The sequence below is a fragment of the Flavobacterium fluviatile genome, assembly GCF_010645065.1.
Classification (GTDB): domain Bacteria; phylum Bacteroidota; class Bacteroidia; order Flavobacteriales; family Flavobacteriaceae; genus Flavobacterium; species Flavobacterium fluviatile.
On sequence record NZ_JAADZW010000007.1, the window covers coordinates 1 to 57,671 of the forward strand.

General features: G+C 34.2%; 59 protein-coding genes and 1 pseudogene (1 of these 60 running past the window's edge). 32 read left to right on the top strand and 28 right to left on the bottom strand.

The window, feature by feature from the left end; genetic code table 11:
• The first annotated feature begins 450 nt into the window (after positions 1–450).
• The 4 genes from GXM17_RS09320 (at position 451) to GXM17_RS09335 (ending at position 2,042) form a co-directional block, all read left to right on the top strand.
• The gene (locus GXM17_RS09320; RefSeq protein ID WP_163399063.1) at positions 451–831 is read left to right on the top strand and encodes a DoxX family protein; all 381 of its coding nucleotides are present in this window, start codon (positions 451–453) and stop codon (positions 829–831) included.
• An 11-nt stretch (positions 832–842) separates the two neighbouring features.
• Positions 843–1,052 (top strand): hypothetical protein, encoded by a 210-nt coding sequence (locus GXM17_RS09325; protein ID WP_163399064.1) that lies wholly within the window; start codon positions 843–845, stop codon positions 1,050–1,052.
• Between the two features lie 75 nt (positions 1,053–1,127).
• The gene (locus tag GXM17_RS09330; RefSeq protein ID WP_163399065.1) at positions 1,128–1,517 is read left to right on the top strand and encodes a VOC family protein; all 390 of its coding nucleotides are present in this window, start codon (positions 1,128–1,130) and stop codon (positions 1,515–1,517) included.
• A gap of 6 nt (positions 1,518–1,523) precedes the next feature.
• Entirely contained in the window at positions 1,524–2,042 is a 519-nt protein-coding gene (locus GXM17_RS09335; protein ID WP_163399066.1) for a DinB family protein, read from the top strand.
• Here the strand turns inward: GXM17_RS09335 and GXM17_RS09340 are convergent.
• A complete protein-coding gene (locus tag GXM17_RS09340; RefSeq protein WP_163399067.1) occupies positions 2,039–3,127 on the bottom strand; it encodes a DNA topoisomerase IB in 1,089 nt (362 codons plus the stop codon). The two genes, GXM17_RS09335 and GXM17_RS09340, sit on opposite strands and share 4 nt — an antisense overlap.
• Positions 3,128–3,478: 351 nt before the next feature.
• On the opposite strand from GXM17_RS09340, the gene GXM17_RS09345 reads away from it, so the two are divergent.
• From GXM17_RS09345 to GXM17_RS09375, 7 genes are all read left to right on the top strand, one after another.
• Positions 3,479–5,752 (top strand): glycosyltransferase, encoded by a 2,274-nt coding sequence (locus tag GXM17_RS09345; protein ID WP_163399068.1) that lies wholly within the window; start codon positions 3,479–3,481, stop codon positions 5,750–5,752.
• A 243-nt stretch (positions 5,753–5,995) separates the two neighbouring features.
• Positions 5,996–6,754 carry an MlaE family ABC transporter permease gene (locus GXM17_RS09350; RefSeq protein WP_163399069.1) on the top strand — a complete coding sequence of 253 codons (759 nt, stop codon included), beginning with the start codon at positions 5,996–5,998 and terminating at the stop codon, positions 6,752–6,754.
• 1 nt (position 6,755) lies between these two features.
• The gene (locus GXM17_RS09355; RefSeq protein ID WP_163399070.1) at positions 6,756–7,535 is read left to right on the top strand and encodes an ABC transporter ATP-binding protein; all 780 of its coding nucleotides are present in this window, start codon (positions 6,756–6,758) and stop codon (positions 7,533–7,535) included.
• A gap of 21 nt (positions 7,536–7,556) precedes the next feature.
• A complete protein-coding gene (locus GXM17_RS09360) occupies positions 7,557–8,375 on the top strand; it encodes an MlaD family protein (protein WP_163399071.1) in 819 nt (272 codons plus the stop codon).
• A 52-nt stretch (positions 8,376–8,427) separates the two neighbouring features.
• Positions 8,428–11,235 (top strand): AsmA family protein, encoded by a 2,808-nt coding sequence (locus GXM17_RS09365; RefSeq protein ID WP_163399072.1) that lies wholly within the window; start codon positions 8,428–8,430, stop codon positions 11,233–11,235.
• A 92-nt stretch (positions 11,236–11,327) separates the two neighbouring features.
• Positions 11,328–12,527, top strand: coding sequence for an NAD(P)/FAD-dependent oxidoreductase (locus GXM17_RS09370; protein WP_163399073.1), 1,200 nt, complete (start codon positions 11,328–11,330; stop codon positions 12,525–12,527).
• A gap of 274 nt (positions 12,528–12,801) precedes the next feature.
• Positions 12,802–14,058, top strand: a complete 1,257-nt coding sequence (locus tag GXM17_RS09375; RefSeq protein WP_163399074.1) for a cation:proton antiporter — start codon at positions 12,802–12,804, stop codon at positions 14,056–14,058.
• Positions 14,059–14,642: 584 nt separating this feature from the next.
• On the opposite strand, the gene GXM17_RS09380 is transcribed toward GXM17_RS09375, so the two are convergent.
• Complete coding sequence (locus GXM17_RS09380) at positions 14,643–15,668, bottom strand: helix-turn-helix domain-containing protein (RefSeq protein ID WP_163399075.1); 1,026 nt, start codon at positions 15,666–15,668, stop codon at positions 14,643–14,645.
• Between the two features lie 172 nt (positions 15,669–15,840).
• On the opposite strand from GXM17_RS09380, the gene GXM17_RS09385 reads away from it, so the two are divergent.
• From GXM17_RS09385 to GXM17_RS09400, 4 genes are all read left to right on the top strand, one after another.
• Positions 15,841–16,332: a DNA-deoxyinosine glycosylase gene (locus GXM17_RS09385; RefSeq protein ID WP_163399076.1), complete on the top strand. Its 492-nt coding sequence runs from the start codon at positions 15,841–15,843 to the stop codon at positions 16,330–16,332.
• An 87-nt stretch (positions 16,333–16,419) separates the two neighbouring features.
• Complete coding sequence (locus GXM17_RS09390; protein ID WP_163399077.1) at positions 16,420–17,007, top strand: DUF4142 domain-containing protein; 588 nt, start codon at positions 16,420–16,422, stop codon at positions 17,005–17,007.
• A 98-nt stretch (positions 17,008–17,105) separates the two neighbouring features.
• Positions 17,106–17,540, top strand: coding sequence for a DUF6526 family protein (locus GXM17_RS09395; protein WP_163399078.1), 435 nt, complete (start codon positions 17,106–17,108; stop codon positions 17,538–17,540).
• A gap of 268 nt (positions 17,541–17,808) precedes the next feature.
• Positions 17,809–18,720 carry a hypothetical protein gene (locus GXM17_RS09400; RefSeq protein ID WP_163399079.1) on the top strand — a complete coding sequence of 304 codons (912 nt, stop codon included), beginning with the start codon at positions 17,809–17,811 and terminating at the stop codon, positions 18,718–18,720.
• A gap of 275 nt (positions 18,721–18,995) precedes the next feature.
• Here GXM17_RS09400 and GXM17_RS09405 read toward each other — a convergent pair whose 3' ends face one another.
• Complete coding sequence (locus GXM17_RS09405) at positions 18,996–19,850, bottom strand: DMT family transporter (RefSeq protein WP_163399080.1); 855 nt, start codon at positions 19,848–19,850, stop codon at positions 18,996–18,998.
• A gap of 97 nt (positions 19,851–19,947) precedes the next feature.
• Positions 19,948–20,859, bottom strand: a complete 912-nt coding sequence (locus GXM17_RS09410) for an EamA family transporter (protein WP_163399081.1) — start codon at positions 20,857–20,859, stop codon at positions 19,948–19,950.
• Between the two features lie 99 nt (positions 20,860–20,958).
• On the opposite strand from GXM17_RS09410, the gene GXM17_RS09415 reads away from it, so the two are divergent.
• Positions 20,959–22,386, top strand: coding sequence for an aminotransferase-like domain-containing protein (locus GXM17_RS09415; protein WP_163399082.1), 1,428 nt, complete (start codon positions 20,959–20,961; stop codon positions 22,384–22,386).
• Positions 22,387–22,470: 84 nt separating this feature from the next.
• Here GXM17_RS09415 and GXM17_RS09420 read toward each other — a convergent pair whose 3' ends face one another.
• The 10 genes from GXM17_RS09420 to GXM17_RS09460 all read right to left on the bottom strand — a co-directional run bounded on the left by GXM17_RS09420 (position 22,471) and on the right by GXM17_RS09460 (position 30,835).
• On the bottom strand, positions 22,471–23,418 hold the full coding sequence (locus GXM17_RS09420; protein WP_163399083.1) for a bestrophin family protein: 948 nt from the start codon (positions 23,416–23,418) through the stop codon (positions 22,471–22,473).
• 178 nt (positions 23,419–23,596) lie between these two features.
• Positions 23,597–24,319, bottom strand: coding sequence for an adenine nucleotide alpha hydrolase family protein (locus GXM17_RS09425; protein WP_163399084.1), 723 nt, complete (start codon positions 24,317–24,319; stop codon positions 23,597–23,599).
• A gap of 77 nt (positions 24,320–24,396) precedes the next feature.
• Positions 24,397–25,800, bottom strand: coding sequence for a sensor histidine kinase (locus GXM17_RS09430; protein ID WP_163399085.1), 1,404 nt, complete (start codon positions 25,798–25,800; stop codon positions 24,397–24,399).
• Between the two features lies 1 nt (position 25,801).
• The gene (locus tag GXM17_RS09435) at positions 25,802–26,476 is read right to left on the bottom strand and encodes a response regulator transcription factor (RefSeq protein WP_163399086.1); all 675 of its coding nucleotides are present in this window, start codon (positions 26,474–26,476) and stop codon (positions 25,802–25,804) included.
• A gap of 122 nt (positions 26,477–26,598) precedes the next feature.
• Positions 26,599–28,062, bottom strand: coding sequence for an AAA family ATPase (locus GXM17_RS09440; protein WP_163399087.1), 1,464 nt, complete (start codon positions 28,060–28,062; stop codon positions 26,599–26,601).
• Between the two features lie 174 nt (positions 28,063–28,236).
• A complete protein-coding gene (locus tag GXM17_RS09445) occupies positions 28,237–29,355 on the bottom strand; it encodes a vWA domain-containing protein (protein WP_163399088.1) in 1,119 nt (372 codons plus the stop codon).
• Positions 29,356–29,462: 107 nt separating this feature from the next.
• Entirely contained in the window at positions 29,463–29,843 is a 381-nt protein-coding gene (locus tag GXM17_RS09450; RefSeq protein WP_163399089.1) for a YchJ family protein, read from the bottom strand.
• Positions 29,833–30,066 carry a hypothetical protein gene (locus GXM17_RS09455; protein ID WP_163399090.1) on the bottom strand — a complete coding sequence of 78 codons (234 nt, stop codon included), beginning with the start codon at positions 30,064–30,066 and terminating at the stop codon, positions 29,833–29,835. The genes GXM17_RS09450 and GXM17_RS09455 overlap by 11 nt, the downstream gene beginning before the upstream one ends.
• 80 nt (positions 30,067–30,146) lie before the next feature.
• The gene (locus GXM17_RS21560; RefSeq protein ID WP_167522115.1) at positions 30,147–30,293 is read right to left on the bottom strand and encodes a hypothetical protein; all 147 of its coding nucleotides are present in this window, start codon (positions 30,291–30,293) and stop codon (positions 30,147–30,149) included.
• Entirely contained in the window at positions 30,293–30,835 is a 543-nt protein-coding gene (locus GXM17_RS09460; protein ID WP_163399091.1) for a hypothetical protein, read from the bottom strand. Before GXM17_RS09460 ends, GXM17_RS21560 begins: the two co-directional genes overlap by 1 nt.
• Positions 30,836–30,921: 86 nt before the next feature.
• On the opposite strand from GXM17_RS09460, the gene GXM17_RS09465 reads away from it, so the two are divergent.
• The 3 genes from GXM17_RS09465 to GXM17_RS09475 all read left to right on the top strand — a co-directional run bounded on the left by GXM17_RS09465 (position 30,922) and on the right by GXM17_RS09475 (position 32,981).
• A complete protein-coding gene (locus GXM17_RS09465; RefSeq protein ID WP_163399092.1) occupies positions 30,922–31,167 on the top strand; it encodes a hypothetical protein in 246 nt (81 codons plus the stop codon).
• A gap of 351 nt (positions 31,168–31,518) precedes the next feature.
• A complete protein-coding gene (locus GXM17_RS09470) occupies positions 31,519–31,959 on the top strand; it encodes a KTSC domain-containing protein (RefSeq protein WP_163399093.1) in 441 nt (146 codons plus the stop codon).
• Positions 31,960–32,219: 260 nt separating this feature from the next.
• A complete protein-coding gene (locus GXM17_RS09475) occupies positions 32,220–32,981 on the top strand; it encodes a DUF4369 domain-containing protein (protein ID WP_163399094.1) in 762 nt (253 codons plus the stop codon).
• On the opposite strand, the gene GXM17_RS21780 is transcribed toward GXM17_RS09475, so the two are convergent.
• Positions 32,924–33,118, bottom strand: coding sequence for a hypothetical protein (locus tag GXM17_RS21780; protein ID WP_244307368.1), 195 nt, complete (start codon positions 33,116–33,118; stop codon positions 32,924–32,926). The two genes, GXM17_RS09475 and GXM17_RS21780, sit on opposite strands and share 58 nt — an antisense overlap.
• Between GXM17_RS21780 and GXM17_RS21995 the strand changes: the two are divergent.
• A pseudogene (locus GXM17_RS21995) lies at positions 33,048–33,386 on the top strand (TlpA family protein disulfide reductase); the annotation flags it as partial. The gene GXM17_RS21780 and the pseudogene GXM17_RS21995 sit on opposite strands and share 71 nt — an antisense overlap.
• Positions 33,387–33,460: 74 nt before the next feature.
• Here GXM17_RS21995 and capA read toward each other — a convergent pair.
• Together capA and GXM17_RS09490 are read right to left on the bottom strand one after the other, a co-directional pair.
• Positions 33,461–34,501: a cysteate synthase gene (gene capA / locus GXM17_RS09485; protein WP_163399095.1), complete on the bottom strand. Its 1,041-nt coding sequence runs from the start codon at positions 34,499–34,501 to the stop codon at positions 33,461–33,463.
• Between the two features lie 70 nt (positions 34,502–34,571).
• Positions 34,572–36,632, bottom strand: a complete 2,061-nt coding sequence (locus GXM17_RS09490) for a S9 family peptidase (RefSeq protein ID WP_163399096.1) — start codon at positions 36,630–36,632, stop codon at positions 34,572–34,574.
• Between the two features lie 146 nt (positions 36,633–36,778).
• Here GXM17_RS09490 and GXM17_RS09495 point away from each other — a divergent pair, with 146 nt between their 5' ends.
• A complete protein-coding gene (locus GXM17_RS09495) occupies positions 36,779–37,099 on the top strand; it encodes a YbaB/EbfC family nucleoid-associated protein (protein ID WP_163399097.1) in 321 nt (106 codons plus the stop codon).
• A gap of 80 nt (positions 37,100–37,179) precedes the next feature.
• Here the strand turns inward: GXM17_RS09495 and GXM17_RS09500 are convergent, their stop codons facing one another.
• A complete protein-coding gene (locus GXM17_RS09500; protein WP_163399098.1) occupies positions 37,180–38,199 on the bottom strand; it encodes a threonine aldolase family protein in 1,020 nt (339 codons plus the stop codon).
• Positions 38,200–38,338: 139 nt separating this feature from the next.
• Here GXM17_RS09500 and prfB point away from each other — a divergent pair.
• The 6 genes from prfB (at position 38,339) to GXM17_RS09530 (ending at position 44,720) form a co-directional block, all read left to right on the top strand.
• A protein-coding gene (gene prfB, locus GXM17_RS09505; RefSeq protein ID WP_163399099.1) for a peptide chain release factor 2 occupies positions 38,339–39,437 on the top strand; the annotation gives its coding sequence in 2 pieces (ribosomal slippage) (positions 38,339–38,401 and positions 38,403–39,437; 1,098 coding nt in all).
• A gap of 108 nt (positions 39,438–39,545) precedes the next feature.
• A complete protein-coding gene (gene msrB / locus GXM17_RS09510) occupies positions 39,546–39,992 on the top strand; it encodes a peptide-methionine (R)-S-oxide reductase MsrB (protein ID WP_163399100.1) in 447 nt (148 codons plus the stop codon).
• 567 nt (positions 39,993–40,559) lie between these two features.
• Positions 40,560–41,558, top strand: coding sequence for a UDP-3-O-(3-hydroxymyristoyl)glucosamine N-acyltransferase (lpxD, locus tag GXM17_RS09515; protein ID WP_163399101.1), 999 nt, complete (start codon positions 40,560–40,562; stop codon positions 41,556–41,558).
• 135 nt (positions 41,559–41,693) lie between these two features.
• Positions 41,694–43,322: an acyl-CoA carboxylase subunit beta gene (locus GXM17_RS09520; RefSeq protein WP_163399102.1), complete on the top strand. Its 1,629-nt coding sequence runs from the start codon at positions 41,694–41,696 to the stop codon at positions 43,320–43,322.
• A gap of 120 nt (positions 43,323–43,442) precedes the next feature.
• Positions 43,443–43,865, top strand: coding sequence for a DoxX family protein (locus GXM17_RS09525; RefSeq protein WP_163399103.1), 423 nt, complete (start codon positions 43,443–43,445; stop codon positions 43,863–43,865).
• Between the two features lie 168 nt (positions 43,866–44,033).
• Complete coding sequence (locus GXM17_RS09530) at positions 44,034–44,720, top strand: Crp/Fnr family transcriptional regulator (RefSeq protein ID WP_163399104.1); 687 nt, start codon at positions 44,034–44,036, stop codon at positions 44,718–44,720.
• On the opposite strand, the gene mazG is transcribed toward GXM17_RS09530, so the two are convergent.
• The 3 genes from mazG to def form a co-directional block, all read right to left on the bottom strand.
• Complete coding sequence (mazG, locus tag GXM17_RS09535; protein WP_163399105.1) at positions 44,715–45,485, bottom strand: nucleoside triphosphate pyrophosphohydrolase; 771 nt, start codon at positions 45,483–45,485, stop codon at positions 44,715–44,717. The genes GXM17_RS09530 and mazG overlap by 6 nt on opposite strands.
• Before the next feature lie 97 nt (positions 45,486–45,582).
• A complete protein-coding gene (locus GXM17_RS09540) occupies positions 45,583–46,062 on the bottom strand; it encodes a DUF5606 family protein (RefSeq protein ID WP_163399106.1) in 480 nt (159 codons plus the stop codon).
• 39 nt (positions 46,063–46,101) lie between these two features.
• Positions 46,102–46,692, bottom strand: a complete 591-nt coding sequence (gene def / locus GXM17_RS09545) for a peptide deformylase (protein ID WP_163399107.1) — start codon at positions 46,690–46,692, stop codon at positions 46,102–46,104.
• Positions 46,693–46,878: 186 nt separating this feature from the next.
• On the opposite strand from def, the gene GXM17_RS09550 reads away from it, so the two are divergent.
• A complete protein-coding gene (locus tag GXM17_RS09550; RefSeq protein WP_163399108.1) occupies positions 46,879–49,098 on the top strand; it encodes an FUSC family protein in 2,220 nt (739 codons plus the stop codon).
• A gap of 41 nt (positions 49,099–49,139) precedes the next feature.
• Here the strand turns inward: GXM17_RS09550 and GXM17_RS09555 are convergent, their stop codons facing one another.
• The 5 genes from GXM17_RS09555 to GXM17_RS09575 form a co-directional block, all read right to left on the bottom strand.
• Entirely contained in the window at positions 49,140–50,633 is a 1,494-nt protein-coding gene (locus tag GXM17_RS09555; RefSeq protein WP_163399109.1) for a malate:quinone oxidoreductase, read from the bottom strand.
• Between the two features lie 124 nt (positions 50,634–50,757).
• On the bottom strand, positions 50,758–51,174 hold the full coding sequence (gene ruvX, locus GXM17_RS09560) for a Holliday junction resolvase RuvX (protein WP_163399110.1): 417 nt from the start codon (positions 51,172–51,174) through the stop codon (positions 50,758–50,760).
• A 40-nt stretch (positions 51,175–51,214) separates the two neighbouring features.
• On the bottom strand, positions 51,215–51,496 hold the full coding sequence (locus GXM17_RS09565; protein WP_163399111.1) for a type II toxin-antitoxin system RelE/ParE family toxin: 282 nt from the start codon (positions 51,494–51,496) through the stop codon (positions 51,215–51,217).
• Positions 51,486–51,719 carry a hypothetical protein gene (locus GXM17_RS09570; protein ID WP_163399112.1) on the bottom strand — a complete coding sequence of 78 codons (234 nt, stop codon included), beginning with the start codon at positions 51,717–51,719 and terminating at the stop codon, positions 51,486–51,488. The genes GXM17_RS09565 and GXM17_RS09570 overlap by 11 nt, the downstream gene beginning before the upstream one ends.
• 34 nt (positions 51,720–51,753) lie before the next feature.
• On the bottom strand, positions 51,754–52,503 hold the full coding sequence (locus GXM17_RS09575) for a class I SAM-dependent methyltransferase (RefSeq protein WP_163399113.1): 750 nt from the start codon (positions 52,501–52,503) through the stop codon (positions 51,754–51,756).
• Positions 52,504–52,665: 162 nt separating this feature from the next.
• Here GXM17_RS09575 and GXM17_RS09580 point away from each other — a divergent pair, with 162 nt between their 5' ends.
• Entirely contained in the window at positions 52,666–53,481 is an 816-nt protein-coding gene (locus GXM17_RS09580; protein WP_163399114.1) for a 2,3,4,5-tetrahydropyridine-2,6-dicarboxylate N-succinyltransferase, read from the top strand.
• 131 nt (positions 53,482–53,612) lie between these two features.
• Entirely contained in the window at positions 53,613–54,671 is a 1,059-nt protein-coding gene (locus GXM17_RS09585) for a glycosyltransferase family 9 protein (protein ID WP_163399115.1), read from the top strand.
• Here GXM17_RS09585 and GXM17_RS09590 read toward each other — a convergent pair.
• Positions 54,664–55,476: a glycosyltransferase family 2 protein gene (locus GXM17_RS09590; protein WP_163399116.1), complete on the bottom strand. Its 813-nt coding sequence runs from the start codon at positions 55,474–55,476 to the stop codon at positions 54,664–54,666. The genes GXM17_RS09585 and GXM17_RS09590 overlap by 8 nt on opposite strands.
• Positions 55,477–55,496: 20 nt before the next feature.
• On the bottom strand, positions 55,497–56,252 hold the full coding sequence (locus GXM17_RS09595; RefSeq protein ID WP_163399117.1) for a lipopolysaccharide kinase InaA family protein: 756 nt from the start codon (positions 56,250–56,252) through the stop codon (positions 55,497–55,499).
• A 75-nt stretch (positions 56,253–56,327) separates the two neighbouring features.
• Between GXM17_RS09595 and GXM17_RS09600 the strand changes: the two genes are divergently transcribed.
• Positions 56,328–57,398, top strand: a complete 1,071-nt coding sequence (locus GXM17_RS09600; RefSeq protein WP_163399118.1) for a glycosyltransferase family 4 protein — start codon at positions 56,328–56,330, stop codon at positions 57,396–57,398.
• Between the two features lie 55 nt (positions 57,399–57,453).
• A protein-coding gene (locus GXM17_RS09605) for a glycosyltransferase family 4 protein (RefSeq protein ID WP_163399119.1) crosses the window boundary here: on the top strand, positions 57,454–57,671 show its 5' portion. Its footprint extends 889 nt past the window's final position; 218 of the gene's 1,107 nt are visible here — the first part of the coding sequence; the start codon lies at positions 57,454–57,456; its stop codon lies off the right edge, out of view.

A 57,671-nucleotide genomic window follows, 5' to 3' on the forward strand; every position in this document is an offset into this window, starting at 1 on the left:
CAAGAAGTTTCCTCTCGGTCATACAAATATAAAAAAAATAGTAAAATAAATTAGGAACTAAAGATAGTACCTAGGGCAGTTGTTTTCATGAGACCATTATTGTACTATTCTGCAAAATTATTCTCATTTTTTGTCATCCTCGCGAAGGAAGTATCTTTGGGAGAAGCCGATACAGACTAGCTGTTATTGCGGAGCTGCATGTGGAAATTTCTCATTACTCGAAAAGATTGCGATTACGTTGTCAAAAATTTCACGCAGCTTCTACAGATTTAAGCAGATCTGTTCTCTTTATTCTTTATTCTGTAATCCTTTTCTTTTAATCTGGAATCAAAAAACTATCAATATGTCTTAAATGCCCCTAAAATAGTCAGAAATACCTGTTTCATTAAATAATAACAATAATAAATTTGTATCAGATAATTAACTAATAACTATTTTTAAAACAAACCAATGAAAAAAGCAAAAATTATTTTCTGGACCACAACCATTCTTATTTTCGTGTTTGAAGGTGTTATGCCGGCACTGACTTCGCAGACTGAACTGGCAAAAGAAGGAATCAGACATTTAGGATATCCTGAATATTTCGGGAATGCATTAGTCGTTTTCAAAATACTGGGGGTATTGGCATTAGTGATTCCACAAGTACCCAATCGTATTAAGGAATGGGCGTATGCGGGTTTTGCTTTCGATTTCATATTTGCATCCATAAGTCATTTTGCAGTTGATGGAGTTGATTTTCAGGGATTTTTTCCTTTAATCATTCTGGCAATTTTAATGACTTCTTATATCTATCACCATAAAATAGAACGTTATAAAAACAGTTCTATATAAATCAAATTGCGATGATAGAAGTTTTTAAAACAAATGTTCAGGAAGCAGCGCAGTCAGAAATGATTGTGGGGAGGCTTCTTGAACATTTCCCAAACAGCGTCATCAATTTTGATTTAGAAGACTGCGATAAAATTCTTCGGGTTCATTCCTCTGAGATTTCGAATCACAAAATAATAGAACTTCTGAATTCGCATGGTTTTCATTGCGAAGTGCTTTTATAAAATCACAATTTACTGATTAACAAATAAATAAAATAAAAATTGTAATTTTAAGATTCAACTTTAAAACAGAACAAAATGAACATACCGGCAGCACATCAGACCATTATGCCTTATTTGATTTTGCAGGGCGCCTCAAAATTTATCGATTTTACAAAAAATGTTTTTGGCGCTGCTGAAACCAATACAAGATCCCTTCGGGAAGACGGAACTGTCATGCATGCCGAAATTACCCTGAATGGCAGCACAATAATGGTAACGGATGAAACTGACGACTGGGCAAAACAAACTGCAAACCTATTTGTATATGTTTCTAATGCAGATGAAACGTATCAAAAAGCAATAGCAAACGGCGCAGTTTCTTTAATGGGATTAAGCAATCAGGATTACGGAAGAACCTGCGGTGTAACCGATCCTTTTGGGAATGTCTGGTGGATCACATCTGTAAATAATCACCACTTAAATTAAAAATTTATGAAAGCGGAAATAAAAGAAGAAATTACCACAACTTTTGAAAAATTAAACGAAACGATTTCTTTATTTACACAAGAAGAAATTAATCGTATCCCTTTTGAAGGTAGCTGGACACCAGGTCAGGTTATACGGCATGTTATAAAATCAACATCCGGCTTTCCTGAAGTTTGTGATTCAAATACCAAAAAGTTAGATCAGCCAGCTGATGCAAAGATTGCTTCACTCAAAGAAATATTTCTTAATCTGGACGTCAAATATGATTCTCCTGATTTTATATATCCGGAAACTGCAGCATACAACAAAGCTGATCTTTTATCCAAACTTGAAACGATCAGGAATGAAATGCTAAACATAGCCGAAAATTATGATTTAACACTTACCTGTATGGACTTTGAAATACCCGGTGTAGGAAATCTAACAATTTATGAGCTGCTTAACTTTGCGGTTTTTCATACCCAAAGACATACATTTCAGCTAAAAAATATCTCCTCTGCGCTAAAAAACAACAACGCAGTTTAAACAGACAAAGGCTGGTAATGCTGTATCATTTCCAAAAAAACTGTTTCTGTACGAGAGAAATATTGTCTGTTACTACGGCTTTTTTTCAGCTTCTCAAAATATTCTTTGATAGTTCCGTCTTCGTACGTAGAAATCAATAAAGGATGCACATAATAATTTTTACAAACGTTTCGTGTATTTCCTAAAGCTTCTGCGGTAACATCAAAAGCGGTTAAAATATTTTTCTTGATTTCTTTATCATCTTCAGCAATACCTAATTCCATTAAGGCTTCGAAGAAAATCACACATGCTGACCAGGTCCTGAAGTCCTTGGCGCTAAAATATTCGCCTGAGATTTCATGAAGATAAACGTTGACCATGTGGCTGTCCAGAATTCTCTTTTCACCATTTTCATCGTAATATTTAAAGACCTCCCAGCCCGGAATTTCTTCGCATTTGCTTACTAATTTAATGAGCTTTTTATTTCGGATTGTAATCGTATGCTGTATCCCCTTTTTTCCGGTAAACTCAAATTTTATTGCATTCCTGTTAATATTAATGTGCCTTTTGCGCAAAGTAGAAAGCCCGTATGATTTATTGTCTTTCGCATATTTTTCATTTCCTATCCTGATGTGGGTCTCTTCCATCAAACGGATTACCAGTGCTACCACTTTTTCTTTTGTCCATTCTTTTTTATCCAAATCAGCATCAACATGCTTTCTTATTAAAGGAAGCATTCTTCCAAAATCGGCTATTTTATAAAATTTAGTCTGATTGCGGATTAAATTCCATTTTGGATGGTAGCGATATTGCTTTCTGTTTTTCTGATCTAATCCCACTGCCTGAAGATGACCATTGGATAAATCCGAAATTCGGACATTTTCCCATGCAGGAGGAAGTACCAGACTGTGAATGCGTTTTAATTCACTCTTCTGTTTAATATACCTTCCGTTTTTTTTATACACAAAACTATCTCCCTCTTTATATCGTTGAATGGGCATCGACTTATCACTTACATAAACCAGATCAAGTTTTTCTATGGCCTTTTCAGGTTTAGTGATTAAAAGTGTCATCAATTTCTCCTGTGACTTTTTAGTTGTATTCATATTATTTCTATAATAAATAGGTCTTATTTTTTAGGCATACTTAAAAATCAATATCTTGATTTACAGTTTTTTAAACTAAACATAAATATCCCAAAATTAAAATCATAGTATTAATCCTATTGATTTTTTTTTTAACTTTAAAACACTTTCTGTCAACCAGAGTATTTTACATAATTCCCACCTGTAATCATTAGAGTTAATTTTTTAGCCGATTGGATTAAACATAGGCTTGCCTCTGAAATAATTTTATGCTAAAATAAAGTAAGTAAAGAAATTGGTTACAAAAACAGTTTTTGAATTCCTTACTTTATCTGAAACGAATGATTTATTAAACGAAATAAAATGATCCCAATGAAAACGCTACAAACTATTAAATCGAAAATTATTTTCATGTCAACTTATCCGCCAACTCAATGTGGTATTGCCACTTATACACAAGATACCATCAAAGGGATTATGGATGTATATGGAAATTCAATCAGCTGTGAAATTTGTGAACTGGTAAAATCTCCCAAAGAAAATCCAACGCAGGCTTTTACATTAAATACAAATGATAAAGAAGATTATGTGAGAGTTGCCGAAGAAATCAATAATGATGATTTGGTGAAACTGGTACACATTCAGCATGAATTTGGTTTATTTGCGGGAGACTACGGAGACTATTTATTAGAATTTTTAAATGCGATAAAAAAACCGGTAACTTTTACTTTTCATAGTGTAATTCAAAATCCGAATAAAGAATTAAAAACTTTTGTAAAATTACTTTTAAGTTACAGTAATTCTGTTTTTGTAATGACTAATCAGTCACAGGAAATCCTGGAAAGAGATTATGACATCCAGAAAGAAAATATTACCTGCGTGCCACATGGAACACACGTTGTGATTTATGAAACTCCTGAACAGGCTAAAAAGAAATTCAATATCGAAGGCAGAAAAGTACTTTCTACTTTCGGACTTTTAGGTGAAGGAAAAAACATTGAAACCGGACTACAGGCTTTGTCTAAAATTGTAGAAAAAGAGCCAGACGTTCTTTATCTCATTATTGGCAGAACGCACCCAAATTTAATTGTGGATGGTATTGATTTTTATCGCGACAGACTAGAAGCGCTTGTTGACGAATTAAATTTACATAACAACGTTCGCTTCATCAATCAATATTTAGATACAAATGAACTTTTGGATTATCTTAAAGCAACTGATATTTATTTGTTTACATCAAAAGATCCAAATCAGGCTGTGAGCGGCACTTTTGCCTATGCAATGAGCTGTGCATGTCCGCTGGTAGCTTCAAAAATCCCTCATACTTTAGAAGTTCTAAGTTCAGATTGTGGGGTTTTGGTAGATATAGGAAACGCTGATCAGTTTGCTGAAGCTACACTCAAATTGCTTTCTGATGATAATTTAAGAGCGGAAATGGGTAAAAATGCTTTCCGTAAAATGAGAGCATCTACCTGGGAAAACGTGGCTATCATTCACATGAACAGATACATGGATTTAATTGAAAACGATACTGTAATTGACTTTGATTATCCTGAAATTCAATTGGCACACGTTAAAAAACTGACAACCGAATTAGGAATGATTCAATTTAGCAACATCTCTATTCCGGATTTATCTTCAGGTTATACTCTGGACGATAATGCCAGAGCATTGGTTGCTATAGGTATGCATTACAAACTAACCAGAGACAAAGATGATCTGCCCTATATGCTTATATATCTTGATTTTATCCATCGTTGCCAAAAACCGGATGGAAGCTTCATTAATTACGTTGACGAGCACAACAGGGAACATGTTGAGCAAAATGCAGAGGTTAATCTGGAGGATTCAAATGCAAGGGGCATCTGGGCTTTAGGAAGTGTAATTGCAATGAAAGATATTTTACCTGAAAACATGGTACATACTGCTTCAGAATGTTTTCTGAAAAGCCTGCCATGGGCTGAAACGATTCAGTCCCCTCGCTCCATCGGATTTGCAACAAAAGGATTGTATCTGTATAATTCTGTAATTCCAAACTTATATGTTTCTGCAATTATCAACAAACTAAATGCTAAACTGGTTTCGAATTACGAAATTCATGCAACTAAGGACTGGAAATGGTTTGAAAATTATTTAACGTATGGAAATGGTATTCTTCCGGAATCTATGCTGTATGCCTATTTGGTAACCAACAAACCTATTTATAAAAAAATAGCAATGGAATCCCTTGATTTCCTTCTGTCAAAAATGTTTACGAAAAATGGCTTTAAAGTTATTTCAAATAATGGCTGGTATCATAAAGGTGCAGAACCTAAAGAATATGGAGAACAGCCAATTGACGTTTCATACATCATCCAGACACTAAATGGTTTTTATAACGCGTTCAACAATCCGTTATATAAAGAACATATGAAAACGGCTTTTAACTGGTTCCTTGGTAAAAACCATTTAAATCAAATTATGTATAATCCTGTCAGCGGAGGGGGTTACGATGGGCTTGAAAAAGAAAATGTAAACCTCAATCAGGGCGCAGAATCAACTGTTTGCTATCTGACAGCGAGATTAATCATGGAAAACTTTAAAGAGGCTGAATGCAAGGTTATCGACCTCATAAAAACCAAAGCAGATTTAATTATTAATTCTTAAAAGTGCTTATATATTTAAAATCAAAGATCCCTTTTGTTGAACAGAAGGGATTTTTTTTACTTAAACCCTTCCCTTAACGTCATTTTATTATAATTAGTATAACAGAATGAAAATTATATAAGGTTGCGAAAAAGTTGTGTAAAGAATTTTAACAACTATAGAAGTAACTTTCATGAATAATTAAAAAAGCAGCACAAACTGTTAAAAAACTGATTTTCAGACATAACTCTAAAACTATACATTTTGATTCTCACCTTAAAAAATACATTCGAAGATGTAGGAAATGCAACTGTGTTTGCTGTCCGGTTTTTTAAAGAGCTTTTTGTTCCGCCGTACGAAACCAGACAATTCCTGAAACAATGTTATGTTATTGGTTATAAATCGTTGCCATTGGTAGCCATAACAGGTTTTATTATGGGTCTTGTACTTACTTTGCAGTCAAGACCAACTTTGGTAAAATTTGGAGCCGAATCCTGGCTGCCGGGGATGGTTGCCCTCTCTTTGATTCGTGAGATTGCTCCGGTAATTACTGCTCTGATATGTGCCGGAAAAGTATCCTCAGGAATTGGAGCCGAGTTAGGTTCTATGAAAGTGACCGAACAAATTGACGCCATGGAAGTTTCGGCTATAAACCCTTATAATTATTTGGTTGTCACCCGAATCCTTGCTACCACTTTAATGGTTCCCATCCTTGTTTTTTTTGCTGATGCTATTGGGATTTTGGGTGGTTATGCAGGTATTAATATACATGGCGACGTGAGTTTTTACAGATACATCACAAAGATATTCCAGTCATTGGAATTTCTGGATTTGATTCCGGCCACGATAAAGACTTTTTTCTTTGGATTTTTTATTGGAATGATTGGATGTTATAAAGGATTTAATGCTTCCAATGGCACAGAAAGTGTTGGTAAAGCCGCGAATTCTGCAGTTGTAACAGCTTCTCTTTCAATTTTCATTATTGATATGCTGGCCGTTCAGATAACCGATTTATTTTTTTAAGATGATTAAGGAAAAAGAAAATACAGAACCTATAACCGATGCCGGTAAAAAAACTCCGATAATCGAAATCAAAGATTTACATAAAACTTTCGGTAAGAACAACCATGTTTTAAAAGGAGTGAATTTTACTGTAAACAAAGGCGAGGACTTAGTGATTTTAGGACGCTCAGGCTCCGGAAAATCGGTAACTATAAAATGCATTGTGGGGCTTATAACTCCTGATAAAGGCGAAATAAATGTCTTTGATGAAAATGTACTGGAGCTTAAAAAAAAGGAACTCAATGAAATGAGAGTCCGAATTGGATTTTTGTTTCAAAGCGGTGCTTTATATGACTCAATGTCGGTAAGGGAAAACCTGGCTTTTACCCTCAGAAAACACAAACGGGATTTAAGTGCTGATGAAATCGAGAGAGAAGTCATGGAAGCCCTGGACAATGTAGGTCTGACCGATGCAATTGATAAAATGCCATCAGAATTATCAGGCGGAATGCGCAAAAGAATAGGTCTGGCGCGTACTCTGATTTTAAAACCTGAAATTATCCTGTATGACGAGCCAACTACCGGATTAGATACGATTACATCAAGAGAAATCAGCGAACTGATACTGGATATCAAACATAAGCAAAAAACCACTGCCATTATTATTACACATGATATGGCTTGTGCAAAATTAACCGCAGACCGTATTATCGTTTTAAAAGAAGGCACAATACAGGCCGAAGGAACTTACGAAGAATTAGAAAAAAGTGAAGACGAATGGGTACGCTCATTCTTTGAATAAAATAAATCAAAAACAAAGATCATGAAGAAGCAATCTGGATACACCTGGAAATTAGGAATGTTTGTAACAATTGGTTTACTGCTTTTTATACTGGCAGTATATTTTATTGGAAAACAGCAAAACCTTTTTGGCTCTACATTTCGAATTACTTCAAGTTTTAAAACAGTGAGTGGTTTAGAAATAGGCAACAATGTACGTTTTTCCGGAATTAACATTGGTACTATTGATGAAATTCAACTTGTTAACGATTCTACTGTGGTGGTAGGAATGGTTATTAAAGATGATGTCCGGGAATTTATTAAAACGGATGCAAGGGCGAGTATCGGATCTGATGGCTTAATGGGTGACAAAGTGCTTACCATAACTCCGGGCGTAAAGTCGCAGACAATAATTGAAAATAATGGCCAAATTGCCTCGATTAGCGGTATTGAAATGAGTGACATCATGAAAACTGTCAAAAAAAGTATGGATAATGTAAGTGTCATTTCAGAAGAACTTGCCATTTTCAGCCATAGTATGAATAATGGAAACGGAGCTCTGTCAAAATTAATTCGCGATCCTGGAATGGCAGAATCAATGGATAATACAATTGAGAATCTGGAAAAAGGAACTAAAGGTTTCAGTGAAAATATGGAAGCTGCAAAAAGCAATTTTTTATTAAGAGGCTATTTCAAGAAAAAGGAAAAACAGAAAGAAGAAAAACTAGAAGAAGCTAAAGAGAAAAAAGAAGAACAGCAGGAAAAATTAGAAAAAGAAAGAGAGGAAAAAGCAAAAGCTGATAAAAAGAAAGCCGAAGAGGCTGCAAAAAAGGCTGAAGAGGCTAAAAAAGAAAAAAAATAGTAATACACATCATTAAGAAATTCATTCTGAGGGGAAAACTAAAGCTATTTATATGCAAAGTAAATATAAAAATATAGCCTTAAAAACAGCAAAAATTTCAGGAATAGTAATAGCAGGTATTTTGCTGTTACTTTTTTTGATTCCGCTGCTTTTCCCGGGAACTGTTGCATCTGAAGTCAAAAAAATTGCCAATGAAAGATTAGACAGTAAAATGGAATTCTCTAACTCCCGTTTTTCCTTCTTTACACATTTTCCTTCGCTCACAGTATCACTTGACAACCTATCGCTTACAGGTTCTGCGCCTTTTAAAAATGACACGTTATTAAAAGCAGAACAGGTTTCTTTTGGTATCAATATTAAAAGACTCATATTTGACAATGAAGTAAAAATCAATGAATTGTATGTCTCAAAAGCAGATATAAATGTAATGGTCAATCAAAAAGGAGAAGCTAATTATAATATTTATATTGCACCGAAAGATGTAAAAAAGGATAAAAATGCGCCTGAAGAAGGAACTGCAATTCGTCTGGAACGAATTGATTTTGAAGACTGCCACATTAAATATAATGACCGGTCTGCTAAAATTATGGTGGATGCAAAAGGCTTCAATTATGTTGGAAAAGGAAATTTAAGCGAAGATATTTTCGACCTGAATACCGATGCAAAAATTGATAATGTCGATTTTTATTATAACAGAACTGCTTATCTTCGAAAAAAAGAACTGCGTGCCGATTTAATCACGCGAATCAATACAAATGCACTTTCATTCATCCTTCAGAAAAATGAATTAAAAATCAATAAACTGCCTTTAAAATTCACAGGTTTATTTACCATTTTAAGAGACGGATACAAAATCAATATCAAAGCCGCATCAGAGAATACCACAGTAAAAGATCTATTATCTGTAATGCCTCCCGAATATTTAACATGGCTTGAAGAAACTGAAATTTCGGGTAAAAGCGATTTAATTTTTACTTTTAAAGGCAATTATAACGTTTCCAAAAACCAAAAACCGGACTTGGCTTTTAACTTAAAAGTCAATGAAGGCGCTATAGATTATCAGAATGCTCCTGCCCCGTTAACGGATTTTCAAATGAACCTGAATGCGATTATGCCATCACTTGATATGGAAAAGCTTTTAGTGAATTTGAAAACTTTCAAATTTAAGGTGGGCGAAAAAGATTATTTTACGGCTTATTTCAGAAGCAGGGGCTTTAATGAAATGAATGTTGATGCAAGCGTAAAAGGTGCATTAGACCTGGCAACTGTTGATGCTGCAATAGGCTTAAGTACTATAGAACTGAAAGGACTTTTAAAAACCAATATTCAGGCAAAGGGAACATTTAGTACTTCAAAAAAATTATTTCCAAAAACCATCGGCGGAATTTCATTACGAAACGGCTGGCTTAAAACAGATTCTTATCCTAACCCAATTACAGATATTACGTTTGTAGCCAATGCTCTCAATAAAGCCGGTACCTACAAAGATTTAATTATAGCAGTTGCCCCTGCTTCTTTTGTATTTGAAGGCAATCCGGTGTATGTAAATGCGGCTCTATCCGATTTTAATGATCTGGCTTATAATGCCAAAATAAAAGGAGAACTGAATGTGGGAAATATTTATAAAGTATTCTCACAAAAAGGAATGGATATTTCCGGATATGCCAAAGCAGACCTTTCTCTTCAGGGAAAACAAAGTTATGCGACAACAGGACAATATGACAAACTGAATAATAAAGGGACAATCGTTTTAAAAAATATCAAGGCAACATCAGAGCTTTTTCCGAAAGCGTTTTTTATTAAACAGGGAAACTTCAGGTTTCAGAATGAAAAAATGTGGTTCGAGAAATTTTACGCATCTTATGGAAAATCTGATTTTAATATTAATGGCTATCTGCTCAATACAATCAATTATTTCCTTGAATCCCGCGGAACCTTAAGCGGTAATTTCAATCTGAAATCCAAACTCATCAATGTAGATGAATTTATGGCTTTAGAAAAAGGTGAAAATACTGACCGCAAAATAGAAGTGGAATATGCCAGGGAAGATAATCCAAAAATGAGCGGTGTCGTTATTATACCTAAAAATTTAGATGTTAGCCTTAATGCAAATGCTGACAAAGTCGAATACAACGGTCTTGTTTTTAATGAGCTTAAAGGTAAAACAGGGATTTCTAAAGGCAATTTTTATTTGCAAAATGCCGTGTTTACTATTATTGATTGTGCGCTGGTGGTTGATGCGTCATATACGGATGAATCTCCTACTTCTGCCCGTTTTGATGCCCACTTTCGTGCAAAAGATTTCAGCGTTCAAAGAGCTTATAAAGAAATCCCAATGTTTCACGACATGGTGACTGCAGCCGAAAAAGCACACGGAATTATCTCTGTAGATTACAAAATAAAAGGTGATCTGGACGGCAATATGAGCCCGATTTACGAATCTTTTGAAGGAGGCGGAACACTGAATTTGCGCGATGTAAAAATCAAAGGACTAAAATTATTTGACGGAATAAGCTCCAAAACAGGTCAGGATGGGCTGAATAATCCTGAGCTGGAAGGCATTGAAATCAAATCTGGGATTGATAATAACCTGATTCGCATTGAACCTTTTACTTTTAATGTAGCCGTTTTTAAACCAACCATAAAAGGGACTACCAGTTTTAGCGGGCTGCTGGATTTAAGAATGCGGTTAGGACTTCCCCCATTTGGAATTGTGGGTTTTCCAATTACCATTACCGGTACTCATGAAGATCCAAAAATAAAAATATTCAGCAAAACAGGAAAAGAAATTCAGGATGCCGTTTATAACGAAAGAAGCAATAAGGTAATCCGGAAGGAAAAAGTTAAGACAACTAATTAAATAAATGCAATTTTAAAAAAGTTTCATTTTTTCAGAATGAAACTATTTATATAAAAAAGTACATAAAAATCGTTGCCAAAACACTAAAAAACATGAAATTACGCTCAACAGAAAGTTTCTGGCCCCTAAAACATGCAATGGAGATTAGTTACCCATCATTAGATTCTGATATTGACACCGAAATTTTAATCATTGGAGGCGGGATCACCGGAGCTCTCGTTGCTTATCAGCTTATTAATGAAGGAAAAAAAGTAGTACTGGCTGACCGCCGTGATATTGGTAACGGAAGTACTGCAGCGAGCACTGCCCTTCTGCAATATGAAATTGATGTTCCTTTGCATGAACTCATCAATTTAAGAGGTACAGAATGTGCTGTTGATAGCTATAGAAATGGAAAAAAAGCCATTTTTGACCTCAGAAAAATCATTGACGATGTAAAAAGCGAATGCCAGTTTGAATTTAAAAAAAGTATTTATTTCTGCTCCTTTAAAAAGGATATTCCGTTTTTAAAAAATGAATTTAATGCCCGCAAAGAACATGGCTTTGATGTAAACTGGCTGGAAAGATGGGATTTGGAGAAATATGGATTAAATGCTATAGCAGCCATGGAATCTAAAACGGCTGCCGTGATGGATCCTTATAGGCTTGCACATGATTTATACGCCCATTGTGAAAAAAAGGGAATGCAAATTTTTGACCGTACGAATATTGTTTCTACCGAAAATCAAAAAGGAAAAATGATTGCCCGTACCCAAAACAAACACAAAATCACTGCAGATCACATTATACATTGCAGCGGATATGAAAGTACCGAAACCCTTAAAGAGAAAGTTGTCAACCTCAAAAGCACTTATGTTATTATTTCAGAAAGCATTCCTGATTTACCCGATGCCCTGAAGAAAGTTATTTTATGGGATACCTCTAAACCTTATTTATATTTTAGAACCACAGCTGATAACCGAATTATTATGGGCGGAGGTGATGAAGATTTTAAAGATCCTGTAAAACGGGATAAAATGCTGCCCAGAAAAGAGCAGTCTCTTTTGTATAAATTTGGAAAGAAATTCCCAAAACTCAATTTTAAAACAGATTATTCCTGGGCTGGTACGTTTGGTGAAACCAAAGACGGTCTGCCTTACTTTGGGAAACCAAATCCCGATATAAATGAACATTACGTTTTGGGTTTCGGTGGCAACGGAATTACTTTTAGCGCTATGGCAATGAATTCGATTATGGATTCTATTAATGACAAAGAAAATCAGGATTTAGACTATTACCGGTTTGGAAGGTAAATTTATATTCGTTTAAATCTTCATTACTGTATATCTGGATAATCAAAATGTTTGGATTATTTGTAAGAAAAAAATAAATATCTTTTAGAAGATAATACGTAGTAATCTGCATATAACATCCCATTTTTAACAGAAGGGGTGAATTTTTTCTTATATAAATGAATTAGCCATTTTCTATACCGATTAATACCCCGAATATTATCAATTGAAAAATAACAATTAGGATGAGTTTTTAAGACTTATCTTTTACCATAATATAGATAAATAAATCGTGATGCTAATCTCTCCTGATATCTACAATCAATATATTCTAATTGCGGGAATAATTACTTTACTCGCAGCTCTAATCCCCAATATCTTTCAAAACAAACATTTATCGCCACCCATTATTTACTTGTTGATTGGGATACTCATATATTTAACAGGAAAAGACTACACTAATCCTGATGTTTTGCAACATACAGAAATCATAAAACGTATATCGGAATTCGTCGTTATCATTGCTTTAGTTAATGCCGGCCTAAAAATCAGCAAGCCCTTTTCTTGGCGAACCTGGAAGTATACAATACTTTTACTCGGAATCACCATGCCAATTACAATTATTGCTGTAGCGCTTACAGGATATTGGTTCCTCAACTTTGCCCCTGCGACAGCAATTCTCTTTGGGGCTCTCATTTCTCCTACAGATCCGGTACTTGCAACTGATCTTCAAACTTCGCCGCCCAGTAAAAGGGATCTTTCAAAAATTCGGCTTAGCCTGACATCGGAAGCCGGCTTAAATGACGGCCTGGCCTTTCCTTTCACATATTTAGCAATCTATATGGCTACGAAAAGTTCGGATTTAAGCTCATGGGTCGTTGAATGGTTCTATATCGAGGTTTTATATAAAATTATCGTTGGTATAATAATAGGATTTTTAATAGGCTGGCTTCTTTACAAACTTATATTTAAACTTACTTCAAAAAATCACCACTCAAATATCAGCAGAGGAATTTTATCATTCTCACTCACCCTTTTACCTTACGCTATCACAGAAATGGCAAGCGCTTACGGATTTATTGCAGTTTTTGTTGCAGCTTGTACGTTTAGTAACAGCGAAAGTCAAGCCAAGCAAATGGACAGTCTTCACGACTTTACTGAAGAAATCGAAAGAATTTTTGTAACCTTCATCTTCATAATTATTGGAATCTATATATGTGCAAATTTTGAAGATTTAATGAATCCATTTATTGTTGTAACATCGCTAGTTGTAATTTTTGTCATTAGACCACTCGGCGGATGGATCGCCTTAAATCGAACTAATTTATCGACATACGAAAAAATAGTACTGTCATTCTACGGAATTAGGGGAATTGGGTCTATCTTCTATTTGGTTTATGCACTTGGAGAAGCCACTTTTGAGGATACACCAAAATTAATCCAGGTGACAATCTGTATTATTGGTCTCTCCGTTCTGATTCATGGCTCAACCTCCCGATTGGTGCAAAAGAAACTGGACATTAGCGATAATAAATGCCGACCAAATCAATGAATTAGGAAATTAATTTTTCAACTAAACTGATTAATTTGGAAAAAAAAGGCTACTAACACTGCATTTACGCAAGAGCTGGCATTTAGTAAATTGAATGTTAATTCAAAAATCCAGATATACCAAAAGAAGAAAAAATACCCGATTGCTTATTCCGAATTAAGCAAGAGCCAAAAGAAGTTTGGGCAGTAAAGCTTGCAGACCGAATAACAAATTTACAACAGCCACCAAATCATTGGGATTCAGATAAAATCGATAATTATAAGGTGCAGGCAAAACAAATTCTAGATTATTTAAAAGGCGGAAATGAATATCTGGAACTGAGATTAAAAGATAAAATTTCTGAATATGAAAAATATTGTAGCAAGGTTTAAAGGTACAGCCTGCCACGCCCGATTCCCCGCGTAATCCTTTTCCCGCTTTCGCACGAATCCTTTGGTGTGGAATTTTTGAAACTGATAGTTTTTCAAATTTGGATAATTCGATAAAACTACTGAGAAACTAAGGTTTTTAGACTATGAATAGTCTGTTATCAAAAAGTACTAAATAATCAATAAAAATAAGCCTTAGCCTCTCAGAGTTCTTTATTATGCTGTAATAGCGAACTGATTTTGACTGAATTTATATTCCTTCGGACTGCAGTTGAACTTTTGCTTGAAGATTTTAGAAAAATAACTTCTGCTGGTAAAACCGATACAATACACAATTTCGGATATATTTAAATCGGAGTTCTTAATCAAAATTTCTGCTTTTAAGATTCTCATATGTGTAATAAAATCGTTTACCGTTCTGTCATGGATCATTTTAAAACCTTCCTGCAGTTTATTAGGTGACAACCCGGATAATTTGCTAAGCGATTTTATGGTAAAAGGCTCTTCCGGAGTTTCTTTTATAAGGTCTGAAAGTTTTTTGATTTCTTCCATTTCTTTCAGCGTAAGGCAGCCTGATTCTTTCAGGCAATTATTCATATCATCAGAATGCTGTTGGATTTCCATGGCGAGTATAATTTTCAATATACCTTCTTTTAATAGATTTCGAACGATTCCTGTTTCGGTAACGGCAGTTAGTTCCTCGATTTTTTCAGCTATTTTTAAGTTATATGAACCAACATAGAAAAAATTGCCAGAAGTGTTCTTTTCAAAAAAAGTTTCCCTTACTTTAAGATTGAAAAAATTATTTTCCACAGCATGAGCATTTTGAGTTCCTACCACAATTAAGGTAACCCTGGTATTGGTATTCTTCTCAAAAAATAAAATATTATCGTCATTATCTTTCGACGAAAGTATAGTGGTCTGGAACTTTTCCAATTTTCTTTCTGCACCAGACATACCAAAACTATGTGATAAGCTTCCTTTCGAACAATAAGCAAAATAAACCGGTGAAATGTCCGGATTTCCAATACAGATTCTCACATCTTCAGAAAAAGTAATATCAAATTGCAGACAGGATATAGCATCGCTAAAAGAAGACCCCACAATTGTACCTTTGGCAAAATTATTGCTGACTTCTAAAGCATATTCATCTGAGTCAAAAATTATTTTCCCTCCTAAACTTTGGGTTAGTTCTTCGAATATGTTTTTAATTTTATCGTTGTGTATAGTTACTATTTTCATTTTGCTCTGATTTAAATTCTAAAAACTATCTTTATATTTAAGAACAGTTACAAATTGTTTCTGCCATAAAATCTGAACTTCAAAATTCGCTCAAAAGACCATGAAATTTGTTATATAATTCTTCAGATTTGTTTTATAATTACTTCTATATTATTCTTTTAAATTATTAAATATGAAAAGCTTTTCTTTTGCCCCTGTCGCTTCAACTGATGCAACTGTTTTAATTTTAGGTACAATGCCGGGTACAAAATCCCTTGAGCTGCAACAATATTACGGTCATCCGCAAAATAATTTCTGGCGCTTTCTATTTGAAATTTTAAATGAAGATTTTTCAGGAGACTATGAAACGAGGAAAAATCTTTTAATCAAAAACAGAATTGCCCTATGGGACGTTTTGCAGTTTTGTGAAAGGGCTGGAAGTCTGGACAGCGCCATCAAAAATGAAATTTCGAATGACTTCGAACAATTTTTAAAACAACATCCCCATATTAAAACTATTTTTTTTAATGGACAGAAAGCGGCTGCCTTCTTTAAAAAATACGTCTCATTAGATAATAAGTATAAACTCATCACTTTGCCTTCAACAAGTCCCGCCAATGCAGGCAAAACCTTAGAATCAAAGCTGAGTGAGTGGAAAATCATCCAAAATTTCCTAAAAGTTTGAATGATATAACATAATTAAATCAAAGTGTAAAATATCCTGTTTATGTTTAAATAATTTTATCCTCGTAAATTTTAAAACATAAAAATCATGAAAAAGATACTTTTAGTAAGCAAAGTAGTTTTAGGAGCAGGAATTGTTTTACTGAGTTTAAACTCCTGTAAAAATGAAACAAAACAAGAAGACCCAAAAGAAGTTGCAGAGGATCAAAACGAAGCGAAATTTGACACTATAGATTCTAAGGAAGATGATTCTGAATTTTTAGTGGATGCAACTGAAATCAATTTGGCTGAAATCGAAATTGGAAAACTTGCCCAAACAAAAAGTACCAATCCTGAAGTTAAAAAATTTGGTAAAATGCTGGTTGATGAACATACAAAATCAGCAGCAGAAGTAAAAGCCATCGCTGATAAACGTAATTTTTCACTACCAGCTTCGATTACAGAAGAAGGTCAGGATGAATATGATAAACTTAACGAAAAAACTGGCGTTGATTTTGACAAGAAATTTGCCGATATGATGGTTGACGGACACGAAAAAGCAATCGACAAATTCAATAAAGCAGCTGAAAATGCTACTGACCAGGAAATAAAAACATGGGCTTCAAACAATGTAACTGCATTGACTGCGCATCTTCAGCACGCAAAACAACTTAAAGAGAGTCTGGATAAAAAATAATAAAAACAGTACCTTACCGTATTGGTTGTTCATTTCTTTGGAAAAAAAGCTATTTTTTTAAATAGCTTTTTTACGTTTCACCAAAAACAAAAACTGTCATGAAAGTGCAATCTTATCAAAATCACATTCGATTTTATTCACCACATCATTTTATCTATTATCCTGTCTTAATTGTTTTTCTGGCTCTTAGTATTTATTTCACATTCACCACCACCCAACAATTAATTTGGGGGTTCATAGCTGTACTATTTATATTCTTGTTTTGTCTGGCTTATATGCTTCGTCAGCATTATGCCCTGACTTTACAAAACAGGATTATTAAACTGGAACTCCGTTATCGTTATTTTGCACTTAGCGGAAACCGTTTTGAATCCATAGAACACAAATTCACAGACGATCAGTTATTTGCATTCCGTTTTGCCCCCGATAACGAGTTTTTAGGATTAATTGAACGGGCGCTTGAGGAAAATCTCGACGGAGATGCCATAAAAAAAGAAATTAAATACTGGAAAGGCGATTATAATAGGGTATAAAGCTCATTTGGGTGTGCCACCACCCCGGTAAAAGGGCAGCTTTACATTGCCGTTATGCGCCCTCTTACCGGGGTGGTGTCGGGCTATACGCATTACTTCGGTAATTTGCTTCTATCCCTCACACGGCTCTCAGAATTAACAGAACTTTATCATAAATCACATTATACTGAATTTCAGATAATAATCTCAATATCAACGTATAATGAATGAATTTTTTCGTTAACTTTAAGTGTTAGAATTTGTCAATAAAAACCTTAAAATAAATGATATGAAAAAATTATTTTATTTGTTGATAGTTTTCGTTTCTTTTTTCTCCTCGAAAGCACAGACTGTTGCCGAAACTTCTTCAAAAGACACCTTAGTTTCATTAGAAAGCAATGCCAGCTATGATCAGGACATTCCCGAAGATCTTCCCTGGCACGCAAGACGCTTTAAATTTACTGCAGGTGTGTTTTTTCCTTCCAATAATACAGAAGTTCAATACGGCAGCAACAATGGTGAATTTGGAGATTTGATAGATTTCGAAAAAGATCTCGGATTCGATAAATCCTCAACCTCATTCATGGGAGCATTTGAATGGAGAATTTCAAGAAGGTCAAGGCTCGGTGCTGAGTTTTTTTATTTAAAAAGAACTTCAACAAAAACACTCGAAAGAGAAATTGATTTTGGAGATAATACTTACCCCATAAATGCAAGAATATCTGCTTTTGCAGACAATCAGATTGTTCGAATATCGTATGGTTATGCTTTTATATCAAAACCTAAATATGAAATTGGAGCCCTGATAGGTACTCACGTTTTATTGGGAGATATGGGTATAAAACTTGAGGCACAAACACAAGAATTTGAATACAGAGAAAATTTTGATTTTACTGCTCCACTGCCAGACATTGGTCTTTGGGGTGAATTTGTACTGGGAAAAAAAGTGGGACTGTATGCCAATTTCAATTATTTTGCCCTTAAGGTCGATAATATTGATGGCCGAATATTAAGTTACAACCTTTCTGTTTTATACAATGTTTATAAAAACTTTAGTTTAACAGCCGGATATTCAGGATTAAACATAAGGGTAGATGTTGAGCGGGAAAGACTTAACGGATATTTAAAATGGAGTTATAACGGTCCTGCCCTATCTGCAACTTATTCTTTTGGAAACCACGTTAAGCTTTATAAACATTAATTTTTTTAGTTGTTAAGGCTCTGGATTAGGCATAAATTTTTATAAGATTTGGGTACGGCCTTAATATATGGGGAGAAATTTGTTTTTATTGTTTTTTTAACGTTTAATCAAAAAAAAATATGCAAATGATTCTTACTTATTTTAAGACCTGAGAAACAATAAAACATCTTCAATAGACTATTGATACATTGCCAGCCAGTATATGTTTTAGTTAACTTCCCGGGTCATAAAGCCAGTCGGAATAGCGTAAATCATACCTTTACAACTGGTAAATTTTACTTAGTTTGAGAAAAAACAATAAAGACAATCGCAATTAATGCTAAAAAAATACCTAAAAAGTTCATTTTAGACAATTTCTCTTTAAAGAAAAGTACTCCAACAAGACTTCCCAAAATAATGACGCCGATGTTCATTCCGGCGAAAACAGTAGAGGGATTTTCAGAAAAAGCTTTGTGTGCTTTTAGATAAAATAATATATTTCCGAAGTTGAAAAGTCCAACTAAACCTCCGAAAAGTATATTTTTACATTCAACTTTAACTTTTTTCAATACATATTCATAAATTACGATAAATATGGAAATCGCGAATGAGACATCAAAAACGATAAATAAAGAAGTCGTGTAAGGCACCGAGTTATAAAGTGCGATTTGTTTAAAGAGAATATCGATTATACCAAAGCCAAGTAAAACAGCTGCCGGATATAACCATTTGTTTTGTTCATTTTGGGAAGGTTTTCTTAAAATGAATAAAAGTGCCATAAACCCAATCACAAGTGCGATTATTTTATAAGAGTTAAATTCTTCCCTAAAAATAAACCAGGAAGCCAGTATCGGAATAAAAAGTGACAATCGTTGGGCAGCATCCGTTTTTACAATTCCCATATGTTTGATAGAAGCTGCCAGAAACAGAAAAACAACAGGCAGTAAAATACCTATCGCCAGATAAAGAGTCCACGGAGCATCTGCCGCAACCTCATCCAGATTAGGACTGAAAGCGAAATAACAAAACAAAATTGCAAACACATAATTAAAAGTAATTATTTGTAAAGGATTGCAATTGTAATGACGGGTTATTTTAAAAATTACACCTACTGTAACACTGCAAATAATACTTAAAATCAGAAATAACATATACTTATTTTTAAATACAAAAATAAGGTTTAAAATTCTTAAAAGAAAAGTCCGGACAGTTGATAAATCTTCCGGACAATATTCTAATTTTCATATTTTAGTTTTTAGCTGCTACAATGCTTTTTTGTTTCCTGGAAAAAATATGATGTGAATTGAAGACAAGTACAGAAATAAAAATAATGCTATAGGCCAAAATCTGCAACGGAGTAATTTTTTCTTTATAAACAAAACAAGCCAGTCCAAAAGCAATCATGGGATTAATATTCAGTAACATCCCAACTGTTGAAGAATTGATTCCGCCTAAGGCATATAAATTCAAAAACAATGGTATAATCGTAAAAAATATGGCTATCATTTCGATACAAAAATAAAAAGTAAATTCTGTTGGTATCGGTCCGCTGTATGCGGGATAAAATGGAACTAACAATAAAGCAGCCAAAGAAATATGAAATGTAAGTACTATAAAGGTATCAAATCCCTTATTCACGCGCTGGCTTACTAAATAACAGGCATATGTAAATCCGATAATGATGCTAAAAAACATATCCATAATATCTGCATAGGATAACAACAAACAGCCTGAAATACTTAATCCAACTGCGAGCCATTGTGTTTTTTTCAATTTTTCGTGCAAAATAAAATAAGCCAGCAAAGTTGTTAAAATGGGACAAACCAAATAAGCCAGCGAAGTCGCCTTTACACTAACATGGTTCATTACATAAATAAAAGTAAACCAATTCAGCATTAAAAAAAGGCTTCCTCCAATGTTTAATAAAATTGTTTTTCTTTTACCTGAAACTGATAAAGTCCTGAAAATTTCAATTGTTTCCTGTACTTTTTTTCTTTTAAAAGCAAAAGCGATCAATAACATTAAAATGCTGCAGCTAAAAACACGATAGAATAAAATATCCAGCGAAGCATATTCATGTATTGGTTTTAGCACAAGGCTGAAAAAACCCCAGGTAGTGTAAGCTGTAACTGCCGCCAGATAATATTTTGTTGTTTTCATGGGATTTTTTGTTTGAAATTTTGATAAAGCAAATTTCTTAAAAATAAAACAGCAATACAGATACAGTTTTTGTAAATTGCAGCAGAACAGTTTTTTTTTATGAAAAATTCAAACTACCTCTATTTGCAGTTTGCCGATGTTATTGAAAAACAAATAAAGTCGGGACTTTTAAGTGTTGGAGACAAATTGCCTTCGATTAGGGAAGTATGTGCAGAAACAGGCTACAGTATGAGTACCGTAAGCAAAGCTTATTATGAAATTGAAAGCCGGTCGTTAATTGAATCAAGACCCCAGTCTGGATATTATGTAAGTAATATTTCGGCAAGAATTGCTCCTGAGCCAACTCCCAGCTCTCCTGTCCTGACCACTCACAATATTGACCGTGAAGATTTAATCGATTTGGTTTACGGAAACATGACAGATAAAAATGTTACAATGCTTTCGTTAGGTTTTCCATCGAATGAACTTCTTCCGATAGCTAAACTGAATAAAGGAATGGTTCAGGCGATGCGTCAACTGCCAAACAGCGGAACGAGTTATGAAGAAATGCAGGGTAATGTCAATCTTAGAAAAGAAGTTGCGCGCTGGTCATTTGCCTGGGGAGGTACTCTAAATGAAGATGATATCATTACTTCTCCCGGCTGTGTAAGTGCTATTTCGTATTGTTTGATGGCCGTAACAAAACCAGGCGATACAATTGTTACAGAAAGTCCTGTTTATTTTGGCGTATTGCAGCTGGCCAAATCATTGGGCTTGCATGTAATGGAATTACCAACCAATATAACCACCGGAATAGAACTGGAAGCTTTAAAGAAAGCCATTTCGACTAAAAAAATAAAAGCCTGTGTATTAATGAGTAATTTCAGTAATCCATCAGGAAGCATGATGCCTAATGAGCATAAGGAAGAAACTGTCCGGTTAATGGAATTACACAATATCCCGTTGATTGAAGATGATATACACGGTGATTTGTATTTTGGCTCAGCCAGGCCAACAAACTGCAAAACGTACGATAAAAGCGGAATTGTAATGTGCTGCAGCTCCGTTTCTAAAACTTTAGCCCCAGGATATCGTGTGGGCTGGGTTGTTCCGGGTAAGTTTAAAAAAGAAATCTTACGGACAAAATTATACCATACTATTTCCTCTCCTACCATCACGCACGAAGTTGTGGGTGATTTTCTGAAAAATGGCCGGTATGAGAATCATCTTCGGAAAATTCGGCAGATTCTGAATCACAACTGCAATAATTACATCAACACTATTTTAGAATCTTTCCCAAAAGGCACAAAAGTAAGCAAGCCTCAGGGCGGTTTTTTCCTTTGGATAGAACTCGACAAAAAAATAGATACTGCCGAATTTTATCATCTCGCCATGAAACACAATATCAGCATTGCTCCCGGGCGCATTTTTTCTTTTCAGAACCAATTTTCAAACTGTATGCGGCTTAGTTTCGGTTTACCGTGGACCCATGAATTAAGACTTTCCATACAAACATTAGGCAAACTGGCTGCCCAGCAGACTTTATAAATGTACCTTCAGTTTAATCATAAAAAAACCGGACAGTACAACTACTTACTGTCCGGCCAACAATTACCAAGAATTAATTTAATTTTATAATACAAAATAAGCGTTGCTGTCCACTTTTTTGGAATCGTTTTCTAAATCAAACTCTTTTAGGATATCAAATTCGCTTTGATATTCATTCAGCATCTGCTTAATATTTTTTTCGATGGTATTGGCAATAGTTGTAACAGGAGTGTCTGTTGGTCTGTTTTCGAAAGGATCCTGCAAATGAATTGCCATTTTCTCTATTAAAAAGAATGCTGCAGCAATAGCAGTAATCAAAGGAATAGCAAACCAGCTCAACACACTTGTTAGTCCAAAAGGCAGTAATAAAATAAACAGACACAATGTTAATCGAATATACATACTGTATGTGGTTGGAAAAATAGTATTCTTAATTCGCTCACATTTCCCCATTTCATCACACAATCTCGAAAGCGTATTGTCTATTTCCACCTGCTGGTACATATTGATGCGCTTCTCATTTTTTGCATTTCTGAGATCACGTGCATGGAGCATTAAAATGGCATTTGGTATATTTTGATGATTTTTTATATACTTTATTTCTTCTTCATTCACCAATCCTTTGAGGGGTTTTATAGCATCCCTCTTTCGAAGTGCCTGGCCTAAACTATAGCACCATGCGATTTGTCTTTTGGCAAAATTTTCTTTGAATTCACTTGCCTCAACAGAAAAATCCGGGTCTTTGTAAAACGTCAAAATCTGGCGGATCAATGTCCTTGAATCGTTTACAACAGCTCCCCAGACAATTCGTGCTTCCCACCATCTGTCATAAGCCTGATTGGATTTAAAAGCCAATAATAAGGAAATAATAGTTCCAATCATGGTTGGAATCGCAATTGGAATATCTACAGGGAGATTTATAAAATAATGATGAAATATTTCGAATAATATGGTATAAGCCAAAACGAGAACAATTTCTACTTTAATTTTCCCGAGAACGTACTTCATTGGTATTCTTTTCTTTAATAACATATTTTCGGTTTTTAAATTAATATTTAGTTCTTATTAATTTAGTCGCTAGTCTACTAATAACCTTAAACTATATTTACTCTTGTTATAAAATTGAGTCAGGCGAAAAACTTAGAAACAGCTAAAATCTGGATAGCTAATTACTAAGGACTAATCACTAAGGACTTATTTTACAAAACAATTAAGCCAATTCTTCGTAAAGAGACAGAACCGGAAGTCCCATTCTGTTATTAATATTTTCCTTTTTATTTTTTTTGAATTTAATTTTTTCGCCTTTGCGGGTTTCTACTAATAAATCGATGTCATATTTTGAAATAGCCTCAGACAAATAAGGGGCAAATTGTTCGTAGTTATTGTCGAAACTGGCTGTCTGGCTTACAATTTCAAATGAAAAATTAGCGCTTAAAAATTGCTGTACATCGTTAACATGCATATTAGCACCTGAATTTTCTATATAAAGGGCTTTGTTAAAATCTTCCTTGTTTACTTCGGTACCCAAATGTAAAATTGGGCATTTTTGATTTCCTGCCATTTTTACTAAATATTGGTGAATTCGTTTGGTTTCTTGTTTATATGAATGCGTCAGAATAACTAATTTAACAGCAAAAGCATCAATAATGCCTTTAAAAACAGATGCAGAAAGCCCGTATTGGTTGTGAACTTTCAATTTGCAATTTGCAGTATGTTGTATAATGTACCGGCACGTTTCAAGAACTTCTTCCTGGCTTTTTGTAAGCGAAGTTCTCATTTCACGCAAAAATTGCGCAGAAGAAAAAGCATCAGGAGTATCAGAGACCATCATCAAAATAATCTCACAATTGGTGTTTTTAGCCTGATTAATTGCCGATTTTACAGCGTTGATCGTATCAAGTTCTAAAGTAGTGGGTATAAGGAAATTTTTCATATGTATAACCTTTTAGTTTATACATACAAATTAAGTTTAAGCAAATTAGACCTTGCTTAATCTAAAATTAGAATTTCCTAAGATTCAATATTAGAATTTTTAATAAGAGCTCTTTTAGGATTCTCTTTCTGGAAAACAATGGTTACAATGGTTCCTTTATTTTGCTCGGACTGTACTTGTATCTCTCCATCATGCATCCTGATAATTTTTGAAGCTAACGGAAGTCCTAATCCATAACCTATATATTTAGCTGCAATTTTACCTCTGAAGAATGGTTCATACAAATGCGGAATATCTTCTGGCGGAATCCCGATTCCGATATCATTAATAGCAATTTTAATCCATTCGTTAGTAGCCGAAAGCGTTACAAAAACTTCATTATTATCAGAGTATTTCACTCCGTTTGTGATAATATTGTTAATAGCTAATTCCAACAATGGCTTATTACATGGAATCAATAATAAATTTGAATCCTTTGGAGCAAAATTAAGTTTAACGCTCACACGGTTATCCGGGTAAATTTTATCCAAATCTGATTTTACATCCATTAACAACTCGTCTATCCTGGCAATATCCTGTACTTGTTTTTTGCCGTCGTAACCGGTTTGTGTCAGTTTCAATAAACTTTCGGTTAAATTTCCTAACCTCGAAGCCTGACTGTAAATATTTTCTAATGACTGAATATATTCCGGCACAGCTCTTTCCTTCAGAAGCATAATTTCAGACTCAGCAATGATAGTGGTTATAGGGGTTTTTAATTCATGGGAAGCATTATTGATGAAATTGGCCTGAATTTCAAACGAAGTCTCCAGGCGATCTAACATATCATTAAAAGTATGTGTAAGATCTGAAATCTCATCTGAGTTTTTAACTTCCGGTAACCTGTTATGCAAATTAGAAGCACTAATTCTGTTTACCTCTTTGGTAATTCTTGCCACCGGATTAATTACTCTTATCGCTAATAATCTGCCTAGTAAGAAAGCTAGAATTATAAAGCCAACACCTCCAAAAATCAATATTTTAGCTATATAGACAGATGTGGTTTTTCCTCTACGATCTCTTGCCCCGACGATTACAATATATTTTTGGGTATTTTCTGTAAAAACCTGACCTAAATAATACTTGCTGTTAATTTCAAAATAATCTTTTCCAGTATTTAAGATATTTGAATAAAACTTGTTGGGCAAATTTAGCCTGGTGTTATAATCAAAGCTATTGGCACTGTTTATTTTAAGAACATATTCTTCTTCTTCAATAAGTTCTTCTAATCCGTTTTTTTTGAGATTGCTGTAATATTTGCTTTTTTCGGGGTCATTCTGAAAATGAATGGAGGCTACAATTTTTGCCCTGTCTTCTAATCTTTTAAGGAAGTGGTATCTGTTGTTTTCCTGAAACAATACAAAAACGATAACACACAATAGCAATGTACTAAAGGTAGAAAGAGCAACATAAGTAAAGGTAATTTTTTTTCTTATATCCATTTTATGGCTGTATAACGTAACCTAAGCCTTTCATAGTATGAATAAGTTTGGTTGTAAAAGGTTTGTCTATTTTTTTTCTTAAATAATTAATATAAACATCCACCACATTTGTATTCATATCAAAATTGATATCCCAGACATTATCTAAAATCTGGTCTCTGGAAACAATTTTACCGGTATTTTTAGCTAAATAATACAATAATTTGAATTCCTTGGCTGTTAAAATAATCGGTTCCCCTTCGCGTTTTACGGTTTTGGCATTTGTATTTATTTCTAAATCGCCAATTATAATACTATCCAGTTTCTCTGTTTCCAGATTAGCCCTACGGTTTAATGCGTTTACCCTTGCGTCAAGTTCACCAAATTTAAAGGGCTTCACCAGATAATCATCAGCACCGGCATTGAGGCCAGTTACAATATTCTCAGAAGTTCCCAAAGCTGTCAAAAGCAAAATCGGAACAAAATTTTTGGCAGCCCGCAATCTCCTGCAAATTTCGATTCCGTTGATATCCGGCAACATTACATCCAAAATTACTACATCAAAAGTATAATTATGAATCATTTCTAATGCCGTTGTACCGTCAAGTGCAACACTGACGTCGTTATTGTTTTCAGCGAATCCTTTACGTAAAATAGAAAGCAGATTTGGTTCGTCTTCGACTATGAGTAATTTCATTTACATAAGTATTGAAAAACAAAAATAAGGATTGAATTGAAAATATCGTACTAAAAAAGAAAGCTTTCCCTAAAATAAAACCCGGCAAGAATACAATTGCCAGGTTTAATAAAATTATTGGGTTACAATTTACTAATATAACTTCCGTACATATCTTTAAACTGGTGTCCGGTTGCAAAACGGTCTTTACTCAATTTTTTATACTCTACCAAAGCCCATAAAATAAATTCTTTCATGAAATATTGGTCTTTATTATCCAATTGTGGCTGGTATTTCTTTATCAAAGTATCTAAAGGAGTTACTTCATCTAAAACAGCATAATATTCAGCATCTGAAGCTTCGTCTAATAATTCGAATCCGCTTTCAGCAAAAAACCATTCGATCACATCTGAATATGGGGTTTTTTCTCCTGGTTTTTCAAGTTTTTCAATCTTCGGAAAATAATCAGAAAATAAAGTACGAATTGCGGAACCAATTAAACTCTGTGCCACATAAGCTGCTCCCTCCTGCTCCCCTTCGTAAACCAATTCTACTTTTCCGGTTATTGCCGGAATGATTCCGATAAAGTCTGATAAACGTAATGTGGTTTTATCAACACCAGAAATCAAAGCACGACGTTCTGCTGTACTTATTAAGTTTTCAAAAGCTGTAATGCTCATTCTCGCACTTACACCACTTTTGTTGTCGATATATTCGCTTTCACGGGCTTCAAAACTAATTTGCTCTAAAATATCCCTTGCCAGATTTGGAACATGAACTATATCAGTTTGATTTTGGTCTAATTTAGATTCTTGTTCTGTAATAGTTCTTGCTATAGCGACACTTTCCGGGTAATGTGTCAGGATTTGAGAACCTATCCTGTCTTTCAAAGGTGTTACGATACTTCCGCGATTGGTATAATCTTCCGGATTTGCTGTGAAAATAAACTGCATATCAAGAGGCATTCTCAATTTAAAACCACGAATCTGAATATCGCCTTCCTGCAAAATATTAAATAATGCTACCTGAATTCTTGCTTGTAAATCTGGTAATTCGTTGATTACAAAAATACAGCGATTCGCTCTCGGAATCATTCCGAAGTGAATAACACGATCGTCTGCATAAGACAGCTTTAAATTTGCTGCCTTAATCGGATCGACATCTCCGATTAAATCGGCTACAGTTACATCAGGCGTTGCTAATTTTTCGAAAAAGCGCTCACTTCTGTGTAACCATGAAATTGGAGTTTCATCGCCTTTTTGTTCAATTAAATCTTTGGCAAAACGGGAAATTGGATTTAGCGGATCATCATTAATTTCTGAACCCGAAACAAACGGAATATATTCATCTAATAATTCTATCATTTTACGGGCCAGACGAGTTTTTGCCTGACCGCGAAGCCCTAATAAATTGATATTATGGCGAGATAAAATGGCGCGTTCCAATTCGGGAATTACAGTATTTTCAAAACCATGCACACCTTCAAAAACCGGTTTTCCTGATTTAATTTTTTCTCGAAGATTATTTCGTAATTCGTCTTTAATCGATTTTGTGATATATCCTGAAGCCTTTAATTGACCTAATGTATTTATGTTATTTATTTCCATTGTATTGATGTAAATTTTTATTTTTTATTTTTCCGAAAGCAAAACATTTTGTCTTCACTTTGCGTAGACGCACTACAGTGATTCTCTACGATATGCGCTGCATTTATTTGGCCTTAAAAGAATCCTTTGTCACTTTGTACCTCAGAGACTTAGAATCTAAGCAACTTAGAACCTTTACTTAACCCTTTTCTTCCTATTGGTCTCATAATCTTCAAAAATCATTTCGCCCAGCCCTTTTAATCCGGTGTAAAATGCTTTCCCCTGATTTGCTTCGGTAAAATGATTCACAAATCGCTGTAAATAAGGATCCCTTGCAATCATAAAAGTAGTAATCGGGATATGTAATTTTCTTGCCTGCTGCGCCTGTGTGTAACATTTATCGACAATATATTCATCAAGACCGTTGCTGTTCATATAATACGAACCATCACGTTCGCGAACGCAGCTTGGTTTTCCATCGGTAATCATGAAAATCTGTTTGTTGGTATTTCGCTTTCTTCGAAGAATATCCATCGCCAACTGCAAACCGGCAACCGTATTGGTATGATAAGGTCCAACCTGCAGATAAGGTAGATCTTTGATTGGGATTGTCCAGGCATCATTTCCGAAAACCAGAATATCTAAAGTATCTTTTGGATAACGCGTGGTGATTAATTCAGCCAAAGCCATGGCTACTTTTTTGGCAGGTGTAACCCGGTCTTCACCATACAAAATCATACTATGACTGATGTCTATCATCAAAACAGTACTCATTTGTGCTTTGAATTGGGTTTCCTCCACAACCAGATCATTTTCGGTCAGCATGAAGCTTTCTACACCATTGTTGATTTGGGCATTTCGCAAACTTTCTGTCAATGAAATACGCTCTAAGCCGTCTCCGAAATTAAATTCACGAAACTCTCCTGTATGCTCGTCACCGTTTCCGGCATGTTTGGTTTTGTGATTTCCGTTTCCGGCACGTTTTAAATTTCCAAAAATCTGATCTAAAGCCTGCTGACGAATCGCTCTTTCTGTTTTGGCTGTGATTCCTAAACCGGGACTTCCGTCATTTTTAACTTCGTCTTTTATGTATCCTTTTTTCTTGAGATCTTCGATAAAATCTTCAATTGTGTAGTTCTCATCAGTTAGTTTGTATTCTTTATCCAGTTCACGAAGCCAGTCTATAGCTTCGTCAAAATCCCCCGAGGTATGGGTGATCAGCTCTTTGAAAATGCCAAAAAGTTTTTCAAACGGAGACTGAAAAGGAGCTTCGTAAGTCTTAAAATAAAAGCCTTTTTTAAATTCGTTTTTCATAATTTTTAAAATTACGTTTTTTTAGAATTATGAAAAACGAATTGTTTATTAATTTTTAGTTAAAATAAACAACCAAAAACTAGAGCTAACAGCGTTAAATATAATAATTATTCAAACTTTCCATCCAAATAATACCAAGTGGAATTTTCGAATTTAAAAGTAGAAAATTCATAATGAACTTGTGGTTTACTATTTGAATCTAAAAAGTACGCCTTAAATTCGACCGTATTTTCAGTAAAACTCAAAATTTCAAGTTTCTGCCATTTATTGGAAACCGCCCATCTTAAAATTTCAGGCTCAGTATAATATTTTCTTTCTGAAAAATAAGTGGTTTCCAGAAGATAATCAGCATTATGGGTTGCATACGCCGAATATCTGGAACGCATTAAAGCCAAAGCTGTAGCTGCTTTTTTATTATTTCCAAGATATAATCCGCAGCAATTTTCAAACAGCAGACCTGTGTCGCAAAAGCATTTTTTACTCTTCATCAACCGCTTCTTCACCATTAATTTTTACGTGAAGCTGATTCAGTAAAACCTGATAACGAGTGATTTCTCTCACTTCTTCATCCTCTTCAGCAAAATCGATCATTTCATCCAACACTTCACTTACTTCCAATAATTTATTATTAGCTTCCCTGTTATTTTCTGCAGCAATTAGGTCTATAATTTCCTGTACACTTGCTTTTAAAGTTTCGAATTTTGTATTCATGTTTTTTTGGTTTCAAGTTTTAGGTTTCAAGTTTCAGGTTCAACTTGTAACGTGAAACCTGAAACTTGAAACAAATATTTTTACTCTTCGTTTTTACTTTCGTTAAACTTCTTTACTATTTCTTTCAGTTTTTCTTTACGAACCAATTCAGCTTGTTTAGCTTTTGCCTGGGCTTTGTGCAATTTGTCATTGTGCTTTTTGATGTTCTTTTCGTTATTGCGTCCCATTATATTTCTCTTTTAATTTCTTCTAAACTTTTCTCCGTAAAAATCAATTCGTTGATAATCTGTTTTCTTAAATCGTCAATATTATCGTAATCAAAATGTTTTGCCCACGAAGTCAATTGCTGTAAATTCCGAATCTGCTTTAACTTTTTTGCGGTTCCAAAACTGGTTCTTAAAATTGCCTTTCCATCATATTCAGGATTATTTCTATGCTCGTAATTGGCAAGATTATTTTCGAAATCTGCTTTAAGGTAATACAATTTCTCTTCGGCATTATCCGGATAAAATTCTTCCCATTTTGCAAAACCTACTTTGGTTTTAGATTCCGTTTCAGGATTTCGGGCTATTAAACGCCATTTACTATTCGCCAGCCTTCCCCAATGATTCGAAACGCGGTACATTCCTTCTTCAGTATAATAATACGTACTTCCTGCTTTACTTTCAAATTGCTTTTTCAAACCTTCAATTGCATCTGGAAGCACTTCATTAAAAACACAAAAGGTGTTTTTAAAAGAATTTGGATGTGGCTTAAAGTTTTTTTGCATGTACAAATATACTCAGATTGTCAAGAACTCCCTAAAACAAACCTAAATTGATTAACTTTGCAGCTTCAATTTTAAAATAAAAAACTATGTCTAAAGATTCAGAACAAAAAATGCCACAAAAAGGAGTTTTTACAGGGATTATAGAAAAAGATCAAAATAATAATTATTTCTGTGGTGAATATCTTTTAGACTATAAAATGGTTCAGGCTAAATTTAAAGAGGGTGATTGGATTACAATAAAATCCATTATTGAAAATCCAAGCGATATAAGCTACGATAAATACCCTAAAAAATCCAGAAACTTCGACAAGGCCAATCATAAACCGGAATAGTTTTTTGTTTCTGGTTTTTCTTGTTTCTGGTTGTTTGCCGGAAGGTATTTTTTTAACCGCAAAGTACGGCAGTTTTTTAAAATTAAGAATCTAAGCATACCTAATATAAAAGTTTGCAAAGTTATGTGTTGACACAGCTTTGCGAACTTTTAATTTTTAATGATCCTAAAAAAACTTTGCGTGCTTTGCAGTTAAAAAAACAAAGTTAACGTTTTAATAAACCAACTTTCCTGAATATTTTTTCGATCAAAACTAAAAAGTTAAAAAAAAGTGTACCTTTGCAAAAAATTTGTCAATTTGAACTAATTAATATCGATTTCAAACTAATAGACAAGTAGTTACCTTTTATTTATGAAAAAAATAGTTGAATACCGCAAGTTACTAAACGTAGAAAAAACTGTAGAGCTAAAAGATTTAAAAACAATTTATCGTAATGCGATGAAGGAATCTCATCCTGATAAATTTGTGGGAAATGAAGCTGGTTTAAAAGAGGCAGAAGAAAAAAGTAAAACGATCATTGAGGCTTACCACTTTTTAGTAAGTATTCACCCTGATACCATTAAACTTAATTTACCTGAATATACCGAGACTATCTCAACTTGTACAATTACTGATTTCAAATTTGTAGAAGGCCGTTTAATTATTGATTTCTCTAACGGAAGCGTTTATGAATACATTAGCGTTCCTAAAGCAACTTACGTGAAAATGGTAAATGCTGATTCTCCAGCAAGATTTGCAAAAAGACATATTTTAAACTCTTTTACCTGGAGAAAGAAAACAAATCAGGAATAAATTTCACAATACATATTTTTAAAGCATTCTGGACTCAGAATGCTTTTTTTATACCCAAAAAACATCAAATTGTTCAATTTGATTCTTAATAGTACATCAAAGGGTTGTTCTTAATATAAATAAACAACCATTAATACCTTATTAACTAGCCATTTGAACCCAAAAAAACTATAACAAAATTTTAGGTAGTAAAATTGTTGAAGTTTTATATTTTTAAATACTTTTGTTGCACAAATCAATTAACTAATTAATTTTTTATAATGAAAAAAATACTTTTTTTACTTATCGCTTCTGCAGCGATAATTTCTTGCAGCAAAGTTAAAGACGGAGAATTCCTTATTACTGGAACTGCAAAAGGAATCGAGAACGGCAAAACAATTATTCTTCAGGGTCAGGATCCAACAACCATGGCTACTTTGCCACTTGATACAGTAAAAGTTGAAAACGGAAAATTCGAAATAAAAGGAAAAGTTACTGAACCTGCTTTTCATACCTTAATTGTTCAGGACGTACAGGGTATGGTACCATTTATCTTAGAAACAGGTGAAATTAAAATTGAAGTTGATAAAGATAGTATCCATAAATCAAAAATTTCAGGAACTTATAGCAATGATGAGTATGTAAAGTTCAACGAAGATCTTACTAAAGTTCAAAAAAGATTAATGGATTTTCAGAAAAAAAATACTCAGGCTATGCAAACTGCTCAACAAAAACAAGACACAGCAGTTATCAATGGTTTAATGAAGGAATACATGGCTATTCAGAATGATGTTCAGGCTGAATCAAAAAAGAAATATACAGCTTATGCTGAATCACACCCAAAATCTTTTATTTCAGTTTTAATTGTTCAAAGTTTGGCTAATGATCCATCTGCTGATTTCAAAAAAACAGAGGCATTATACAACTCTTTGGATGAGTCTTTGAAAAATACAAAACCCGGAAAAGCTACTAAAGAAAAAATTGGTCAAATGAAAATGCCTGCAGTTGGTGCGACAGCTCCTCCGGTTGGCAGCGCTAAATGAAGGTCAGATTTTTCAGCTCCTAATCCTGAAGGCAAAACAGTATCGCTTAAAGAAAGTTTAGGAAAAGTAACAATTGTAGATTTTTGGGCTTCATGGTGTGGACCATGCAGAAAAGAAAACCCAAATGTTGTAGCCATTTATAAAGAACTGCACTCAAAAGGTTTAAATATAATTGGTGTTTCACTGGATAAGGAAGCGTCTGCCTGGAAAGAAGCTATCGCAAAAGATAATTTAACCTGGACACACGTCTCCAACTTAAAATTCTGGGACGAACCAATTGCAAAGCAATACGGAGTTGAATCTATCCCGGCAACCTTTATACTTGACGCATCAGGGAAAGTCGTTGCACAGGACTTAAGGGGATCTGAATTAAGAGCAAAAATTTTAGAGCTTTTAGCTAAATAAAAACATAATAAATAATAGAAACAAAAAACTCCAGATTTTCATCTGGAGTTTTTTTATACTTAAAAGTAAACTTATTACTTTACAAATTCAATTTTTTGAGCTTCTTCTTCATTGACACTATCAAAGAATCCTTGTTCATTCATCCAGTCGTCACTGAATACTTTACTCATGTAGCGAGAACCGTGATCCGGAAAGATAGCAATAATATTACTGTCATTCGTAAACTCTCCTTCTTCTGCATATTGTTTGATAGCCTGCATTACAGCACCCGAAGTATATCCGACAAACAAACCTTCTTTACGCGTAATTTCTCTGGCTGTATGAGCGCTTTCCTCATCTGTAACCTTCATAAATTTATCGATAATATCGAAATCAGTTGCAGACGGTATCAAGTTTTTCCCTAAACCTTCAATACGGTACGGGTAAATTTCTTTAGTATCGAATTCTCTTGTTTCGTGGTATTTTTTCAATACTGATCCAAAAGCATCAACACCTAAGATTTTAATATTTGGATTTTGTTCTTTTAAGAATTTTGCAGTTCCTGAGATTGTCCCTCCTGTTCCGCTACAGGCAATAAGATGGGTAATTTGTCCTTTGGTTTGCTGCCATATTTCAGGACCTGTAGTATTGTAGTGCGCATCAATATTTAGCTGGTTAAAATATTGATTAATATAGACAGATCCTTTTGTTTCTTCATGTAAACGTTTTGCAACATTGTAATAGGATCTTTCATCATCTGCTGAAACGTGAGCCGGACAAACATAAACTTTTGCACCCAGACTCCTTAACATGTCAATTTTATCTTTGGATGATTTCGAACTTACTGCCAATATACAATTATAGCCTTTAATAATACTTACCATAGCCAAACTAAAACCCGTATTCCCTGATGTTGTTTCAATTATGGTATCACCTGGAGATAAAATTCCTCTTCTCTCCGCTTCTTCAATGATATATAATGCTATTCTATCTTTTGACGAATGTCCCGGATTAAAAGCTTCTACCTTTGCGTAGAAATTTCCTTCTAAACCTTCGGTGACTTTATTTAGCTTAATAAGTGGAGTGTTACCTATTAACTCTAAAACATTATTATAAGCATTTATTTCTTCTTTCATAAAAAAATAGTTAATCAAAGGTATTTTTAAATAACCCCGATAGGTTGCAAATTTAACAAAAAAAATCTAATTAGCTTTTAATTTTCTCTAAATCTAATAAAAAACTAAATTCCTTTGCTAAGTCTTTTAAAGCCTGAAAACGCCCTGAAGCCCCGCCATGACCAGCGTCCATGTTAGTATCCAGAAACAATATATTGTTATTTGTTTTTAGATTTCTAAGTTTTGCTACCCATTTAGCCGGTTCCCAGTATTGAACCTGCGAATCATGCAATCCGGTGGAAACATACATATTAGGATATTTTTGCTCTTTTACATTATCATATGGAGAATAGGACATCATGTAATCGTAATATTTTTTATTATTCGGATTACCCCATTCGTCATACTCGCCTGTTGTCAGCGGAATACTGTCATCCAGCATCGTTGTAACAACATCTACAAAAGGAACCTGAGCAATAATTCCGTTATATAACTCCGGGGCCTCATTAGCGATTACCCCCATTAAAAGTCCCCCGGCAGAACCACCCTCAGCATACAAATGTTTCGCAGAAGTGTATTTTTCGTTTATTACAAATTTAGAGCAATCAATGAAATCTGTAAAGGTATTTTTCTTTTTTAACAGTTTTCCATCTTCATACCATTGCCTTCCTAAGTCTTCACCTCCTCTAATATGAGCAATAGCATAAACAAATCCGCGGTCTAACAGGGAAAGTCGTGTAGAAGAAAAACAAGTATCCATAGTTATCCCATAAGAACCATAGGCATAAAGCAATAACGGATTTTTACCATCTTTTTCTAATCCTTTACGATAAATCATTGAGATAGGGATTTTTACACCATCTCTCGCTGTTACCCAAACTCTTTCTTCGATGTAATTATTTTTATCAAACTTTCCTCCTAAAACTTCTTGTTCTTTTAATATTTCTTTGGTTTTGGTTTTCATATTAAAATCAATTACAGACGACGGTGTTGCCAGTGACTGGTAGCTATAACGCAGAATATCTGTATCGAAATCAATATTAGTTGTTGTATAAGCATTATAGGTTTCACTCCCGAAAGGCAAATAATAATCGTCCTCACCATTCCAGGAAATAATTCTGATATGATTCAAACCACCTGAACGCTCTTCAACTACTAAATAATTTTTGAATATTTCAACATCTTCCAGTAAAACATCTTCGCGATGCGGAATAAGATCTTTCCAGAATTTTTTCTCAGTTCTGTTTTCAGGCGTTTTCATCAACTTAAAATTTGTTGCCTTGTCTTTATTCGTCAAAATATAAAACGAATCTTCATAATGAGAAATGCTATATTCTAAACCTCGAATGCGTGTCTGAAACACTTCAAATTCTCCATCCGGATTGTCTGAGTTCAAAATTCTGTATTCGGTTGTCAAAGTACTGCCTGAGCCAATAACAATATATTTTCTTGATTTTTCTTTGCTTATTGAAACATTAAAAGTATCATCTGTCTCGTTAAAAACCAAAACATCAGTTGATGAATCTGAATTCAGTTTATGCCTGAATACTTTATCTGATCGTAAAGTAATTTCGTCCTGTCTGACATAAAAAATGGTGCTGTTATCATTTGCCCAAACTGATTCTCCGGTTACATTCCCGATTTTTTCCGGCAGAATCTCTCCGGTTTCTAAATTTTTAATCTGAATGGTGTAAATTCTTCTTCCTATGACATCAACACTAAAAGTAGCAAATTTGTTATCCGGACTGACACTTAAACCTCCTAATTTAAAATAAGCATGATCTTTTGCTAATTCATTGCAATTGAACATAATTTCTTCCTTAGCAGAAAGACTTCCTTTTTTTCTCGAAAAAATTGGATAATCCTGTCCTGTTTCAAAACGGGTAATATAGTAATAACCATTATAAAAATAAGGAACAGACGAATCATCCTCTTTAATTCTTGCTTTCATTTCCTCATACAAAGATTCCTGTAAATCTTTCGTATGCGCAGTCATTTTCTGATAATATTCATTTTCCTTATTCAGGTAATCAATAACTTCTGGATTTTCCCTGTCATTTAGCCAGAAATAATTGTCTATTCGGATTTCTTTATGTTTTTTTAGTGATTTTGGAATTTCTTTCGCTTTTGGTGCGACTATATCGTTTTGCATTGATTTAATTAAGCATTAGTTTTATTACGAGAGGCAAAAATAGCATAATCACAACAGAACGAAAACTAATTTTTTCATAAAATATTCTATTGTTTTATACAGCAATATACTAATTTTGTATGAAATAATTAAAAAACAAACAAAAAATGGATTTAATGGGAATGATGGGGAAACTTAAAGAAACCCAGCAAAAAATTGAAGATACAAAAAAACGATTAGACACTGTTTTAATTGATGAGCAAAGCAATGACGGATTATTGAAAGTAACATTAACAGCAAACAGAAAAATTAAAACAATTTCTATTGATGATTCTTTGCTTGAAGACAAAGAACAACTGGAAGACTATTTAATTGTAACCCTAAATAAGGCTATCGAAAAAGCAACCAGCGTTAACGAAAGAGAATTGGATGCCGTAGCAAGAATGGATATGCCGTCTATTCCGGGAATGGATAATCTGTTTAAGTAATAAAAGTTATTAGTTAAAAGTTATTAGTTTTAAAAGTTTTGAATCACTTAACCTTTAATCAATAACTTTTAACTTTTTTTCTAAAACTTCTGCAAGGTTTCAATCACATAAGTATGCATGACTTCTTTATAATCTAAATGCGTAACAATCCTAAGCTTATTGTTTCCCATTGAACTTATTAAAATATTCTTCTGTTTTAATTTTTCCATTAAAAGCTGGTCACTGTATCCGTCAGCCAATGAAAAAATCAAAATATTAGTCTCTACTGGTTCGATTGCAGCCACCCATGGTTTTGTTTTTAAAACTGCTGCAATTTCCTTAGCTCTCCGATGATCTTCGGCCATACGCTCAATATTATGCGCTAAGGCATACAATCCTCCGGCAGCTAAATAGCCAACCTGACGCATTCCGCCTCCCAATATCTTCCTGATTCTTAACGCTCTGTGAATATCTGCTTTAGTTCCAAGCAAAACAGACCCTATTGGAGCACCCAATCCTTTTGACAAACACACTGAAATAGTATCGAAAATAGCTCCAAATTCCTTCGGATTTTGCCTTTTTGCGACCAGGGCATTCCAGATTCTGGCTCCATCCAAATGAAACTTCAAATTATTGGCGTCACAAACTTTTTTTATTTCTCTTAAATCTTCTAATTCATAACAAGCACCGCCTCCTTTATTGGTAGTATTTTCTACACATACCAAAGTTGTTAACGGACTGTGATAAAACTCGGGATCATTTATTGCTGCGGCAACCTGACCAGCATTTATCATGCCACGGTCCCCGTCCAGTAAACAGCAGGAAACCCCACTGTTAAAAGAAACCCCGCCACCTTCATAATTATAAATATGCGCATATTTATCGGCAATTAATTGTTCTCCAGGTTGTGTGTGCAGTTTAATTGCCGTTTGATTCGCCATAGTTCCGGACGGAAAAAAAAGTCCAGCTTCCATACCAAAAAACTCAGCTACTCTGGTCTCTAATTCGATAACCGTCGGATCTTGCCTGTATACATCGTCGCCAACATGAGCGTTGAACATATACTGAAGCATTTCGTAGCTTGGCTTGGTAATAGTATCGCTGATTAAATTTATTTCCATATTCTAAAAACTATATCTTATTTTTGTAAAGCAAAATTACGTATTACTGCCAGTTATTAACTGCGAGTTTTAATAAATTTTAACTTGTACCAAATTAAACGTAATATTTGAAAAAAACATATAAAACTATTATTAATTTATGACAACAGCCGAACAAGTAAAAGGTATTGTGGAGCGCCTTGGTGCGTTGAGGAGGTATCTTTGACGTTGATGCCAAGCTTATCGAAATTGCAAACGAAGAAGAAAAAACTTTTGCTCCTGATTTTTGGAACAAGCCAAAAGAAGCAGAGATGATTGTGAAAAATCTTCGAAACAAGAAAAAATGGATTGAAGATTACAACAAAGCAGTCGAACTGACAGATGAACTCCAGCTCGCTTATGATTTTTATAAAGAAGGAGAACTTTGTGTTGAAGAATTGGATGAAAATTACAACACAGCCCAGCTGCACATTGAAAACATCGAATTCAAAAACATGCTTTCTGATGAAGGCGACAGTTTAAGTGCCGTCGTTCAGATTACTGCCGGGGCCGGTGGAACCGAAAGCTGTGACTGGGCAGGAATGCTGATGCGCATGTACATGATGTGGGGCGAAAGTTATGGCTATAAAATAAAAGAGCTTAACTTTCAGGAAGGTGATGTTGCAGGTATCAAAACAGTAACTTTAGAATTTGAAGGAGATTATTCTTTCGGATATTTAAAAGGTGAAAACGGAGTTCACCGTTTGGTTCGTATTTCTCCGTTTGACAGTAATGCCAAACGCCATACTTCATTCGTATCGGTTTACGTTTATCCGCTTGTTGATGACAGTATCGAAATTGACATTAATCCTGCCGATATCGAAATTACAACATCGCGTTCGAGCGGCGCCGGAGGACAGAATGTAAATAAAGTTGAAACAAAAGTCCAGCTGGTTCACAAACCAACCGGAATCCAGATTCAGTGTTCTGAAACCAGATCTCAGCAAGACAACAGACAGCGTGCTATGCAAATGCTTCGCTCTCAATTATATGAAATCGAATTAAAGAAACAGCAGGCACAACGTGCTGATATTGAAGCCGGAAAAATGAAAATCGAATGGGGTTCGCAAATTCGTAATTACGTTATGCAGCCCTATAAATTGGTAAAAGACGTTCGTACTGGCTATGAAACCAGTGATGTTGATGGCGTTATGAACGGAAATCTCGACCCTTTCCTTAAAGCCTATTTAATGATGATGGGACAAAAAGAGGAAGAGTGAATATTATTTTAGTGTTCAGATTATAGTATTCAGTCGCAGGTTTTGTATTCACGATAATTTGAAACCTGAAACTTAAAACTTGAAACATTCAACTAAAAAGAAGAAATTATGATTAAATGGGCAGATGTAATTCATTTTACAAATAAAGGAAATCCAACTCCGGATAAAAGAGTGCAGAAAACAGAAGAAGAATGGAAAGAGCTACTGAGTTCTGAAGAATTTCACGTTACACGTTTAAAAGGTACCGAAAGATCATTTAGTTCTGAAATGTGCAGTTTATTTGAACCTGGAATTTATGAATGCAAATGCTGCGGCACTTTGCTTTTTGATGCATCTGAAAAATTTGAATCAGGAACGGGCTGGCCATCTTTTACCCAGCCAGTCAAAGAAAATGCGATTGCATATCATGCTGACAAATCACACGGAATGATTCGTGTAGAAGTAGTCTGCAATACATGTGATGCTCATTTGGGTCATGTTTTTCCTGATGGCCCACCTCCAAGCGGTTTAAGGTATTGCATCAATGCTGTTTCCCTCTCAAAAACAAAAGAGTAATAAAATTGATAATTTAAAGCGATTCATCCTAAAAATGAGTCGCTTTTTTGTTTAAACTAATTTTAAGACAGCACAAATAGACTAAAATCACTTTTAGCGAATTATTTTTAAACTTTATCTTATTAATGTTTCATATACAGAATGTTAATCTACAAATTACAGATAAAATTACCCAATTCGCCTTATTTATTCTTAGAATGAACGAGAATTATATAAAAAGTTTAAAATAAAAATTTTACTGAGATTTATCAAAAGATTATAAGTGGTTAAATCAAGCCCACAAACACATGTCAACATGCTTTAAATCAGATAATTAAACAAAAAAAATCTTAACTAATAAACATAAATAAAATTCATTAGACAAATTCATCTTAAGGAAAATAAAAAATTAAAAAATACTTATGTTTTGAAAAAACAATTATTAATTCAGTATTATAAATGTTAAAAAATTAATTTAAAAACTTTAATTTAAAAATATATTTAAAAAACTTCAAAACAGCATTAGGTAATTCAAATCTAATTCATTTTATTTGGCAAAAATTAACCTTAATAAATTTAATTCAATAGATGAAATCCTATTCAATTCAAGAAATTAACGAAGTCATTAATGGTGTAATTTACGGCACTACTTCCCAATGTATTACAGCTACAGAACAATTAGAAAAGGCAACGAGTTCTGAAATTTCTTTTATAGGAAATAAAAAATACGAGAAATTATGGGAAGCTTCAAAAGCCTCCGTAGCGGTTGTTAATGAAGATATTTCTATTGAACCAGGAGCAAATCGTGCTTTTATTAAGGTAAAAAATGCCGATCTGGCCATGTCACAAATTTTGGCCCTTTTTGCTCCGCCAAGTCCGGTATTTCATAATGAAATTCACAGAACAGCAGTTATTGATGAGACAGCTATAATTGGCGAAGGAAGTAAAATTGGAGCAGGATGTTACATTGGACCAAATGTACAAATTGCAGCTAATGTTACTATTTATCCAAATGTTACTATTCTGGACGAATGTACAATTGGAAAAAATACCGTTATCTGGTCAGGATCTGTAATCCGTGAACGTTGTCATATCGGCAGTGACTGTATTATTCATCCAAATGCCACAATTGGTGCTGATGGTTTCGGGTTTCGTCCGTGCAAAGAAAAAGGCTTAGTAAAAATTCCGCAAATTGGAAATGTAATTATAGGAAACGGAGTTGAAATTGGTGCAAATTCGTGCGTTGACCGCGGAAAATTCAGTTCCACTATTCTTGGGGACGGATGTAAGATTGATAATTTAGTTCAAATTGGCCATAACAGTAAATTAGGAAAGTTTTGTATTATGGCCGGAAATAGCGGTTTAGCCGGTTCTGTAACTTTAGGCAACGGGGTTATTATTGGCGGAAGCGCTTCAATAAAAGACCATACTACTATTGGTGACGGAGCTGTTGTTGGAGCCGGTTCTGGTGTTACCGGAGATATTCCTGCAGGAAAAACAATGCTGGGGTATCCTGCCGTTGAAGCCCGGGATGCTTTAAAACAATGGGCTATTTTAAAAAGAATGGTTTCAGATTCTAAAAAATAATTTAACTAAATATTTATCTAAAAAACAGAAGCTCAAACTTCTGTTTTTTTTGTTTACGGGCGTTTATAATCTTTCAGAATTAACTTCTATTTTGTAAATTAGCCAACACTTTTTTTGTAAAAACATCAATATCTTATGGATTTAAACTTCAATAAAAACGAAGATCACAATAAATTACTCCTTTCAGAATTAAAACAAAAATTTGCTAAAGTTAAATTGGGCGGAGGCGAAAAAAGAATCGCAAAACTGCATGCTGAGGGCAAAATGACGGCTCGTGAAAGAATTGCTTATTTATTGGATGAAAATTCAAAAAGTATTGAAATCGGAGCTTTTGCAGGCGAAGGAATGTATGCTGAACATGGGGGGTGTCCTTCGGGAGGAGTGGTAATCAAAATAGGGTATATCAGAGGGAGACAGTGTATTGTTGTTGCTAATGATGCTACTGTAAAAGCCGGTGCCTGGTTCCCTGTCACCGGAAAGAAAAATTTACGGGCACAGGAAATTGCTATGGAAAACAGACTGCCAATTATTTATTTAGTAGACAGTGCCGGGGTTTATTTGCCCATGCAGGATGAAATTTTCCCTGATAAAGAACATTTCGGACGTATTTTTAGAAATAATGCGCAAATGAGCAGTATGGGAATAACTCAAATTGCTGCCGTTATGGGAAGCTGTGTTGCCGGTGGTGCATATCTTCCTATCATGAGCGACGAAGCTTTGATTGTTGATAAAACCGGAAGTATTTTTCTTGCCGGAAGTTATTTGGTGAAAGCTGCTATTGGCGAAACTATTGACAATGAAACTTTAGGTGGTGCAACTACACACTGCGAAATTTCAGGCGTGACCGATTATAAAGCAAAAGACGACAAGGATGCTTTAGATAAAATCAAAAATATTGTAGATAAAATTGGAGATTACGATAAAGCAGGTTTCAATAGAATCAAAGCTGAAAAACCTGCTTTAGAGCCAAATGATATTTACGGAATCCTGCCAAAAGCCAGAAACGAGCAGTACGATATGATGGCAATCATTAAACGTTTGGTTGATAATTCTGAATTTGAAGCTTATAAAGAAGGTTACGGACAATCTCTAATTACAGGCTATGCCAGAATTGACGGCTGGGCTGTTGGAATTATTGCGAATCAAAGAAAAGTCGTCAAAACCAAAAAAGGCGAAATGCAGTTTGGAGGTGTTATCTACTCGGATAGTGCTGACAAAGCTACCCGTTTTATTGCCAACTGCAATCAAAAGAAAATTCCGTTAGTTTTTCTTCAGGATGTTACAGGTTTTATGGTTGGGTCAAAATCTGAGCATGGCGGAATCATAAAAGATGGTGCTAAAATGGTCAATGCTGTGAGTAATTCGGTTGTACCAAAATTTACGGTTATTGTTGGAAATTCTTACGGAGCAGGAAACTATGCCATGTGTGGAAAAGCTTATGATCCGAGATTAATTTTTGCCTGGCCAAGTGCAGAACTTGCCGTTATGGGCGGAACTCAGGCAGCAAAAGTATTAGCGCAAATTGAGGCTTCTTCGCTTAAAGCGAAAGGAGAAATAGTAGACGAGACTAAAGAAACGGAGTTGTTCAACAAAATAAAAGCACGTTACGACGAACAGACTTCACCTTACTACGCTGTTTCAAGGTTGTGGACAGATGCTATCATTGATCCGTTAGAAACCCGTACATGGATTTCTATGGGAATTGAAGCTGCCAATCACGCTCCTATTCAAAAAGCATTCAATTTAGGAGTAATTCAGGTATAAATGTTCAGGATTTCTCAACAATACGTTAAATAAAAAGCAAAAAACTCATTTTCAAGGTGTTAAAAATAAATATACAATTAAAAATCAGTAACTTAGTATATAATTTTAATCCTCAACATCATGGAAAATGTAAAAAGTTTGAATAAGTGGGCAAATGCACACACTTATTTACCATTGGATTTAGTACGTATCGTACTGGGTGTTTTTTTATTCATGAAAGGAGTTTCATTTGTCACAAATACGCAGTACCTGCATGATTTGATTTCTCCTGTTGATCAGTATGGCGGCGGAATGTTTCTTTTACATTATATCGCCCCGGCTCACATGATTGGAGGGATAATGATTGTTTTTGGACTACTGACCCGTTGGGCAATTGCAGCTCAGCTCCCTATATTATTTGGTGCCGTACTTGTAAATTTTATGGGTAGCATGCACTCCGAGAGTCTTATTTTAGCAATAATAACATTATTGCTTTGCATATTCTTCCTGTTCTATGGCGGCGGAAAACATTCAGCCGATTATTACTTCAAAATGCAGCAATAACAAACAATATGCTGTCACTAAAACTAAAGTTCATTGTAAATTTGCAGCGAATCTATATAAAACAGCCACGTTGCAAACGCTTTATTCATTTTCTTTTATCTGTGTTTTTCAAATTGCTTTCACCTCCTAAAGCGATTATTGGTTAATTTTGCAGTTTATACTTTTGCTATGAATAAATGTGACCAATGTATTGTACGCCAACTTTCTTCTTTAAAAGCCCTTAATAAAGAAGAAGTCGTGAAGTTGGCCAATAGTAAAACGACCTACAAAATAAAAAAAGGAGAAGCAATTTTTGAGGAAGGAGCAATAACTAATGGTGTTTTTTGTATAAAAGACGGTGTTGGAAAACTCTCCAAATTAAGTGCCAACGGAAAAGATCAGATCATAAAACTGGTAAAATCCGGAGAGCTTTTAGGACAGCGTTCTATGATCAGCAATGAACCTGCAAATTTATCAGCAAAGGCAATCGCAGACATGGAGGTTTGTTTCATTCCCAAATCTGAAATTATTCATTTCTTTAATAACAACAACCAGTTTTCACTGAATCTGATGCAATCTGTTTGTGAAGATCTGAAAGAATCTGAAAACGATAAAATTGCACTCGTCCAAAAAACAGTAAAGCAACGACTTGCAGAAACCTTATTGCATCTACAGGCTGAATTTGGTGAAAACCCGGACAAAACACTTAAAATTCAACTGACACGGGAAGAAATGGGTAGCTTGATTGGCACTACCACAGAAGGCTGCATCAGGCTACTATCTGAATTTAACAAACTGGATTTGATCGAATTAGCAGGTAAAAAAATTATACTAAAAAACGTAAAAGCCTTAAAAAAACTAGCTGAGCAATTATAGTTTTTTAGCTTCGTTCCAAAACACATCCATTTCAGCCAAAGTCATTTCCATTAATGGTTTTCCTAATTCTCCGGCTTTATTTTCTAAATATTGAAAGCGTTTTATGAATTTTTTATTGGTACGTTCTAAGGCGTCTTCGGGATTTATATTTAAGAATCTGGCGTAATTGATCATCGAGAACAAAACATCTCCAAATTCCGCTTCAATTTTATCCTGATTTCCGGATTTAACCTCAACCTGTAGTTCCTCTAACTCTTCCTGCACTTTATCCCAAACCTGATGCGGTTCTTCCCAGTCAAAACCAACGCCTTTTACTTTATCCTGGATTCGGCTGGCTTTAACTAAAGCAGGCAAACTTTGCGGAACTCCCTCCAAAACAGACTTTTTCCCTTCTTTTAGCTTTAGTTTTTCCCAGTTCTGTTTGACTTCTTCTTCGTCTTTCACAACTGTATCACTATAAATATGAGGATGGCGATGAATCAGCTTATCACAGATTTCGTTACATACATCAGCTATATCAAAATCATTCGTTTCAGAACCTATCTTAGCGTAAAATACGATGTGAAGCAATAAGTCCCCTAGTTCTTTTTTAACTTCATTCAGGTCATTATCTAAAATAGCATCTCCTAATTCATAAGTTTCCTCTATAGTCAGATGTCTAAGTGTCTGCAAAGTCTGCTTTTTATCCCAGGGACATTGTTCACGCAGTTCATCCATGATAATAAGTAATCTTTCGAAGGCTTTAAGCTGAAGTTCTTTGCTCATTTTTTGAAGTTTTTAATTGTAACAGAATCCTGTAAAAGTAAAAAATCCTGTCAGGAAAACATCTTAACAGGATTAATATATTTGAATGTAAAAACTATTATTCTTCTTTTTTAGCTTTTACTTTTTTGGCGGGAGCTTTTTTTACCGGTTCTTCAACTGCAATTTCTTCAGATGTTGAAGTTGCAGCAGGTGCCTCATCTGTAACCAGACCTTTTACCTGAAGCATGTTATACCAGTTTAATACTTTTTTAATATCAGACGGATATACTCTTTCTTCATCGTACTCCGGCAAAATTTCTTTGAAATAAGCCGTTAATTTTGCATTATCTTCTTTATGTGAAATTGCCTGCTCTTTGTTTTCCTTAACAGCAATACGCTGCATTACTTCTGTTAAAGGTTTCTCTCCTTCGTAAGTATAAATTGAAATTTCAGACAATAAACTTACGTTACTTTTTAAGTTTACAGTAATTTTTTTTCCGTCTAATAGTGATTCTGCCACAAAACCTGTACGAGTCTGCACCTTTAATACATATAGTCCCGGTTTTCCTGAAATGGCTAAAATTTTGTCTAAATTCATGTTTATTATATTAGTATTAAGAATTTTTGGTGTATTATATTATCTTCCTTTTTTAGCAGATGCAAATTTCATTCTGTATTCCTGGAAAGTTTTTCCTTCAGTAATATTTTTTAATTTCTTCTGAATCAGACGTTTCTTTAAAGATGAGATTTTATCTGTAAATAAAACACCTTCAATATGGTCGTATTCATGCTGAATCACCCTTGCGATCAGACCGTCAAAAACTTCTGTTTTCATTACAAAATCTTCTTCACAGTATTCAAGTGTAACTGTTGGTTTTCTGTAAACATCTTCGCGAACATCAGGGATGCTTAAACATCCTTCGTTAAAACTCCATTCCTCGCCTTCTTCATTAACAATTCTGGCATTGATAAACGTTTTCTTGAAACCTTTTAAATCTTTCTGCTCCTTAGAAGGCAAATCTTCATCATCACTGAAAGGTGTTGTATCAATTACAAACAAACGAATTGCAAAACCTACCTGGGGTGCGGCTAAACCTACACCATAAGCGTTATACATGGTTTCGTACATGTTTGCTATTGTTTCTTTTAAGTTTGGATAATCCGGTGGAATCACCTCACCAACTTTTCTTAAAACAGGATCCCCATATCCTACAATTGGTAAAATCATCTATGTCGTATTATTTATTTTTATTGACTGAAAAATTACTCTATTCTTCACATTTAGCAGTCAAAAATAGTAAAAAATAGTCAATGACCATTTGAAAATAATATATTAAATCTCATTTTGGCTGTTCCTTAAAATCTCAGTTATAATTATACCAAATTATCTTACCTTTGTTTTAAACCAATTTCTATGCTAGAACGTATTGCAAAATTCACCAACAGCACGTCTTTTTTAAACGCCACAAAAGTTACGATAGCCTCTGTTATCCCAGTATTGATTTTTAATTTTTTAGGACATTTTGAAATTGGTTTCACTATTGCATTAGGCGCTTTTTATACCTACCCAAGTGATATCCCGAGTACACTGAGCCATAAAATCAAAGGACTGATTGTAGCTTCATTTATTGTCGCCGGAGTTAATTTACTGGTCAATTTTGCTTATCCCTATCCTTTAATTTTTTATCCTTTTTTAGGTTTTTTGCTTTTTTTATGTTCTATGATTTCGGTGTATGGACAACGAGCCACTTTGGTTTCGTTTTCTGCTTTAATTTCGATTTCATTATCATTTGGACACATACATGAAGGTTGGGAAGCTTTTGCGTATTCTTCTTATATTTTTACAGGAGGAATTTTATATTTAATTGTTTCTCTCATTTTCCACTTCATACAGCCTTATAAATTCATTGAACTTGAAATTGCCCAGGGAATTAAATTAACTGCAAAGTATCTAAAACTCAGGGGCGATTTGTGGAGTCCGGAAGCAAACCGAAAAACAATTATTGAAAAACAATTAGGTATCCAGGTAGAACTAAATGAAATTCATGAAGATTTGCGAAAAGTACTTATTGGAAACCAAAGCAGTTCAGCTACGAGTCAAAACAGAAAAATGTTACTGGTTTTTATTACTTTGGTTGAAATCCAGGAACTTGCTTTATACACGTCTTTTGATCATAATAAAATCCATGAAAAATTTGACAAACATCCGGATGTTTTAAGAACCTATCAAAATGTGGCTTACAAACTGGCTTCGACCTTAAAAAAACTTTCTAAAAATGTACATCATATTGCAGCTTACGTGGATAAGAACGATTTAAAAAATGAACTTGACGCACTTGAATTTGCCATTTTTGACTACGAAAAAACATTAGGAAAAGAAGCAGCTGCCGAAGGTGTTCTGATGCTGACCAACATGCTGAAATATGCTAAAAATCAGGTTGGGAAAATCAAAATCATACAACGAGCGTTTTCTCTGGCAATGCCGTCTTACAAACTTAAGGACAAAGACAAGGAGCTCGAAAAATTCCTGACTCCACAATATTATCCTTTACGCACACTTACAGAAAACCTGAGTTTTTCATCTTCTATTTTCAGGCATTCTGTCCGGTTGACGATAACCATTTTAATTGGATTTGTAGTCGGAAAATTTCTTCCTTTTCAAAATGTGTACTGGATCTTACTGACTATTGTTGTAATCATGCGTCCGGGTTATGGCTTAACAAAAGAGCGGTCCTACAATCGTATTTTTGGAACAATTTTGGGGGGTTTACTGGCTTTTGGAATCGTATCTCTCGTGCAAAACCATGTGGCTTTGAGTATTTTTTCTATTATCTGTATGCTTTTAGGGATTTCTTTTGCACAAAGCAATTACAAAATCAGTGCTACTTTCGTAACAATGTATGTCGTTTTTATTTACGGAATTTTGGTTCCGAATGTTGTTGAGGTAATTCAGTTCCGAATACTTGATTCTCTTGTGGGCGCAATTTTAGCTTTCCTTGCCAATCAGTTTTTATGGCCGGCCTGGGAATTTATTAATACGCCAATACATATTGAAAACTCTATTCGTGCCAACAGGACTTATCTCAAAGAAATCGCTGATTTTTACAACAAAAAAGGAGAAATACCTACTTCTTACCGACTGGCGAGAAAAAATGTTTTTATTGAAATCGGCAATTTAATGACGTCTTTTCAGCGCATGATGCAGGAACCAAAATCAAAGCAAAAAACGCTCCCTCTGGTAAATAAACTGGTGGTTCTAAATCATTCATTGCTTTCAGCCTTAGCCTCATTATCAACTTATATTCAGGCGCATCAGACTACATCGGCATCAGAATCATTTAATTATATCATCAAAACCATTTTATTGAATTTAGATCATTCAATTTCAATTTTAAGAAATGAAACCATCATAACCGATACTTTTTTTGACAGAGAAGATGTGACATTGCAATTTGAAGAAATGAAACGTACAAACTTTACCCGCCTTGCAACAGATGAAGATCTGGATAAAGAAACGAGGCAGGCGAAAATGCAGGAAGCACAGATGGTCATTGAGCAATTGATCTGGATGAGTAATTTAGCCGAAAAAATATTGAAGATTACAAAGGACTTTAAAGCAACAAATCCGGATTAACTCATCCGGATTTGTTCAAATATTAATTAAGTAAATTGAAATTATTTTAACTTTAAAACTTCAGAAGTATTTTTTCTTATTTCTGCCAAAAGTTCCGGCTTGTCATTTAAAGTTTGTTTATAAGAAGGAATCATATTTTTGAGTTTCGCTTCCCATTCAGGTGTATTGATCTGATCTTTAAAACATCTTCCAATTAAATCAACCATAATTGAAACTGCTGTAGAAGCCCCCGGAGATGCTCCTAATAAAACAGCAAGTGTCCCGTCTTGTGTGTTGATTACTTCAGTTCCAAACTCTAAAACACCACCTCCATTTTCTCCTTTTTTAATTACCTGAACACGCTGGCCCGCTTTTTCCAAAACCCAGTCTTTAGATCTTGCTGTTGGTAAATATTCGCGTAAAGCTTTTATTCTGTCCTTTGGAGACTGGCGAACCTGTTCAATTAAGTATTTTGTTAGCGGGATATTGTTATATCCTGCAGATAACATCGGGATTAGGTTGTTTGCTTTTATCGATAATGGCAAATCCAGATAAGATCCATTTTTCAGAAAACGAGTTGAGAAACCCGCAAAAGGACCAAAAAGCAATGCTTTTTCGCCATCAATTACACGGGTATCAATATGTGGAACAGACATTGGAGGCGCTCCAACACTTGCTTTTCCGTAAACTTTAGCCTGATGTTTTGCAATCACCTCCGGATTTGTACATTTCAACCATTGTCCACTAACCGGGAAACCTCCATAACCGTGGCCTTCAGGAACATTTGCTTTCTCTAATAATGGTAATGAGCCTCCTCCGGCACCAATAAATACAAATTTTGTATAGGCTTTCCTTTTTTGACCAGTTCCAAGATCTGTTATTTTAATCCTCCATGATTTGTCATCACGTTGCCTCAATTTTTTAACCTCATGATTAAAATACAAGGAAACACCCTCTAATTTTTCCAGATAATTAAACATGCTTCTTGTCAGCGCACCAAAATTCACATCTGTACCAATTGCCATTGTTGTAGCTGCCAGTTTTTCGCCAGGCTCTCTGCCTTCCATCACAAGAGGCATCCATTGTTTCAACTGCTCAAAGTCAGTACTGAAAAGCATATCTGCAAATAGTGGATTTTTTTGTAAAGCCTCAAAACGGGTTTTAAGGTATTTTACATTTTTTTCACCCCATACAAAGCTCATGTGAGGCACACTTTTGATAAAATTTTCAGGTGAAGGTACTTTGTTTTGCTGAACTAAATAAGACCAAAATTGTCGTGAAACCTCAAAAGCTTCAGCTATACTGATCGCTTTTTTAGGATCTACAGAACCGTCGGCTTTTTCAGGTGTATAATTTAATTCGCAAAAAGCAGAATGTCCGGTTCCTGCATTATTCCATGCATCAGAACTTTCAGCTGCTGCAACATCTAATCTTTCGTAAATTTCAATCTTTATATCAGGCTGTAATTCTTTTAAAATCACCCCAAGAGTAGCACTCATAATTCCAGCTCCAATAAGCACTACTTCACTATTGGAACGTATTGTATTGTCAGGCATAACAGTATTTATTTTAAAATGCAAAGGTACTTTTTATAATCCCAAAAAAAAACTAATTTTAGAAAGATAATAGTTAGATAATTACATTTTTTTCTAAATAAAGTGAAATTTATTAGCCTAAAACTTAAAAACGATTAGAAGAAAGATAGTCCTGAAGCATAATCGTTGCGGAAATTTCATCAATCAGCTCCTTGTTCTGACGCTGCTTTTTGCTCAGTCCGCTGTCGATCATGGTTTGAAAAGCCATTTTTGAAGTAAAGCGCTCATCTACACGAATCACTTTCATATCCGGAAAAATATTTGAAAAATGTGTTACAAAACCTTTTATGATGGATGCACTTTCAGATGGCTGCCCATTCATTTGTTTTGGTTCGCCAATTAAAACTATTTCCACTTTTTCTTTGGCAAAATAATCTTTGAGGAAATCAATTAAAGTATGAGTAGGGATAGTAGTTAACCCTGAAGCTATGATCTGCATTTCATCAGTAACGGCAATTCCCGTGCGTTTTTGACCGTAGTCTATGGAGAGAATTCTTGGCATTTTTGGAGTTTTAGAAAAGGTAGAAAGAAAATATCATTAACTATAGTGAGTTTTTGTATTTTATGAAACCAAATACATAAATTGAATTTTCATCTTCATTAATATAATAAACGGAAACATATCCCTTAAAAACATAATCCCTTATATTTTCTTCATTATAATATTTGGATTTCTTAAAGTGAAAAGGATATTTTAAATCCTTTCGAATATTTCTTAATAAATCATTTTTGAATTTTCTGGCTGCTGCGGGCTTATCTTTCGAAATGTAATAAACCTGACTATTTAATTCAAACAAAAACTCTTTCTGAAACTTAATTTCCATACTTAGAAATTGTTTCTTCAAGTATAGCATCAACTTCCTCTAAAGTATAAAATTTGGCCGTACCGTTTTTAATTTTAGCCAATGCTGCATCGAGCTTTTGTTTATTTTCCTCAAAGTTAGGATCTTCCTGAACAATTTTCAATTCATCAGAAGAAAATGAACTCAATAATTCTAAGATTTTCTCTTTAATTTCTGATTTAAATTCTAATCTAATCGCTTCCATAATACTATCATTTACAATACAAATATAAAACTTTTCAGTCTGTATTTTCCGAATTCAACTTCCCTATTCTCAATAACAATGGAAATATAACTTTCATATCATTCTTTTGCCACGAAATCTTCAAATCGTCGTAAATTAAATCTATGGGATTTTGATTGTTTTTAGAAATATAATGCTGTACCGATGACCATGTTTGAAGATATCCGACAAGCTCCTCAAATGTCCAGATGAATTGATTTTGAAATTTCTCTGCTGGAATTTCTTCAAAAGGAAACGGAATTGTTGCATAGTTTTCATCCAGATACTTTCGCTCAGAATCCCAGTAAGTCCCGACGATATCATAATAAAAATGTTTCAGGATTTTATCTGAGTCGGGGTTTGTAGAAAATAATCCGTAACCCAGTACTGCAAAAATCCCCTCAGGTTTTAATATTCTGTAGATTTCTTTATAAAACAAATCAAAATCAAACCAGTGAACAGCCTGAGCTACAACAATCAAATCAAAGAGGCTATTTTCGAAAAAAGTTTTCTCTGCGGATTCATTGTGATAAATTATATTTTCTGCCTGGATCGCATTGTCCAGCTGCTTTTGACTTATGTCTGTTGCAAATACTTTTTTAAAATAGGCAGAAAGTTTATGTGCAACCTGACCGTTTCCGGTTCCAACATCAAGTGCTGTAAATTTGTTAACGACAAATGAAATTATATATTCAATCATCTCGTCAGGATATTGCGGACGAAATTTAGAATAATCCGTTGCCTGTTTTGAAAAATTGTCTTTCATGGGTTTTGTCATCTAAAAACTATTATTAAAGTTACAAATTTTTGATTTTAACCTTCAATGATTTAAAATATAAAAACAAAAAGTTAAACTTGTAACATTTTCAAACTTATTTGCCTTTTTGATTCTATCCAAATAAACTATCTTTGCCAAAAATTTAAACGTATGAATTCTTTACAGACTATAATTGAACAAGCCTGGGAAAACAGGGCTTTGTTGCAAGAAGAAACAACTACTACTGCTATTAGAGAAGTTATCGAATTATTAGATTCAGGAAAACTTCGTGTTGCCGAACCAAAGGGTGACGGATGGCAGGTTAACGAATGGGTAAAAAAAGCAGTAGTGATGTATTTCCCTATTCAAAAAATGGAGACCTGGGAAGCAGGAGTTTTTGAGTACCATGATAAAATGGAGCTAAAAAAAGACTATGCAGCCAAAGGAGTCCGTGTAGTTCCTGGAGCTTCTGCCCGTTATGGTTCATTTATTTCAAGCGGTGTAATTATGATGCCTAGCTACGTAAATATCGGGGCTTATGTCGATGCCGGGACTATGGTAGATACCTGGGCTACTGTGGGCAGCTGTGCTCAGATTGGTAAAGACGTTCACTTAAGCGGTGGTGTTGGTATTGGAGGGGTTCTTGAGCCATTACAGGCTGCTCCGGTCATCATTGAAGACGGTGCTTTTATCGGCTCTCGTTGTATTGTTGTAGAAGGAGTTCACGTAGGTAAAGAAGCTGTTTTAGGAGCCAATGTGTGTTTGACTGCTTCAACAAAAATCATTGACATTACAGGCGAAGAGCCTGTTGAAATGAAAGGTTTTGTGCCGGCACGCTCTGTTGTGATTCCTGGAAGTTATACAAAAAAATTCGCTGCTGGTGAATATCAGGTTCCATGCGCTTTAATCATTGGTACACGAAAGCCATCTACAGATTTGAAAACTTCATTAAATAATGCGTTGCGCGAATATGACGTAGCAGTGTAATTTAAATTTCAATATTTATAATTCCAAATTCCAATATATCGATTGGAATTTGGAATTTTTTATTTTAAAACTAATCTTAAATTGATTTTTTTTTCTTCAATTTGTACTCTCTTAAATGACTCAATTTTTAAATGAAGATACTTGTAATTCAACAAAAAATGATTGGCGATGTGTTAGCCAGTTCAGCTATTTGTAATACTTTAAAAAATGAGTATCCAAACGCACAGATTGATTATTTGATTTATCCATTTACCAGCCCGGTTGTTGAAAACAATCCGAATATTGACAATCTTGTATTTTTTAAGGATGAAATAAAAAAAAACAAGATTAAACTTGTAAAATTTTGTCTTGAAATAAGAAAATCAAAATATGATATTATTATTGATGCTTACGGAAAACTTGAAAGTAATATGATAGTTGCTTTTTCAGGAGCGAAAACTAAAATCGGTTTTTATAAATCTTACACTAACTTAATTTATACTTATACAGTAAGAGAACTTTCTGTACCCAAAACAACTGCAGGACTGGCTCTTGAAAACAGAATGCTTTTACTACAGTCGTTTGACCTGAAAAAACCGTTAAAAGTTAAGCCGGAAATCTTTTTAAAAGACTATGAAATTAAAAACGGAAAGCAAATTCTTTTTCAAAACCATATTGATTTTTCTAAGAAAATATACATGATCGGGATTTTGGGAAGCGGAAAGACGAAAACCTATCCAGGCAATTACATGGCCGAACTTTTGGATAAAATTGTTGCAGATACAAATGCTTCATTACTATTCAATTATATTCCGTCACAATTAAAAGAAGCACATGAAATTTTTAATTTATGCCAGCCTGAGACTCAAAAAAATATCAAAATTGATATTGTTCCCAGATCCATCAGGGAGTTTTTATCCATTACTTATCATTGTGATGCCTTACTTGGTAATGAAGGCGGAGCCGTTAATATGGCTAAAGCATTAAACAAACCAACATTTACCATTTTTTCTACCTGGATAAAAAAAGAAGCCTGGAATAGTTTTGATGACGGGATAAAAAATGTTTCAGTACACTTAAAAGATTTTAAGCCTGACTTATACGGTTCAAAAACAGCAAAAGAAATGAAAGGACAGGCTATGGATTTATATCAGTCCTTCACTCCTGATTTAATAATTCCGAGATTAGAAGAATATCTAAAATCTAATTAGAATCTATTCCAATTATTGTTTTAACGACCTTATTTTTTTTTGTATTTTCTCTGATTGCGAAATTTTTCTTCCAGGTTGCCTCATTTACATATCCCCTTGCGTGATCTAAATGTACAACTATCGCACTATAGCGAATTTGTTTTGACTTCAGGCCTTTATTAAAAAGCCTTTCTCCCAGTTCCCGATCTTGCCCTCCGTACTGCATTTCCTGATTAAAACCGTTGATAAAAACCAAATCTTCTTTCCAGCCCGATGCATTATGACCGTTCCAGGTAGCTTTTGTGGGGGTTATAAAATTTAGAAATTTTGACAGAAAACCAGACGCAGTGAGCTTTGCATTTTTAAATGATTTTTTTAAACCATTCTTTACCAGCCATTTTGCATTAAAACAATTTTGTTCTAAAATATCATTTTTGGTAATAGCTTTTGAAATATCCATCGGAAGCATGAAATACCCTCCCGAAAGAAAATATCCTTTTTCTCTGTAATTCAGATGAGTTGCTACAAAATCTTTTCTCGGAATGCAGTCTCCATCTGTAAAAATGAGATAATCCGAACTGGAAGCTATTATTGCCTTATTGAGAATCTGAGATTTCTGAAATCCATTATCTTCCTGCCAAACGTGTATTAATGGCATAGAAATCTGCGTTCTTAGAGAATCCAGTAATTCTTTAGTTTTTGGCTCTGAACCGTCATCAGCTATAATAATTTCGAAATTAGTTTCGGTTTGAACACTTAATCCCCAAATGACTTTTTCGAGCCACTCTTCAGCATTATAAGTGCTCATTATTACAGATGCTTTCATTTTTTTATTAGTATCAGTCCTTATTTTTTCCAAAACTTTAATATTTTTTTTATTTTTCGCTTTCGTTGTAATTTTTTATGAAAAATATTTTTAAAGTTCATCATAGTATCGTAAACTAATTGATAATCAATCCCGCTAAACTTTGAATATTCGTCGCTCATAACAGCAATCATCTCCGACTTATATGTGAGTCTTTTCAAATTATTCATTCGCTGAGTAAAATTCATCGAATCATGAAACTTCATTCGATTCAAATCAACCAGAAAAAATTCATATTTAGTTTCAGAAACCTTTTTAATTAAAGTATTACCCGGTGAATGATCCAAAAACTCAATTCCTTTTTCATGCAAATCAATCGAGAAACGCGTAAATTGCCTTAAAATATTTTCATGATCTGGATAATCCGGATTTGTAACCAACTCTCTAAATGTAAGATCAGGATGAAGCTGAGAACTTATATAAAAACTTTTTCCTAATCCAAAAATGCTGCGATATTCCGAGTACGCAATGGGATTTGGCGTTCCTACTTTATTTTCCTGAAGCCTTACAGCGTATTCAAATGAGCGTTGTGCCTTTGACTTTCTAAAAAAGCGGTAAACTACCTTATTTATCAACGATGGAGTCTTAAATGATTTTACATTGATTGAATCACAAAAAACTTTAATAATATTACGTTTTCCATCTCCAAACAATGTTCCGGAGGAATCAAAATTCTCAATTATTTCGAAAATCTCATTTTTCTGAGAAACATAGTTTGGATGAATGATTAGCTTCATTAATTCTTTTCTAAATTTTAATTGTATCGACAAAAATAATCAATGCTTTTCATACTTTTACAATAAATTATCAAAATGAAGAAAACCGTTTTTTTAGAGACACATAATATTAAAAATCCAACTACAGGTTTTGGTGTTTTTAATTATGGATTAATTAAAGGCTTGAGTGCTCTTAAAACCGACAATATTGAACTGACTATTAGTGCAAAGAATCCCAGTGTCTTAAAAAAAGAATTCTCTGATAAATTCAAATACAAGAGAATTTTCGGCTTTAGCAGATATAAGGCTTTCAGAGTTTTTAAAAAATATGATTTATGGCATTCTGTAAACCAAAACACAAAAATTGAACCTCGAAAATCAACTAAATATCTATTGACTATTCATGATGTGAACTTTGCGGAAAATCCTCAAAATATTGGAAACAAACAATATACACTTTTTCTTAAGAAGCTAAAAAAAGCAGATGCAATCACTTATATTTCAGAATATGCAAAAAAACAGGCTCATCTTTATTTTACTATTCCAAATGTGCCCGAATTTGTAATTTATAATGGAAATCCAATAACAAAAATTGAAAATACCAGCGATTATAAGCCTGAAGTACCTGTTAACAGACCTTTTCTATACTCGATAGGAGATTTTCTAGAGAAAAAAAATTTCAACTCAATTGTGGCAATGATGGAGTTTATTCCGGATTATAATTTGATAATATCCGGAAATCATAATAAAGAGTATGGCAAAAAAGTAAAACAAACCATCATTGATTTAAACCTCACTGATCGTGTCTTCCTTACGGGAAAAATAAGCGAGACAGGAAAACAATTCTATATGAAAAACTGCAAAGCTTTTGTCTTTCCTTCCATAGGTGAAGGCTTTGGTCTTCCTCCAATTGAAGCCATGAAATTTGGAAATGCTATATTTCTGGCAAACAGGACTTCTTTGAAAGAAGTTGGCGGTGAAAATTGCTTTTATTGGGAAGAATTTCAACCAGAATACATGGCATCTGTTTTTTATGAAGGAATTAAAAAATATGAATCTAATAAAAATTTTTATCAGGAAAGATATAAAGAAAGAGCAAACAGTTTTAGTTGGGAAAATGCTACCATAGAATACATGAAGGTATATAAAACATTATTATTGATTTAAGTTACCAATTCATTAATTTATCTATATTTTTGCAAAAAAACTGATATTTCTGATAATGAAAATATTGAATATAACTACAATTCGGGAATGGCGCGGAGGCGATAATCAAATGTATACAATCTTTAAGCTTCTTCAGGAAAAAAAAGATTTAAAACAATTCATTCTTTGTCCGGAAAATTCTGTTTTAGCAGAAAAATGTAAAACTGAGGGTATTGCTTGTTATACGTATGACAGGACGATGTTCAAACTTGTTCATGCAACACAAAAAATTAT

What these genes read in the sequence shown, in the direction of transcription:
- GXM17_RS09320 (WP_163399063.1), top strand. Translation starts at nt 451, where the DNA reads ATGAAAAAAGCAAAAATTATTTTCTGGACCACAACCATTCTTATTTTC.
- GXM17_RS09325 (WP_163399064.1), top strand. Translation starts at nt 843, where the DNA reads ATGATAGAAGTTTTTAAAACAAATGTTCAGGAAGCAGCGCAGTCAGAA.
- GXM17_RS09330 (WP_163399065.1), top strand. Translation starts at nt 1,128, where the DNA reads ATGAACATACCGGCAGCACATCAGACCATTATGCCTTATTTGATTTTG.
- GXM17_RS09335 (WP_163399066.1), top strand. Translation starts at nt 1,524, where the DNA reads ATGAAAGCGGAAATAAAAGAAGAAATTACCACAACTTTTGAAAAATTA.
- GXM17_RS09340 (WP_163399067.1), bottom strand. Translation starts at nt 3,127, where the DNA reads ATGAATACAACTAAAAAGTCACAGGAGAAATTGATGACACTTTTAATC.
- GXM17_RS09345 (WP_163399068.1), top strand. Translation starts at nt 3,479, where the DNA reads ATGAAAACGCTACAAACTATTAAATCGAAAATTATTTTCATGTCAACT.
- GXM17_RS09355 (WP_163399070.1), top strand. Translation starts at nt 6,756, where the DNA reads ATGATTAAGGAAAAAGAAAATACAGAACCTATAACCGATGCCGGTAAA.
- GXM17_RS09360 (WP_163399071.1), top strand. Translation starts at nt 7,557, where the DNA reads ATGAAGAAGCAATCTGGATACACCTGGAAATTAGGAATGTTTGTAACA.
- GXM17_RS09365 (WP_163399072.1), top strand. Translation starts at nt 8,428, where the DNA reads ATGCAAAGTAAATATAAAAATATAGCCTTAAAAACAGCAAAAATTTCA.
- GXM17_RS09370 (WP_163399073.1), top strand. Translation starts at nt 11,328, where the DNA reads ATGAAATTACGCTCAACAGAAAGTTTCTGGCCCCTAAAACATGCAATG.
- GXM17_RS09375 (WP_163399074.1), top strand. Translation starts at nt 12,802, where the DNA reads ATGCTAATCTCTCCTGATATCTACAATCAATATATTCTAATTGCGGGA.
- GXM17_RS09380 (WP_163399075.1), bottom strand. Translation starts at nt 15,668, where the DNA reads ATGAAAATAGTAACTATACACAACGATAAAATTAAAAACATATTCGAA.
- GXM17_RS09385 (WP_163399076.1), top strand. Translation starts at nt 15,841, where the DNA reads ATGAAAAGCTTTTCTTTTGCCCCTGTCGCTTCAACTGATGCAACTGTT.
- GXM17_RS09390 (WP_163399077.1), top strand. Translation starts at nt 16,420, where the DNA reads ATGAAAAAGATACTTTTAGTAAGCAAAGTAGTTTTAGGAGCAGGAATT.
- GXM17_RS09395 (WP_163399078.1), top strand. Translation starts at nt 17,106, where the DNA reads ATGAAAGTGCAATCTTATCAAAATCACATTCGATTTTATTCACCACAT.
- GXM17_RS09400 (WP_163399079.1), top strand. Translation starts at nt 17,809, where the DNA reads ATGAAAAAATTATTTTATTTGTTGATAGTTTTCGTTTCTTTTTTCTCC.
- GXM17_RS09405 (WP_163399080.1), bottom strand. Translation starts at nt 19,850, where the DNA reads ATGTTATTTCTGATTTTAAGTATTATTTGCAGTGTTACAGTAGGTGTA.
- GXM17_RS09410 (WP_163399081.1), bottom strand. Translation starts at nt 20,859, where the DNA reads ATGAAAACAACAAAATATTATCTGGCGGCAGTTACAGCTTACACTACC.
- GXM17_RS09415 (WP_163399082.1), top strand. Translation starts at nt 20,959, where the DNA reads ATGAAAAATTCAAACTACCTCTATTTGCAGTTTGCCGATGTTATTGAA.
- GXM17_RS09420 (WP_163399083.1), bottom strand. Translation starts at nt 23,418, where the DNA reads ATGTTATTAAAGAAAAGAATACCAATGAAGTACGTTCTCGGGAAAATT.
- GXM17_RS09425 (WP_163399084.1), bottom strand. Translation starts at nt 24,319, where the DNA reads ATGAAAAATTTCCTTATACCCACTACTTTAGAACTTGATACGATCAAC.
- GXM17_RS09430 (WP_163399085.1), bottom strand. Translation starts at nt 25,800, where the DNA reads ATGGATATAAGAAAAAAAATTACCTTTACTTATGTTGCTCTTTCTACC.
- GXM17_RS09435 (WP_163399086.1), bottom strand. Translation starts at nt 26,476, where the DNA reads ATGAAATTACTCATAGTCGAAGACGAACCAAATCTGCTTTCTATTTTA.
- GXM17_RS09440 (WP_163399087.1), bottom strand. Translation starts at nt 28,062, where the DNA reads ATGGAAATAAATAACATAAATACATTAGGTCAATTAAAGGCTTCAGGA.
- GXM17_RS09445 (WP_163399088.1), bottom strand. Translation starts at nt 29,355, where the DNA reads ATGAAAAACGAATTTAAAAAAGGCTTTTATTTTAAGACTTACGAAGCT.
- GXM17_RS09450 (WP_163399089.1), bottom strand. Translation starts at nt 29,843, where the DNA reads ATGAAGAGTAAAAAATGCTTTTGCGACACAGGTCTGCTGTTTGAAAAT.
- GXM17_RS09455 (WP_163399090.1), bottom strand. Translation starts at nt 30,066, where the DNA reads ATGAATACAAAATTCGAAACTTTAAAAGCAAGTGTACAGGAAATTATA.
- GXM17_RS21560 (WP_167522115.1), bottom strand. Translation starts at nt 30,293, where the DNA reads ATGGGACGCAATAACGAAAAGAACATCAAAAAGCACAATGACAAATTG.
- GXM17_RS09460 (WP_163399091.1), bottom strand. Translation starts at nt 30,835, where the DNA reads ATGCAAAAAAACTTTAAGCCACATCCAAATTCTTTTAAAAACACCTTT.
- GXM17_RS09465 (WP_163399092.1), top strand. Translation starts at nt 30,922, where the DNA reads ATGTCTAAAGATTCAGAACAAAAAATGCCACAAAAAGGAGTTTTTACA.
- GXM17_RS09470 (WP_163399093.1), top strand. Translation starts at nt 31,519, where the DNA reads ATGAAAAAAATAGTTGAATACCGCAAGTTACTAAACGTAGAAAAAACT.
- GXM17_RS09475 (WP_163399094.1), top strand. Translation starts at nt 32,220, where the DNA reads ATGAAAAAAATACTTTTTTTACTTATCGCTTCTGCAGCGATAATTTCT.
- GXM17_RS21780 (WP_244307368.1), bottom strand. Translation starts at nt 33,118, where the DNA reads ATGGCTACAACATTTGGGTTTTCTTTTCTGCATGGTCCACACCATGAA.
- capA (WP_163399095.1), bottom strand. Translation starts at nt 34,501, where the DNA reads ATGAAAGAAGAAATAAATGCTTATAATAATGTTTTAGAGTTAATAGGT.
- GXM17_RS09490 (WP_163399096.1), bottom strand. Translation starts at nt 36,632, where the DNA reads ATGCAAAACGATATAGTCGCACCAAAAGCGAAAGAAATTCCAAAATCA.
- GXM17_RS09495 (WP_163399097.1), top strand. Translation starts at nt 36,779, where the DNA reads ATGGATTTAATGGGAATGATGGGGAAACTTAAAGAAACCCAGCAAAAA.
- GXM17_RS09500 (WP_163399098.1), bottom strand. Translation starts at nt 38,199, where the DNA reads ATGGAAATAAATTTAATCAGCGATACTATTACCAAGCCAAGCTACGAA.
- msrB (WP_163399100.1), top strand. Translation starts at nt 39,546, where the DNA reads ATGATTAAATGGGCAGATGTAATTCATTTTACAAATAAAGGAAATCCA.
- lpxD (WP_163399101.1), top strand. Translation starts at nt 40,560, where the DNA reads ATGAAATCCTATTCAATTCAAGAAATTAACGAAGTCATTAATGGTGTA.
- GXM17_RS09520 (WP_163399102.1), top strand. Translation starts at nt 41,694, where the DNA reads ATGGATTTAAACTTCAATAAAAACGAAGATCACAATAAATTACTCCTT.
- GXM17_RS09525 (WP_163399103.1), top strand. Translation starts at nt 43,443, where the DNA reads ATGGAAAATGTAAAAAGTTTGAATAAGTGGGCAAATGCACACACTTAT.
- GXM17_RS09530 (WP_163399104.1), top strand. Translation starts at nt 44,034, where the DNA reads ATGAATAAATGTGACCAATGTATTGTACGCCAACTTTCTTCTTTAAAA.
- mazG (WP_163399105.1), bottom strand. Translation starts at nt 45,485, where the DNA reads ATGAGCAAAGAACTTCAGCTTAAAGCCTTCGAAAGATTACTTATTATC.
- GXM17_RS09540 (WP_163399106.1), bottom strand. Translation starts at nt 46,062, where the DNA reads ATGAATTTAGACAAAATTTTAGCCATTTCAGGAAAACCGGGACTATAT.
- def (WP_163399107.1), bottom strand. Translation starts at nt 46,692, where the DNA reads ATGATTTTACCAATTGTAGGATATGGGGATCCTGTTTTAAGAAAAGTT.
- GXM17_RS09550 (WP_163399108.1), top strand. Translation starts at nt 46,879, where the DNA reads ATGCTAGAACGTATTGCAAAATTCACCAACAGCACGTCTTTTTTAAAC.
- GXM17_RS09555 (WP_163399109.1), bottom strand. Translation starts at nt 50,633, where the DNA reads ATGCCTGACAATACAATACGTTCCAATAGTGAAGTAGTGCTTATTGGA.
- ruvX (WP_163399110.1), bottom strand. Translation starts at nt 51,174, where the DNA reads ATGCCAAGAATTCTCTCCATAGACTACGGTCAAAAACGCACGGGAATT.
- GXM17_RS09565 (WP_163399111.1), bottom strand. Translation starts at nt 51,496, where the DNA reads ATGGAAATTAAGTTTCAGAAAGAGTTTTTGTTTGAATTAAATAGTCAG.
- GXM17_RS09570 (WP_163399112.1), bottom strand. Translation starts at nt 51,719, where the DNA reads ATGGAAGCGATTAGATTAGAATTTAAATCAGAAATTAAAGAGAAAATC.
- GXM17_RS09575 (WP_163399113.1), bottom strand. Translation starts at nt 52,503, where the DNA reads ATGAAAGACAATTTTTCAAAACAGGCAACGGATTATTCTAAATTTCGT.
- GXM17_RS09580 (WP_163399114.1), top strand. Translation starts at nt 52,666, where the DNA reads ATGAATTCTTTACAGACTATAATTGAACAAGCCTGGGAAAACAGGGCT.
- GXM17_RS09585 (WP_163399115.1), top strand. Translation starts at nt 53,613, where the DNA reads ATGAAGATACTTGTAATTCAACAAAAAATGATTGGCGATGTGTTAGCC.
- GXM17_RS09590 (WP_163399116.1), bottom strand. Translation starts at nt 55,476, where the DNA reads ATGAAAGCATCTGTAATAATGAGCACTTATAATGCTGAAGAGTGGCTC.
- GXM17_RS09595 (WP_163399117.1), bottom strand. Translation starts at nt 56,252, where the DNA reads ATGAAGCTAATCATTCATCCAAACTATGTTTCTCAGAAAAATGAGATT.
- GXM17_RS09600 (WP_163399118.1), top strand. Translation starts at nt 56,328, where the DNA reads ATGAAGAAAACCGTTTTTTTAGAGACACATAATATTAAAAATCCAACT.